This is a genomic window from Nonomuraea sp. NPDC049158 (genome assembly GCF_040648335.1).
Taxonomy (GTDB): Bacteria; Actinomycetota; Actinomycetes; order Streptosporangiales; family Streptosporangiaceae; genus Nonomuraea.
In genome coordinates this window covers 1-55,364 of the sequence record NZ_JBEZDM010000006.1, presented here as the reverse complement: position 1 = coordinate 55,364, position 55,364 = coordinate 1, and the positions used below count along the sequence as shown (strand labels likewise).

At 69.5% G+C, this 55,364-nt stretch carries 58 protein-coding genes and 2 pseudogenes (1 of these 60 running past the window's edge); 33 read left to right on the top strand and 27 right to left on the bottom strand.

What is annotated here, in order from left to right; genetic code table 11:
• Nucleotides 1-575 carry the 3' portion of a superoxide dismutase gene (locus tag AB0B61_RS15290; RefSeq protein WP_358431976.1) on the top strand. 28 nt of this gene lie to the left of the window's left edge, so 575 of the gene's 603 nt are visible here — the last part of the coding sequence; the start codon falls outside the window, past its left edge; the stop codon is at nt 573-575.
• Nucleotides 576-688: 113 nt separating this feature from the next.
• Nucleotides 689-1,198, top strand: coding sequence for a GNAT family N-acetyltransferase (locus AB0B61_RS15285; RefSeq protein WP_358431975.1), 510 nt, complete (start codon nt 689-691; stop codon nt 1,196-1,198).
• An 87-nt stretch (nt 1,199-1,285) separates the two neighbouring features.
• On the opposite strand, the gene AB0B61_RS15280 is transcribed toward AB0B61_RS15285, so the two are convergent.
• From AB0B61_RS15280 to AB0B61_RS15265, 4 genes and pseudogenes are all read right to left on the bottom strand, one after another.
• On the bottom strand, nt 1,286-1,648 hold the full coding sequence (locus AB0B61_RS15280; RefSeq protein WP_358431974.1) for a DUF3703 domain-containing protein: 363 nt from the start codon (nt 1,646-1,648) through the stop codon (nt 1,286-1,288).
• Nucleotides 1,645-2,466, bottom strand: coding sequence for a cation transporter (locus tag AB0B61_RS15275; RefSeq protein WP_358431973.1), 822 nt, complete (start codon nt 2,464-2,466; stop codon nt 1,645-1,647). The genes AB0B61_RS15280 and AB0B61_RS15275 overlap by 4 nt, the downstream gene beginning before the upstream one ends.
• 131 nt (nt 2,467-2,597) lie before the next feature.
• A pseudogene (locus AB0B61_RS15270) lies at nt 2,598-2,981 on the bottom strand (metalloregulator ArsR/SmtB family transcription factor); the annotation flags it as partial.
• A 123-nt stretch (nt 2,982-3,104) separates the two neighbouring features.
• A complete protein-coding gene (locus AB0B61_RS15265) occupies nt 3,105-4,487 on the bottom strand; it encodes an aminotransferase class V-fold PLP-dependent enzyme (protein WP_358431972.1) in 1,383 nt (460 codons plus the stop codon).
• A 217-nt stretch (nt 4,488-4,704) separates the two neighbouring features.
• Here AB0B61_RS15265 and AB0B61_RS15260 point away from each other — a divergent pair, with 217 nt between their 5' ends.
• From AB0B61_RS15260 to AB0B61_RS15250, 3 genes are all read left to right on the top strand, one after another.
• Nucleotides 4,705-5,124, top strand: a complete 420-nt coding sequence (locus AB0B61_RS15260) for a hypothetical protein (protein ID WP_358431971.1) — start codon at nt 4,705-4,707, stop codon at nt 5,122-5,124.
• Between the two features lie 97 nt (nt 5,125-5,221).
• Complete coding sequence (locus AB0B61_RS15255) at nt 5,222-6,313, top strand: PLP-dependent cysteine synthase family protein (RefSeq protein WP_358431970.1); 1,092 nt, start codon at nt 5,222-5,224, stop codon at nt 6,311-6,313.
• Nucleotides 6,310-7,554 carry an MFS transporter gene (locus tag AB0B61_RS15250; RefSeq protein ID WP_358431969.1) on the top strand — a complete coding sequence of 415 codons (1,245 nt, stop codon included), beginning with the start codon at nt 6,310-6,312 and terminating at the stop codon, nt 7,552-7,554. Before AB0B61_RS15255 ends, AB0B61_RS15250 begins: the two co-directional genes overlap by 4 nt.
• Nucleotides 7,555-7,611: 57 nt before the next feature.
• Here AB0B61_RS15250 and AB0B61_RS15245 read toward each other — a convergent pair whose 3' ends face one another.
• From AB0B61_RS15245 to AB0B61_RS15200, 10 genes are all read right to left on the bottom strand, one after another.
• Nucleotides 7,612-8,979, bottom strand: coding sequence for a High-affinity nickel-transporter (locus AB0B61_RS15245; RefSeq protein ID WP_358431968.1), 1,368 nt, complete (start codon nt 8,977-8,979; stop codon nt 7,612-7,614).
• Nucleotides 8,976-10,253, bottom strand: coding sequence for a hypothetical protein (locus tag AB0B61_RS15240; protein ID WP_358431967.1), 1,278 nt, complete (start codon nt 10,251-10,253; stop codon nt 8,976-8,978). Before AB0B61_RS15240 ends, AB0B61_RS15245 begins: the two co-directional genes overlap by 4 nt.
• A 32-nt stretch (nt 10,254-10,285) precedes the next feature.
• Nucleotides 10,286-11,671, bottom strand: coding sequence for a DUF4331 domain-containing protein (locus tag AB0B61_RS15235; protein ID WP_358431966.1), 1,386 nt, complete (start codon nt 11,669-11,671; stop codon nt 10,286-10,288).
• A gap of 85 nt (nt 11,672-11,756) precedes the next feature.
• Nucleotides 11,757-12,422: a hypothetical protein gene (locus AB0B61_RS15230; RefSeq protein ID WP_358431965.1), complete on the bottom strand. Its 666-nt coding sequence runs from the start codon at nt 12,420-12,422 to the stop codon at nt 11,757-11,759.
• Nucleotides 12,423-12,557: 135 nt separating this feature from the next.
• Nucleotides 12,558-13,517: a hypothetical protein gene (locus tag AB0B61_RS15225; protein ID WP_358431964.1), complete on the bottom strand. Its 960-nt coding sequence runs from the start codon at nt 13,515-13,517 to the stop codon at nt 12,558-12,560.
• An 81-nt stretch (nt 13,518-13,598) separates the two neighbouring features.
• A complete protein-coding gene (locus AB0B61_RS15220; RefSeq protein ID WP_358431963.1) occupies nt 13,599-14,567 on the bottom strand; it encodes a branched-chain amino acid ABC transporter permease in 969 nt (322 codons plus the stop codon).
• Nucleotides 14,564-15,424, bottom strand: coding sequence for a branched-chain amino acid ABC transporter permease (locus tag AB0B61_RS15215; RefSeq protein ID WP_357959742.1), 861 nt, complete (start codon nt 15,422-15,424; stop codon nt 14,564-14,566). The genes AB0B61_RS15220 and AB0B61_RS15215 overlap by 4 nt, the downstream gene beginning before the upstream one ends.
• A complete protein-coding gene (locus AB0B61_RS15210; RefSeq protein ID WP_358431962.1) occupies nt 15,421-16,080 on the bottom strand; it encodes an ABC transporter ATP-binding protein in 660 nt (219 codons plus the stop codon). Before AB0B61_RS15210 ends, AB0B61_RS15215 begins: the two co-directional genes overlap by 4 nt.
• Entirely contained in the window at nt 16,077-16,832 is a 756-nt protein-coding gene (locus AB0B61_RS15205; protein WP_358431961.1) for an ABC transporter ATP-binding protein, read from the bottom strand. The genes AB0B61_RS15210 and AB0B61_RS15205 overlap by 4 nt, the downstream gene beginning before the upstream one ends.
• A gap of 2 nt (nt 16,833-16,834) precedes the next feature.
• Nucleotides 16,835-18,025 carry an ABC transporter substrate-binding protein gene (locus AB0B61_RS15200; protein WP_358431960.1) on the bottom strand — a complete coding sequence of 397 codons (1,191 nt, stop codon included), beginning with the start codon at nt 18,023-18,025 and terminating at the stop codon, nt 16,835-16,837.
• Between the two features lie 168 nt (nt 18,026-18,193).
• Between AB0B61_RS15200 and AB0B61_RS15195 the strand changes: the two genes are divergently transcribed.
• Complete coding sequence (locus AB0B61_RS15195; protein WP_358431959.1) at nt 18,194-19,294, top strand: 5-methyltetrahydropteroyltriglutamate--homocysteine S-methyltransferase; 1,101 nt, start codon at nt 18,194-18,196, stop codon at nt 19,292-19,294.
• Nucleotides 19,295-19,321: 27 nt separating this feature from the next.
• Here the strand turns inward: AB0B61_RS15195 and AB0B61_RS15190 are convergent, their stop codons facing one another.
• The gene (locus tag AB0B61_RS15190) at nt 19,322-20,089 is read right to left on the bottom strand and encodes a class I SAM-dependent methyltransferase (protein ID WP_358431958.1); all 768 of its coding nucleotides are present in this window, start codon (nt 20,087-20,089) and stop codon (nt 19,322-19,324) included.
• A gap of 70 nt (nt 20,090-20,159) precedes the next feature.
• Here AB0B61_RS15190 and AB0B61_RS15185 point away from each other — a divergent pair, with 70 nt between their 5' ends.
• Nucleotides 20,160-20,729, top strand: coding sequence for a CGNR zinc finger domain-containing protein (locus AB0B61_RS15185; protein ID WP_358431957.1), 570 nt, complete (start codon nt 20,160-20,162; stop codon nt 20,727-20,729).
• A 55-nt stretch (nt 20,730-20,784) separates the two neighbouring features.
• Here AB0B61_RS15185 and AB0B61_RS15180 read toward each other — a convergent pair whose 3' ends face one another.
• Nucleotides 20,785-21,711 (bottom strand): D-2-hydroxyacid dehydrogenase family protein, encoded by a 927-nt coding sequence (locus AB0B61_RS15180; protein ID WP_358431956.1) that lies wholly within the window; start codon nt 21,709-21,711, stop codon nt 20,785-20,787.
• A gap of 160 nt (nt 21,712-21,871) precedes the next feature.
• On the opposite strand from AB0B61_RS15180, the gene AB0B61_RS15175 reads away from it, so the two are divergent.
• Nucleotides 21,872-22,405: a CHRD domain-containing protein gene (locus AB0B61_RS15175; protein ID WP_358431955.1), complete on the top strand. Its 534-nt coding sequence runs from the start codon at nt 21,872-21,874 to the stop codon at nt 22,403-22,405.
• A gap of 505 nt (nt 22,406-22,910) precedes the next feature.
• Here the strand turns inward: AB0B61_RS15175 and AB0B61_RS15170 are convergent.
• Together AB0B61_RS15170 and AB0B61_RS15165 are read right to left on the bottom strand one after the other, a co-directional pair.
• Nucleotides 22,911-23,045 (bottom strand): annotated as a pseudogene (locus AB0B61_RS15170) (ClpX C4-type zinc finger protein); the annotation flags it as partial.
• Nucleotides 23,046-23,062: 17 nt separating this feature from the next.
• On the bottom strand, nt 23,063-23,404 hold the full coding sequence (locus tag AB0B61_RS15165; RefSeq protein ID WP_358431954.1) for a hypothetical protein: 342 nt from the start codon (nt 23,402-23,404) through the stop codon (nt 23,063-23,065).
• Nucleotides 23,405-23,738: 334 nt separating this feature from the next.
• On the opposite strand from AB0B61_RS15165, the gene AB0B61_RS15160 reads away from it, so the two are divergent.
• The 11 genes from AB0B61_RS15160 (at nt 23,739) to AB0B61_RS15110 (ending at nt 33,242) form a co-directional block, all read left to right on the top strand.
• The gene (locus tag AB0B61_RS15160; protein WP_358431953.1) at nt 23,739-25,565 is read left to right on the top strand and encodes a glycosyltransferase family 2 protein; all 1,827 of its coding nucleotides are present in this window, start codon (nt 23,739-23,741) and stop codon (nt 25,563-25,565) included.
• Nucleotides 25,566-25,641: 76 nt separating this feature from the next.
• The gene (locus AB0B61_RS15155; protein WP_358431952.1) at nt 25,642-26,688 is read left to right on the top strand and encodes an energy-coupling factor ABC transporter permease; all 1,047 of its coding nucleotides are present in this window, start codon (nt 25,642-25,644) and stop codon (nt 26,686-26,688) included.
• Between the two features lie 30 nt (nt 26,689-26,718).
• Nucleotides 26,719-27,492 (top strand): cobalt ECF transporter T component CbiQ, encoded by a 774-nt coding sequence (gene cbiQ / locus AB0B61_RS15150; protein ID WP_358431951.1) that lies wholly within the window; start codon nt 26,719-26,721, stop codon nt 27,490-27,492.
• The gene (locus AB0B61_RS15145) at nt 27,489-28,250 is read left to right on the top strand and encodes an ABC transporter ATP-binding protein (protein WP_358431950.1); all 762 of its coding nucleotides are present in this window, start codon (nt 27,489-27,491) and stop codon (nt 28,248-28,250) included. The genes cbiQ and AB0B61_RS15145 overlap by 4 nt, the downstream gene beginning before the upstream one ends.
• Nucleotides 28,251-28,360: 110 nt before the next feature.
• Nucleotides 28,361-28,699, top strand: coding sequence for an STAS domain-containing protein (locus AB0B61_RS15140; protein WP_225294105.1), 339 nt, complete (start codon nt 28,361-28,363; stop codon nt 28,697-28,699).
• A 48-nt stretch (nt 28,700-28,747) separates the two neighbouring features.
• The gene (locus AB0B61_RS15135) at nt 28,748-29,521 is read left to right on the top strand and encodes an SDR family NAD(P)-dependent oxidoreductase (RefSeq protein ID WP_358431949.1); all 774 of its coding nucleotides are present in this window, start codon (nt 28,748-28,750) and stop codon (nt 29,519-29,521) included.
• A gap of 6 nt (nt 29,522-29,527) precedes the next feature.
• A complete protein-coding gene (locus tag AB0B61_RS15130) occupies nt 29,528-30,292 on the top strand; it encodes a crotonase/enoyl-CoA hydratase family protein (protein WP_358431948.1) in 765 nt (254 codons plus the stop codon).
• 102 nt (nt 30,293-30,394) lie between these two features.
• Nucleotides 30,395-31,009 (top strand): rhomboid family intramembrane serine protease, encoded by a 615-nt coding sequence (locus AB0B61_RS15125; protein ID WP_358431947.1) that lies wholly within the window; start codon nt 30,395-30,397, stop codon nt 31,007-31,009.
• A gap of 105 nt (nt 31,010-31,114) precedes the next feature.
• Entirely contained in the window at nt 31,115-31,648 is a 534-nt protein-coding gene (locus AB0B61_RS15120; protein ID WP_358431946.1) for an RNA polymerase sigma factor, read from the top strand.
• Nucleotides 31,645-32,577: a hypothetical protein gene (locus AB0B61_RS15115; protein WP_358431945.1), complete on the top strand. Its 933-nt coding sequence runs from the start codon at nt 31,645-31,647 to the stop codon at nt 32,575-32,577. The genes AB0B61_RS15120 and AB0B61_RS15115 overlap by 4 nt, the downstream gene beginning before the upstream one ends.
• A gap of 113 nt (nt 32,578-32,690) precedes the next feature.
• Nucleotides 32,691-33,242, top strand: coding sequence for an EF-hand domain-containing protein (locus AB0B61_RS15110; protein ID WP_358431944.1), 552 nt, complete (start codon nt 32,691-32,693; stop codon nt 33,240-33,242).
• A 125-nt stretch (nt 33,243-33,367) separates the two neighbouring features.
• Here the strand turns inward: AB0B61_RS15110 and AB0B61_RS15105 are convergent, their stop codons facing one another.
• Nucleotides 33,368-33,904 carry a TIGR00645 family protein gene (locus tag AB0B61_RS15105; protein WP_358431943.1) on the bottom strand — a complete coding sequence of 179 codons (537 nt, stop codon included), beginning with the start codon at nt 33,902-33,904 and terminating at the stop codon, nt 33,368-33,370.
• Nucleotides 33,905-34,037: 133 nt separating this feature from the next.
• Here AB0B61_RS15105 and AB0B61_RS15100 point away from each other — a divergent pair, with 133 nt between their 5' ends.
• Nucleotides 34,038-34,412: a BlaI/MecI/CopY family transcriptional regulator gene (locus AB0B61_RS15100; RefSeq protein ID WP_358431942.1), complete on the top strand. Its 375-nt coding sequence runs from the start codon at nt 34,038-34,040 to the stop codon at nt 34,410-34,412.
• A 30-nt stretch (nt 34,413-34,442) separates the two neighbouring features.
• On the opposite strand, the gene serC is transcribed toward AB0B61_RS15100, so the two are convergent.
• Complete coding sequence (gene serC / locus AB0B61_RS15095; protein ID WP_225294087.1) at nt 34,443-35,552, bottom strand: phosphoserine transaminase; 1,110 nt, start codon at nt 35,550-35,552, stop codon at nt 34,443-34,445.
• Between the two features lie 128 nt (nt 35,553-35,680).
• Between serC and AB0B61_RS15090 the strand changes: the two genes are divergently transcribed.
• On the top strand, nt 35,681-38,290 hold the full coding sequence (locus AB0B61_RS15090) for an ABC transporter substrate-binding protein (RefSeq protein WP_358431941.1): 2,610 nt from the start codon (nt 35,681-35,683) through the stop codon (nt 38,288-38,290).
• Between the two features lie 59 nt (nt 38,291-38,349).
• On the opposite strand, the gene AB0B61_RS15085 is transcribed toward AB0B61_RS15090, so the two are convergent.
• Nucleotides 38,350-39,456, bottom strand: coding sequence for a citrate synthase 2 (locus AB0B61_RS15085; RefSeq protein ID WP_214643257.1), 1,107 nt, complete (start codon nt 39,454-39,456; stop codon nt 38,350-38,352).
• A 176-nt stretch (nt 39,457-39,632) separates the two neighbouring features.
• On the opposite strand from AB0B61_RS15085, the gene pdxH reads away from it, so the two are divergent.
• From pdxH to AB0B61_RS15060, 5 genes are all read left to right on the top strand, one after another.
• Nucleotides 39,633-40,286, top strand: coding sequence for a pyridoxamine 5'-phosphate oxidase (gene pdxH, locus AB0B61_RS15080; protein WP_225294082.1), 654 nt, complete (start codon nt 39,633-39,635; stop codon nt 40,284-40,286).
• A gap of 10 nt (nt 40,287-40,296) precedes the next feature.
• Nucleotides 40,297-41,532, top strand: a complete 1,236-nt coding sequence (locus AB0B61_RS15075; protein ID WP_358431940.1) for an MFS transporter — start codon at nt 40,297-40,299, stop codon at nt 41,530-41,532.
• A 161-nt stretch (nt 41,533-41,693) separates the two neighbouring features.
• Nucleotides 41,694-42,398 (top strand): metal-dependent transcriptional regulator, encoded by a 705-nt coding sequence (locus tag AB0B61_RS15070; protein ID WP_358431939.1) that lies wholly within the window; start codon nt 41,694-41,696, stop codon nt 42,396-42,398.
• Nucleotides 42,399-42,521: 123 nt separating this feature from the next.
• A complete protein-coding gene (locus AB0B61_RS15065; protein WP_357959827.1) occupies nt 42,522-44,741 on the top strand; it encodes a SpoIIE family protein phosphatase in 2,220 nt (739 codons plus the stop codon).
• A 17-nt stretch (nt 44,742-44,758) separates the two neighbouring features.
• Nucleotides 44,759-45,535: an alpha/beta fold hydrolase gene (locus AB0B61_RS15060; RefSeq protein WP_358431938.1), complete on the top strand. Its 777-nt coding sequence runs from the start codon at nt 44,759-44,761 to the stop codon at nt 45,533-45,535.
• Here the strand turns inward: AB0B61_RS15060 and AB0B61_RS15055 are convergent.
• Entirely contained in the window at nt 45,532-45,900 is a 369-nt protein-coding gene (locus AB0B61_RS15055; RefSeq protein WP_358431937.1) for a MarR family transcriptional regulator, read from the bottom strand. The two genes, AB0B61_RS15060 and AB0B61_RS15055, sit on opposite strands and share 4 nt — an antisense overlap.
• A 20-nt stretch (nt 45,901-45,920) precedes the next feature.
• Here AB0B61_RS15055 and AB0B61_RS15050 point away from each other — a divergent pair, with 20 nt between their 5' ends.
• Entirely contained in the window at nt 45,921-46,349 is a 429-nt protein-coding gene (locus tag AB0B61_RS15050) for a MarR family transcriptional regulator (RefSeq protein WP_358431936.1), read from the top strand.
• Between the two features lie 21 nt (nt 46,350-46,370).
• On the opposite strand, the gene AB0B61_RS15045 is transcribed toward AB0B61_RS15050, so the two are convergent.
• From AB0B61_RS15045 to AB0B61_RS15030, 4 genes are all read right to left on the bottom strand, one after another.
• Entirely contained in the window at nt 46,371-46,532 is a 162-nt protein-coding gene (locus tag AB0B61_RS15045) for a hypothetical protein (protein ID WP_225294066.1), read from the bottom strand.
• Nucleotides 46,533-46,569: 37 nt separating this feature from the next.
• Nucleotides 46,570-46,692, bottom strand: a complete 123-nt coding sequence (locus AB0B61_RS15040) for a hypothetical protein (protein WP_358431935.1) — start codon at nt 46,690-46,692, stop codon at nt 46,570-46,572.
• A 67-nt stretch (nt 46,693-46,759) separates the two neighbouring features.
• Nucleotides 46,760-47,812, bottom strand: a complete 1,053-nt coding sequence (locus tag AB0B61_RS15035; RefSeq protein WP_358431934.1) for a HesA/MoeB/ThiF family protein — start codon at nt 47,810-47,812, stop codon at nt 46,760-46,762.
• Between the two features lie 11 nt (nt 47,813-47,823).
• The gene (locus AB0B61_RS15030) at nt 47,824-48,969 is read right to left on the bottom strand and encodes an acyl-CoA dehydrogenase family protein (RefSeq protein WP_358431933.1); all 1,146 of its coding nucleotides are present in this window, start codon (nt 48,967-48,969) and stop codon (nt 47,824-47,826) included.
• Nucleotides 48,970-49,193: 224 nt separating this feature from the next.
• Here AB0B61_RS15030 and AB0B61_RS15025 point away from each other — a divergent pair, with 224 nt between their 5' ends.
• On the top strand, nt 49,194-50,543 hold the full coding sequence (locus tag AB0B61_RS15025) for a hypothetical protein (RefSeq protein ID WP_358431932.1): 1,350 nt from the start codon (nt 49,194-49,196) through the stop codon (nt 50,541-50,543).
• Entirely contained in the window at nt 50,540-51,316 is a 777-nt protein-coding gene (locus AB0B61_RS15020) for a class F sortase (protein WP_358431931.1), read from the top strand. The genes AB0B61_RS15025 and AB0B61_RS15020 overlap by 4 nt, the downstream gene beginning before the upstream one ends.
• Before the next feature lie 281 nt (nt 51,317-51,597).
• Here AB0B61_RS15020 and AB0B61_RS15015 read toward each other — a convergent pair whose 3' ends face one another.
• Complete coding sequence (locus tag AB0B61_RS15015) at nt 51,598-51,984, bottom strand: hypothetical protein (RefSeq protein ID WP_358431930.1); 387 nt, start codon at nt 51,982-51,984, stop codon at nt 51,598-51,600.
• Here AB0B61_RS15015 and AB0B61_RS15010 point away from each other — a divergent pair.
• The 4 genes from AB0B61_RS15010 to AB0B61_RS14995 all read left to right on the top strand — a co-directional run bounded on the left by AB0B61_RS15010 (nt 51,983) and on the right by AB0B61_RS14995 (nt 55,250).
• The gene (locus tag AB0B61_RS15010) at nt 51,983-52,312 is read left to right on the top strand and encodes a hypothetical protein (RefSeq protein WP_358431929.1); all 330 of its coding nucleotides are present in this window, start codon (nt 51,983-51,985) and stop codon (nt 52,310-52,312) included. The two genes, AB0B61_RS15015 and AB0B61_RS15010, sit on opposite strands and share 2 nt — an antisense overlap.
• Nucleotides 52,313-52,317: 5 nt before the next feature.
• Complete coding sequence (locus AB0B61_RS15005; RefSeq protein ID WP_358431928.1) at nt 52,318-53,076, top strand: class F sortase; 759 nt, start codon at nt 52,318-52,320, stop codon at nt 53,074-53,076.
• A 24-nt stretch (nt 53,077-53,100) separates the two neighbouring features.
• Entirely contained in the window at nt 53,101-54,033 is a 933-nt protein-coding gene (locus AB0B61_RS15000; RefSeq protein WP_358431927.1) for a hypothetical protein, read from the top strand.
• A 71-nt stretch (nt 54,034-54,104) separates the two neighbouring features.
• Nucleotides 54,105-55,250 carry an acetyl-CoA C-acetyltransferase gene (locus AB0B61_RS14995; protein WP_358431926.1) on the top strand — a complete coding sequence of 382 codons (1,146 nt, stop codon included), beginning with the start codon at nt 54,105-54,107 and terminating at the stop codon, nt 55,248-55,250.
• Nucleotides 55,251-55,364 lie beyond the last annotated feature (114 nt).

The following is a 55,364-nucleotide window of genomic DNA, read 5'->3' as shown; positions in this document are numbered from 1 at the left end:
CCTACGACTACGCGGCGCTGGAGCCCGCGATCACCGGGGAGATCCTGGAGCTGCACCACGCCAAGCATCACGCCGCCTACGTCAAGGGCGCCAACGACACCCTGGAGAAGCTGGCCGAGGCCCGGGACAAGGGTGACTTCGGCGGGCTGGTCGGCTTGGAGAAGACCTTCGCCTTCAATCTGTCCGGCCACGTGCTGCACACGATCTTCTGGCAGAACCTGTCCCCGGACGGCGGCGACCGCCCCGACGGCGAGCTGGGCGCGGCCATCGACGAGCACTTCGGCTCCTTCGACGCCTTCGCCAAGCAGCTCACCACGGCCACCGCGAGCGTGCAGGGCTCGGGCTGGGGCGTGCTGGCCTGGGAGCCGCTGGGGCGTCGGCTGGTGGTCGAGCAGGTCTACGACCACCACGGTAACGTCGGCATGAACACCACCCCGTTGCTGGTCTTCGACGCCTGGGAGCACGCGTACTACCTGCAGTACCGCAACGTGCGCCCGGACTACGTCGAGAAGCTCTGGGACCTGATCAACTGGACCGACGTCATCGCCCGCTTCGAAGCGGTCCGCGGCGCCTGACCCATGACTGCGGCGCTCGCCCGCCAGCTTGGTCCAGCGAGTCGGGCGGGCGCCGCCTGCCATCGCAACGCTCCTGGGCGGTGACGCCAGGCCCAAAATGAAAGAATCACCTCATGGCAGAAGGTATCGCGACATTTCAGGCCACCACGGATGACGGAGACGTGGTGGGGGAGATCCACGCGGAGTCCTGGAAGGTGGCCTATGAAGGCTTCTTCGACCACGAGTACTTCACCGAAGCCGTACGGAGCCGGCGCGAGAAGTGGCACGCCACGCTCGCTGAAGAGTCAGGCACCATCCTGCTCGCCGCCCTGGCCGGACGGCCGCTGACCTTCTCCTACTTCGGTCCCTCGCCGACGCGGCCAGGAGATGCGGAGATCTTCGGCTTCTACAGCCACCCGGACGGCTGGGGCACCGGCAGCGCCGGCGCCCTGATCACTGCCTCGTTGACCAGGCTGCGCGAGGAGGGCTTCGGTGGGGTGCACCTGTGGACGCTGCGCGACACACCCCAGTCACGCCGCTTCTACGCCAAGAGCGGCTTCACCGAGTCGGGTGCGGTCCGCAAGCATGATTTCGGTGACGGCAATCCGATCGACCAGGTCGAGTACGAGCTGAGCTTCCGCTGATCCCGTAAGCGGTCCCCGAATGGCGGCTGCGGACGCTTGCCGGCGCCCTTGCGGGTCGCCAGGGGCCTGCAGCAGGGCGGCTCGGGGTCATCGCGCGTCGCCGGCGGTCTGGAGCAGGGCGGCCAGGTCGGCGGGTATGGGCATGGGCTGGGTCATGCCTACGGTGGCGCGGCCGGTGTTGCCCTCGGGATAGCGGCCCAGCGCGGAGCCGGGGGCGGCCACGATCATGCGGACCACCTGGCCGAGAGCTTCGCGTCGGTCGTGCTGGCGGATGGCGAGGGTGAACATGGCGAAGTGGTTGGCCGTGTGCGGCCAGGGCCAGGGCTGGGAGATGATGTGCGCCCGTTCCAGATGCCGCCAGCGGGCGCCCGGCTCGGTGGCGGTACGGGCGGCGCGCATCTCGGCGCGGTAGGCGGCCCGCACACGGGCGGGCATCGGGCGGCCGATCATCGGGGCTCCTCCTGGGTGGGTGTGCAGCAGCCATGGGCGCAGGCGTCGATTTCGGCGGCGTTGGTGGATGAGCTCATCGAGCCGGTGGGCGCGGAGCAACGGGCATCGTTGCGCGAAGCCTCGCGGCCTTCCACGGGCGCGGCGCGAGAGGTATCGCCGCGCCGAGCTTCGTGGCCTTCCACAGGTACGGCGCAGCAGGTGTCGCCGTGCCAAGCCTCGCGGCCTTCTTTGACTGCCACAGCGGCGATGACCAGGGCGGTGATCGGGTCGGCCCAGGACCAGCCGAACAGGCTGTTGAGCGCCAGCCCCACGAGCAGCGCGCCGGACAGGTAGGTGCACAGCAGGGTCTGCTTGGAGTCGGCCACCGCCGAGGTGGAGCCGAGCTCACGGCCGGCGCGGCGCTGTGCCGCCGACAGGAACGGCATGATCGCCAGACTGAGCGCGGCCAGGATCAGCCCGGGCGTGGAATGTTCGGCCTGTCCGGCGCCAAGCAGGGCGCGTACCGCATCGAAGGTGACATAGGCGGCCAGCGCGAAGAAGGAGATCGCGATGACGCGCAGCGCGGTCCGTTCCCGGCGCTCATGGTCGGTGGCGGAGAATTGCCAGGCCACCGCGGCGGCCGAGGCGACCTCGACCACGGAGTCGAGCCCGAAGCCGATCAGCGCGGCGGAGGAGGCGACGGCGCCGGCGGTAATGGCCACCGCGGCCTCGATCACGTTGTAGGTGATGGTCGCCGCGACCAGTAACCGGATCCGGCGCTGCAGCAAGGCGCGCCGCTCGGGAGCCGGCCGGAGGCCAGGCAGGTTCGCCGTGCTCACGACCTCGACGCCTCCCCGGTCACGGCCTGTCCGGCCACCGTCTCCCCAGCCACCGGTTCGGCGTCTCCGCCACAATCGCCGTCGGCGTCCCTGCCGCTACCCCTGCCCTCATCCCCGTCGGCGCGCTCGGCGCCGTAGACGGGGCATAGGGCGACCGCGTGGCCGGTGGCGGCCAGCAGTTGCTCGGCTGAGGCCAGCAGGTCCATCAGCTCCGGTCGGGTCAGGGAGTAGAACGACTGCCGGCCTTCGGTGCGGTAATCGACCAGCCCGCAGTCGCGCAGGCAGGCCAGGTGCTTGGACACAGTGGACTGGGCCAGCTCCAGTTGAGCGGTCAGGTCCACCACTCGCGCCTCGCCGCGGGCCAGGCGCTGCACGATGCGCAGCCGGGTCTCATCGGCCAGAGAATGGAACAGCGCCGCCGCAGGGGAGATGCCGGCGGCGATATCGGCACTCACACATCTGCCGCCATCGGGGCCAGCGCTCACGCATCTGTCATCATCGTTATTGATCGCCATATGGCGATGATAGCCCGATTTGGGGATGGATGGGTTTGCGGGTCCAGGACTGTGACGATCAGGGCCTGCATCGATCAGGGGCTTGCGTCGACCACGGCTTGCGTCGATTACGGCTTGCGTTGGTCACGCCTCTCTGCGGGCGATGTCGCGCAGTGCGGCCGCGAGCCGGTCCACATCGTCGGCGGAGGTGAACAGAGCTGGGGTGACGCGTACGGCGGCGCCGCCGGTCATCCCGGTGCGGGCGACGGTGAAGATCCGGTGCCGGGTCATGAGCTCGTCGGCGATGGCCAGGTTGTCGGCTTCAGAGGTACGGCGGCGCAGCCGGAAGGCGGTGATGGCGCCGTACATGTCGGGCTCGTCCGGAGTGAGGATCTGCACGGTGGTGAGGTCGCGCAGTTGATGGACCCAGCGATCGCGCAGGAACCGCAGCCGGGCCTGCTTGACCTCGGCGCCGAGAGTGTCGTGGAAGTCCAGGGCGGTGTCGGCGGTGAGGAAGGGGGCGACGTTCATGGTGCCGGAGTGCACGCGGGAGCGGATGTCGGTGGCCGGGTAGGTCTCATCGGCGTAGAGGGGGTCGATGTCGGCCAGGCGCTGGGCGCGGATGTAGAGGAATCCGGCCCCAAGCGGCACGTTCATCCACTTGTGCAGGGAGAAGGCGGCGAAGTCGGCGTCGAAGTCGGGCAGGGTGAAGTCGAGCTGCCCCCAGGAGTGGGCGGCGTCGACGATGACGTCCACGCCGTGCCGGCGGGCCATGGCGACGATCTGGCGTACCGGCGTGACCAGGCCGGTGCGGTTGTTCATGTGGCTGAGCAGCAGCAGTTTCGCCTTCGGGTGTTCATGCAGCGCGCGTTCGTAGACCTCAAGCACCGCCTCACGGGTAGGGGGCTCGGGGATGGCGATCCGCGTGAGGTGGACGCCGCGCCGGGCTTGGAGCCAGTTCATCGCGTACTGGGCGCTGTGGTAATCCAGGTCGGCGTACATGATGACGTCGCCCGGGCGCAGGCGGCGGTAGCCGGAGATCAGGCTCTGCAGCGCCTCGGTGCCGCCCCGGGTCAGTGCGATCTCGTTCCTGGTGACGCCGAGCAGAGTGGCGATGCGGTCGCGGATCTGGTCGGCTCGCGGCTTGTAGGCGGTACGCAGCAGGTGGGAGCTGCGCTCGTTGAGCTGGTCGAGGTTGCGATGGTACGCCAGCCGGACCGGGTCGGGCATGATGCCGTAGTAGCCGTTCTCCAGGTTGATGAAGTCGGCGCTCACCTGGAACTGGCGGGCGACGGCGGCCCAGAAGCGCTCGTCCTGGGCCAGTTGCTCAGGGGTCAGGCCGCCGCCGGGCACCGTCAGCGACTCGGTCAGGGTCGGACGAGTCACGGCCGGGTCCGAAGGCGGCACGGCCGGGGCTGGGGGCGGCACAGCTGGGGCGGGGCGGGCTGCGGGTGAGGCTGCGCGGGTCGCGGCACCGGCGGCCAGCGCGCCGAGCCCGGCGACGATCCGGCGTCGGGACAGGGTCATGAGGGACTCCACCTGATAACAGCGCGATTCACGCGGCGCACGAATGTCCACGGTAAATCGCGGTACGGAGAAATGGCCGTACGGTAGGACGCTCTTTCGCCCGTGTCGATGAGCGGGCCATCGACGCGCCCGTGAAACCGGATGACGGCACGAGCTTTACCGGAAGCATTGCTATCGCGGGGCGCGTCCGGCTGCCTTTCGGGCACTATCACCGGTGATGCTCGCGACACGAACGCTCCGTTCGCGCCGACCCGCCGCCCGCGGCGCCGGCCGGCTGCTGACGCATGCGATGTTCGCGATCGCCTTGGTCGTCAGTGTGGTGTTCGCCCATGGCGGCGCGTGCGCGGCCGTGGAGCTGTCGGAGCGGGTCGTCCACAGCGCTCAGCCGGCGGGCGGCGGGGTCTCTCCGGCCGCGCACGGCGTCCGCTGCCTGCATCGTGACCTGCCGGTGGGGCATGTGCACGGAACCGAGCAGGGCTGCTCGGCCACCAACCCCACCGGCGCGCCGCTCTTGCTGATCGGACCGGCGGTCGTGCTGCCCGGCCCGGCGCAACCGCGGATCGCCGTGGCCGCTTCGGCGCCGACCGGCATCGGCCGGGTGGCCAGCCCTGATCGGGAAAGCGTGATGCGCGTATAGGCCAGGACTGCGTCTGCTTTCGTCGTCCATTGCCCGCCCAAGTTCGCGGTCGTCTCGCCATGCCGTGAATTTCGCGTATTCTTCAGGGATTTCATCGATGTCATCACAAGCAATGTTCGCGCGCCCGCAAGAGGTTTCGCCGGCCGCCTATTCCACTCTGTCCCTCACGGTCGGCAATACGCCGCTGGCGTTCATTTCCGAGCCGTTCGTACCGGGGGGAGGGGGATTCTGGGCCAAGCTCGAAGGCTTCAACCCGGGCGGCATCAAGGACCGGCCCGCCCTGCACATGGTGCGCCAGGCCCGAGCCCGGGGAGAGCTCGCACCGGGCGCGACGATCATCGAATCGACCAGCGGCACCCTGGGGCTCGGCCTGGCTCTGGCCGGCATCGTGTTCGGCCACCCGGTCGTGCTGGTGGGCGACGTCGGCATGGAGCCGTTGATGTGCCGGCTGCTCACCTCCTACGGCGTCCGGCTGGAGATCGTCACCGAACCGCACCCGGTCGGCGGCTGGCAGCAGGCCCGCCGGGAGCGGGTACATCGCCTGCTCGCCGACCTTCCCGGCTCCTACTGTCCCGACCAGTACAACAACCCCGACAACGTCGACGCCTACGCCGGGCTCGCCCACGAACTGCTGGCCCAGCTGCCGAACATCGACGTGCTGGTGTGCTCGGTCGGCACCGGCGGGCACAGCGCGGGCATCTCCGAGGTGCTGCGCCGCCACTTCCCGCACCTGAGACTGATCGGCGTCGACACGGTCGGCTCCACCATCTTCGGCCAGCCCGCCCGGCCCCGGCTGATGCGCGGCCTGGGCTCCAGCATCCACCCGCGTAACGTCGCCTACGACGCCTTCAGCGAGGTGCACTGGGTCAGCGCCGCCGAAGCGGCCTGGGCGTGCCGCGCCCTGGCCGCCCGGCACTACATCTCGGGTGGCTGGAGCACCGGCGCGGTCACTCTGGTATCCCGCTGGCTGGCACGCACCACCCCCGGCCAGACCATCGTCGCGATCTTCCCCGACGGTCCGTGGCGATACTGGAACACCATCTTCGACGACGAGTACTGCCAGCGGCACGGCCTGCTCGACACGACCCCGGCGGAGGAACCGGACCTCCTGCCGGCGCCGAGCGAGCGGGAGGTGCACCGCTGGACCCGTTGCACCCACGTGATGGACCCGCTGGCAGGAACGCGATGAGCGGCACGCTGCGGCAGTTCCGATCCTTCGACCGGCCGATCCAGCTGCTGCAGATCAACCAGGCGGGCATCAACCTCGGCTTTTACATGCTCATGCCCTACCTCGCCCAGCACCTGTCGGCCGCCGCGGGACTGGCGGCCTGGACCATCGGGCTGGTCCTGGGCCTGCGGAACTTCAGCCAGCAGGGCATGTTCCTGATCGGCGGCACCCTGGCCGACCGGCTTGGCTACAAGCCGATGATCATGGCCGGGTGCGCGCTGCGTACGATCGGATTCGCCCTGTTCGGGCTGACCACCTCGCTGCCCTGGCTGCTCGCGGCAGCCGCCGTGACCGGGTTCGCCGGGGCGCTGTTCAACCCGGCGGCCCGCGCCTACCTGGCCGTCGAGGCCGGCGAGCGCAAGGTGGCGGCCTTCGCCGTGTTCAACGTGTTCTACCAGGCGGGCATCCTGCTCGGCCCACTGGCCGGCATCGCCCTGATGAGCGTCGGCTTCCCGGCCGTGTGCCTGTCCGCGGCGGCGATCTTCGCGGTGCTGACCGTTCTGCAGGGCGCGTGCCTTCCGGCCCGGCGCCCTCCGGCTGCCGAGCACCAGCCGGTGCTGCGTGAGTGGCGCGCGGCGTTCGGGAACCGGGCGTTCGTCTCCTTCGCCGCGGCGATGATCGCCTCGTACGCGCTGTCGTACCAGATGTACCTGGCCCTGCCGCTGCAGGTGCAGCGCTTCGGCGGCGGTCAGACAGGGGTGATGGCGCTGTACGCCCTGTCCGCGCTGCTCGGCATCGCCGGGCAGGTGCACCTGACCACCTGGTGTGCGGCGCGCTGGAGTCGCGGCCAGGCGATCAGCCGGGGCCTGGCGCTCATGGGCATCGCCTTCCTGCCGCAGGCCGTGGCGGCGCACCTGCCGCTGGCGCCGGTGTGGGCGATGCTGCCCGTGCTCGCCTGCACTCTTCTGCTCACCCTCGGTACGCTGATGGCCTTCCCATTCGAGATGGCCACCATCGCCGACATGGCGGGCGATAGGCTGATCGGCACCTATTACGGGATCTACAACCTGGCCTCGGGTGTGGGCATCCTGACCGGCAATTTGGTCGCCGGCGCCCTGCTCGACGCGGCTCGTACGACGCGGCTGGCCGCTCTGCCCTGGCTGCTGCTGGCCGTCGCCGGGCTCACTTCCGCGGCCGCCGTCAGACGGCTGGACCGGCGTGACCGGCTCACCCCCGTCGGCCGGATGGCCACCGCCACCTGACCAGGGGCGTCGTCTCAGAGGCCGGGTGGCCAGCGCCACCTGATCAGCGGCGCCGTCTCAGAGGAGGGAGGCCAGGGCGCGGGCGGTGATGCCGATGCCGACGAGCAGGACGAGTGCTGCGGTGATCGTCGCCGTGTACGGGCGTAGCCTGTTCAGCCGGTTCGTCAGGGTGAGGTTGGCCAGGCGGCGGACGGTGAGGGCCGCGGCGAGCAGGGTCAGGGCCATGCCCAGCCCGTAACAGACGACCGTGACGATCCCGAACACCGTGCGCCCGAGCGCCATCGCCCCCAGCAGCACCACCAGGGCCGACGGGCTCGGCACCAGCCCGCCCGCGACCCCCAGCCCGACCACGCCCCGCCCCGACGAAGCGAAATGCCCGTGCCCGTGCCCATGTCCCTGCGCAGGTCCGTGTCCGTGCGCGTGTCCGTCCGCGGCCCCGTGCTGGCTCGCGGGTCGTACGACGGCTGAGCGGAGCAAGGCGGTGCCGATCGCCGCGATGAGCAGCCCGCTGATCACCCCGAGCCAGCCCAGCACCGTCTCCCCGGCGATCGAGGCGGAGACCGACAGCAGCACGCCCAGCACGATCACCCCGGCCGTGTGCGTCAGCGTCACCGTCGCGGCCACGGCGAACGCGTCACGCGGGCCGCCGTCGCGCCCGGCCAGGTACGCGGCCATGACGGTTTTGCCGTGGCCGGGCAGCGCGGCATGGACGGCACCCAGGACCAGCGACACGAGCAGGGCCAGCAGCCCGAGCGGGACCGTCAGCCGGTCGGACCCGACCAGGCTGTTGAGGCGGTCGGCCAGCAGAGCGGTGTAGCGGGTGAGCACGTCCGCACCGGGAACGCGGGCCGGTGCGCCGAGGCCGCCACTGCCCGGCTCCACCGTGAAGCGGGCCTGGCGGACGTCGAGCGGGGAGCTGAGCAGGTCCGCCGGGTACGCGTGCAGCTCACCGGACACACTGCGAGTGGGCACGCTGGACGCGCTGAGCCGGACACCGGAGCCGGACGCCGTGATCTCCCGCCAGCCGACGGCCCCGCCACGGTATGGGTTGGCGAACGTCAGAGTGACCGGCCGCTCAACGCGTAGCGGGGCGGCCAGGCGGCAGGTGAGCCTGCTGGTGGGCAGCCCGGCGGCGCCGGGGCGGTAGGCGAAGGCCGCGCTGGTGACACGCCAGGCCAGCGGTTGTTCCCCGACCTGTCCGCGCACCGCGCCGGCCAGCTCCCCACAGGCGCGCGCCGCGTAGGCGTCGGGCGGCCCGGAGGCGCCCTGGCGCTGCTGCAGGGTGGGGATCTCGGCGCTGTCGATGATCGCCGTGTCCTCGATCCGGTCGAGGAACACGCTCAGGCCGTCGTAGTGGTTGACGCTCATATTCCCCAGCGGGTGCGCGCCCAGGATCACGGCGGCGGCGGCGAGCACACCGATCACGCCGCGCCCCCCAGTTCCGCGCGGGCCTTTGGCGGGCCGTCCGGCGAGAAGTACGGGTTGATGGACAGTGCCCTGGTCAGCTCGGCGTGAGCAGCAGAGGTCCGACCGAGGGCGCGGGAGATCTCTCCTCGGTGGTAGGCGAACAGCGCGTTACGCCCCCCGAGCCGGTCGGCGTAAGCCGCATACCGGGCGGCCTCGGTGTGGCGCCCGGCCTGGTGCAGGGCCCAGCCGAGTGCGTCGGCCACGTCCACGCTGCGCCGCCGCCCCCACTCAGCCCGCAGCTCCCGCACGGCGACGGCCGGTGAGCCGTGGTCCGCCTCGTACCGGCCGACGGCGAGGGAGTCCGATACGCCGTTCGCCGCCTGCAGCCTGACCTGCGCGCGAAACACCGCGTACAGCCGCCGAGCCCCATCCCGATCCCCGAGGTGCTGGAGCAGTTCGCCGTACTCCACGACGAAGGAGGGACTCCGCGTGACGGCGTCGGCGTAGTCGCGTCGCGCGTCGGCGAGGCGCCCCAGCGCGGCCTCGGCGCGGGCCTTGGCGGCGAGGGAGGGGGTGTGCGAGGGGTCGGCGGCCAACGCCTCGGTGTAGGCGGACAGGGCGGCGCGCGGGTCGCCATCGCTCCAGGCGAGCTCTCCGAGTTGCCACACGCAGAAGGCGTAGTCGGCGGGATCGGAGGCGATGTCGCGGGCCCGTTCCAGGGCCTCGCGCGCACGGGCGGTCTGTCCGCGCAGGTGGAACAGGTGCGCGGCGCGGGTGAAGGAGACCAGGTCCGGACGGCCGTCGAGCAGGTGGCGGAGCACTTGGTCGGCCTTGGCGTACTGGCCGAGCTCCACGTACGCGTCGGTGAGCACGGCGTACAGCGGCCATCGGTACGGCGCGGCACTGCGCGCCCGGGTGCCCCAGCGCAGCGCGAGAGCGAAGTCGTGGCGGGCGTTGGCCAGGGCGCCCATCCCGATCATGGCGTCGATGTGGGGCAGGGACCGCCGCAACGCCCCCTCCGCCTTGCCGTAGAAGGCGGGGTCGCCGGTGCGGCGGGCCTGCTCCAGGTACGCGCCGCCGAGGTCGGCCCAGGTCCGCGTGTCGCCGGGGTAGCGGCGCAGATGGTCCTGGGCCTGATCGATGAACGCGGCCGGTTCGTACGCCGTACGCCGCGGCGGGGTGGGCGGCGGTTCGTCCCGGCGGAGCCAGGCGCCGGGGGTGAACCAGGCCAGCAGGGCGCAGCCCAGGAGCACGCAGCCCAGCAGCGGGAGCGCTTTCCGTACGCGTCTCATCAGTCCTCGTTCGGTCAGGGCGATCTGCCGGTCTAGTGCACCGGCAGGGCGACGTACGGGAAGCTGCCGGTGATGGGTGCGGTGAGGTAGACCGGGTTGTTCTCGTCGATCAGACCGGGCGCGCCGGGTCCCGCCGGTTCGCCCAGGAGCATCCGGAGGTTGACGGTGACCACGTCGTCGGTCAGGCGGCGGCCGTTGGGATAGCCCTGCTTGTCGCCTTTGAGGTAGCCGTACTTGTGCGGTTTGGCAGTGACAGGAGTGCTCATGTTGAGCCGCAACTGCTCCGTGGACGTGAAGCCCGAAGCGTCCCGGTTGAGCAGTTGCGAGTTGAGGTCATCCTTCAGCGGGCCGCCCCGCTTGGTGGTCAGGCCGGTGAGGTAGATCTCCTCCAGGTCCGCGCGCGGCGGGGCCGGCGCCTTGACCCCGGCCTGCCGCTCGACGGTTCTGGCCTGCTCCGGGTCCCGGGTGGACTCGACGACCAGGCCGCTGCCGGCGTCGTCCTGCGGGCGCATGCCGTTGAAGCGGTCGCGCGAGGCGAACGGAATGAGCACCTCGTTGAAGTTGGGGTTGCCCAGCCGTGACACCTGCTTGTACTCGCCGTTCAGTGACTTGCGGGCGGCCGTGGTCCAGACGCCGACGACCGGGTTGGCCGTGGGGTCGCCGCCCAGGGCCAGCTCGGATTTGGGCACCTGGATGGCGAGCGAGTCGACGTTCATCGGCACGCCGGTGGCGATCGGCGGGAACGGTATGCCGAACCTGAGCAGGTTCACCGCCTTGTTGTCGCTGAAGAAGGGATCGGCGGCCTGCCCGGTGAAGACCTTCCCGCCGCCGGGCAGGTCGAGTACGGCCTTCTGGCGCAGTCCCTGGTAGCCGGGCGTGATCAGGATGCCCATGTCGGACGGGCCCACGTAGCCATCCCTGATCAGGGTCTGGTCGGGCCGGCCCGGCCGCAGCTTGGTCAGTGTGAAGCTCTGCTCCACCAGGGATTCGGGTCCGGCCGCCTGGTGTTCGCGCCGTAGCAACGAGGGCACCGGGAACCCCTTGTTGCGGAATGTCCAGCGGTAGGTGATGGCCGCCTTGCCGCTGCCGGTGTTGTCGATGTGCAGGTCGTATTGGACGTTGGTGTCGAACTGGTAGGGCTTGTAGGGGATCTGGAAGGGGATGTAGTTCGCGACGATGGTCACCGTGTCGGGCTTGTCCGGGCTGGTGAAGGCGTACAGGTCGCTGGCGTCTATGACCTTGTCCTTGAACGTCCCCGGGGCGTCCCAGTGGCTGGTCGCCGTGACGGCGTTCATCGCCGGGCCGAGCAGCACGGCGCCGGCCAGCACGGTGGTGGCCAGCACGGTGGTGGCCAGCACGGTGGTGGAGGCGGCGGCGGCCATGAGCCATGGCCGTCTGCCGATGAGGTTCAGCATCATGTCCCTCGCTTCGCGGATGGTCTCGTACGCGGTTCAGGGCGGTCCGCGGCGACGAAGCCGTCGCCGCGGGTGCCGGACGGTTACGTCACACGTACTGGACGACCGCGTCGAGGTTGGCGAGGTAGTCGCCCGCGTTCAGGGTGATGCCGGTGATGTCCTTGACCGTGCTGCTGAGGTACGCGCTGACGTAGAACGGCCAGTACCTCGGCCCGACGCCGCCCTCCAGCGGACGGGGCGTGGCCACGGTCGGCAGGAACTCGTGCAGCTTGTACGTCGCCACGAGCTGCTCGCCCTGCTCGACCCCGTCGATCGCCACCCCGGCGTGAGCACCGTCAGCGCGCAGGTGGATGTCGTGAATCGTCACCTTGTGGCCGCTCTCGACATCGTTGAGGGTGAAGCCGCCCGGGTAGTACACGCCGTTGCACGGGTCGATGTGGTCCTGCTGCCAGCCGATCGGCATGTAGACGCCCTTGTTGCGGGGCTTGGCCTCGATCGGGGCGACTCCTTCCACCTTGACGCCCCGGTCATCGAGCAGTTGGACGACCTTCGGCCCGAAATCGAAGTTGGCGTGCCCCTTCGGGCCGAAGTACGGCAGCTTGAAGCAGACTGCGCTGAGCTGGTCCACGGGCGGACCGCCGGGGACCGCGGGCCTCGGGGGGAAGGGATTGGCGGCCGCGGACAGGGCCGGTGCCGCCAGGAGGATCGCGGCGACGAGTGCGGCGGTTCGAGCGACGAGAGGGAGAGCGCGCATGCTGTGCACCTTTCATCGTGCGGAGGGTATCCGGCCTTTGACCAGGCCAGATTCACTCACAGTAATCGATCAACCACGCACGGTAAAGGGCCGGTAAAAGAATCTTTCCCTAGCGACATTTGCCGCCATATGCGCTCATGATCCGCTGACACTGAACGGCGCGAACCACTGACTGATCACCCGCACCTTTCCAGCCGAGGGAGGGATGACGGCGACATAAATGGCCCCGCTCTTCATGGTGAGCTTGGATTTGTAGAACGCGCCGCGACTCAGCGCCTTCCACCCGGGCTGCGACAGCCCCAATTCCGCGGCGCCGGGCCGGGCGGTGAAAGTGTCCTGCTCGCGCATGCCGTACCAGACCACGGCACCGCCGGCCGACGTCTTGAGGGCGAAGATCTCCGGTGCGAGCTGCGGCTGGTATTTCAAATTCCACTGGCCCTGCGCCTTTTGCCGGTCGCTCCGCAGGCCGGCCACGAGCTTGGTGGTGTAGTCGCCGGCCGCGAACAGCTGTTTGGCGTCCGCGTCCGCGCCGAGTGTGCTCATCAGGCGCGCGTGCGTCGTGGCCGCCTGCCGGGGTGAGACGGCGAGGCCGCCGCGCTCGTCCACGTTCAGCGCGGTGGCGTAGCCGTTGCCGTCCTTGGCGATGGCGGGTGGCTGCGCCGCGGAGGCGGAGACCACGCGCCACCCGTCGGTGGTCTGCTGGAAGATGAGTTGCGTCCAGTTCGACCCGGTTTTGTACTCGGCCAGGAACCAGTCGCCGCTCGCCGGGATCGCGAACCGGGACTTGTCGACTCCGGCGCGGCCTTTCCGGCGCTCGCCGAGCAGCGCGTCCATCCGGGCGTCGGCGGTGGTCAGCTGCAGCGAGAGCCCGGCTTCCGCGGCCTCCCAGCCCTTGCCTTTCGAACTCGCCTGCTTGGCCAGGCGTTCGTACCGGTCGAGAATGCTCTTGGCCTCGGAAGGGGAGACCGATGCGCCGGCCGGCAGCGGATTCGCGGTCGCGCCGCCCGCGAACGCCGGCGCTGCCGGTTCACCGCCGCCATTGCACGCGGCGACACCGGAAAGCGCGAGGACAATGACTGAATGGCGGATCCTCATGGCAAGTCTCCGGAAAGTCGATTGCCACGAAGTACGCAGTGACCCCCGATCCAGGTTCACCGCTATTCCCAATCGGCAGGTTCACCGGGAATTGCCGCGCGGATTCGACGAAGTGCGCCGGGTGAACGTGGGCAACAGCCCCCGGGGCAGGAAAAGGACGACGAGGATGAGGACGAGCGCGTAGACCGCGTACGACAGCACACTCGGCGCGTACGTCGGCATCCCCGGCAGGTTCGCGACCCTGTCCAGCCCCTGCACGAGCAGCGTGATCGCGGTGGCCCCGACCACGGCTCCCCAGACCGTGCCCAGGCCGCCGACGACGGCCATGACGATGTACTGGATCGAGATGAGCACCGGGAACGACCCCGGCGCGACGTACCCGGTGTAGAAGCAGTAGATGCCGCCCGCCAGACCGGCGAAGGCGGCCGACAGCGCGAACACGACGAGCTTGTAGCGGCCGACCGGGATCCCGGCGGAGGCGGCGGCGGTCTCGCTGGTGGCCAGGGCGCGCAGTGCCCGGCCGGGCCGGGAGGCGATCACGTTGTGCGTCACGAGCATCACCAGGGCCAGGCCCGCCCACGTCAGGTAGGCGTACGCGGACGCGCTCTCCGCCTCGACCGAGCCGATGCCGAACCGGGGGATGGCCTGCAGCCCGATGTCGCCCCCGGTGAAGTCCAGCTGCCCGGCCAGGGAGAGCAGGATCAGCTGCATGGCCAGCGTGGCGAAGGCCAGGTGGTGGCCGCGCAGCCGCAACAGCGGCGTACCGATCACGAGGGCGAACGCCGCCGCCGCGACGGGCGCGGCGATCAGCCCGGCCAGGGGAGGGACGCCGCTCAGCGCGAGCAGGGCGGCGGTGTAGGCGCCGATGGCGTAGAAGGCGCCCTGACCCAGGGAGACCTGCCCGGCGTACCCCATCAGCAGCGAGACCCCGACCGTGACCATGGCCGCCAGGCCGAGCAGGATGTACACGGCCAGCGAGCTGTCGTCCAGCACGGCGGGCAGGACGAGCGTGACGGCGGCGATCAGCAGCCCGGCGGCCGCCCGCTTCACACTGTCTCCTGGTGAATCGTCGATCGGCGGCTCGCCTGTACGACCATGACGACGAGCATGAGACCCAGGGCGACCTCCAGCTGGTGAGACCCGTAGCCGTACCCCGCCGCCATCGTCTCGGCGACGCCGAGCAGCAGCGCGCCGCCGAGCGCGACGCCGGGACGGGTGAGCGCGCCGAACACGGCGGCGGCGAAGCCGTTGACGATGAGCGTGACGTCGGTGTCGAACGAGATGGGCCGCAGCGGCGTGACCAGCACTCCGGCGATGCCGCCGAGCAGCCCGCCCAGGGCGAAGGCCAGCAGGCCCATCAGCCGGGTGTCGATGCCGATGACGCGGGCGGCGAACGGGTTGGAGGCGCACGCGGTCAGCGCCTTGCCCAGGTAGGTACGGCCGAAGAACAGGACGAGCAGGACGAACGTCGCCGCGGTGACGGCGATGACGAGCAGGTGCTGGGTCTGGACGTGGGCCCCGGCGATGGTCACCGAGCCGGCCAGGCCGGGGGCCGAGCGCGGCTGGTCACCCCACAGGACGATCTCGACGGCGTACGCGAGGACGCCCACGCCGAGCGTGACGATGAGCGACGACAGCGGGGTGGTGTCCCGCTTGCCGGTGGCGGCCAGGCCGGTCAGCAGGCCCGCCAGCGCGGCGACCAGGACGGCGGCGACCTCGCTGACCCCGTGGGGAACCCCGAGCCCCAGCAGCGAGGAGGTGCAGAGTCCGGCGACGACGGCGAAGGTGCCCTGGGCGAAGTTGACCACCCCGGTGACCCGGTAGATGGTGACCAGCCCGCTGGCGATGAGCGCGATCGCGCATCCGACGGCCAGGCCGTTGAGCAGGTAGCCGATGAACGCGCTCATGTGATCGCCCCGCCCAGGTACGCGCCGGCCACGCGCGGGTCGTCGGCCAGCTCGGCGCACTCGCCCTCGGCCACCACGCGCGCGGATTCCAAGACGTAGGCCCGCTGGCACAGCTCGAAGGCCAGCCGCGCGTTCTGCTCGATGAGCAGCACCGTCAGGCTATGCGTACGGTTGAGCTCGACCAGGTGTTCCGCCAGCTTGGCGGTGAGCAGGGGAGCGAGCCCCAGCGACAGCTCGTCGACCACGAGCACGTCGGGCCGCGCCATCAGCGCCTGGCCGAAGGCCACCATCTGCTGTTCGCCGCCCGACAGCACGCCCGCTCGCCTGCCGGACAGTTCGGCCAGCTGGGGTATCAGCTGGTAGACGAACGAGGGGTCGCGCTGCCGGGAGCGCCAGCCGCCGAGGGCGAGATTGTCGGCGACCGACAAATCCGGAAACACCTGGCGGCCCTCGGGGATGAGCGCCAGCCTGCCATCGATGCGCACGGTCCCGGAGGCCGGAGTGAGCAGGCCCGCCAGGGTGTTGGCCAGCGTCGACTTGCCCGCGCCGTTCGGGCCGAGCAGCGCGACCATCTCGCCGCGCCGTACCGAGAGCGTGACGTGATCGAGCGCGGTGGCCGCGCCGTACGAGACGACCAGGTCGCGGACGTCGATCATGAAGCCTGTCCGAGATAGGCGGCGAGGACGAGCGGGTCCGCGCGCACCTCGGCGGGCGACCCGTCCGCGATGACCCGCCCGAGGTCGAGGACCACGACGCGGTCGGCGAGCCGGGTCACGAAGGCGACGTCGTGCTCGATGAGCAGGATGGTCAGCCCGCTCGCGCGCAGCTCCTCGACCAGGGCGGCGAGCCGTTCGCGCTCGCCGCCGCGCAGCCCGGACGCGGGCTCGTCGAGCAGCAGCAGCCGGGGCCGCGCGCACAGGGCGCGGGCCAGCTGCAGCGCGCGCTGCTGGCCGATCGGGAGCTGGTCGGCGGGCCGGTCCGCCCATTCGGCCAGCCCCACCCGGTCGAGGGCGAGGTCAGCCTCGCGGGCGATCTCCCGCTCGTCGGCGCGATGCCGCGGCAGCCGCAGCGCCGCAGAGACGAACCCGGCCCGGGTACGGCTGTGCGTCCCGACCATGACGTTCTCCCTGACCGTCATGCCGCGGAACACCCGGGCGCCCTGGAAGACGATGGACATGCCGAGCCGGGCCCGGCTGTGGGGTGCCAGCCGCTCGACCCGGCGCCCGAGAAAGGCGATCTCGCCGCGGTCGGCGAGCAGGTGGCCGGTGATGAGGTTGAACAGCGTGGACTTGCCCGCGCCGTTGGGCCCGATGATCCCGCACACCTCGCCGTCCGCGACGCTCAGCGTGACGTCGTCGACGGCGTAGACGCCTCCGAAGGAGCGCGCTATCCCGGTGACCGCCAGCACCGCTACTCCGCGGCCACGGTCTTGGCGAGCTGCGCCTTGGCCCAGGGAGTGGTGATGAACTGGCCGTTCTTCACGGTGTTGACCGAGATGTACTCGGGGGAGAGCCCGGAATGGTCGGTGGGGGAGTAACGGAAGCGGCCGTTCGGGGTGATCAGGTCCATGCTCTCCAGCGCCTGCTGGATCTTGGCCTTGTCGGTGCCGCCCGCCTTCTTGATCGCCTCGAACAGCAGCAGGCTGGCGCTGTAACCGTCCTGCGCGAACTGCGGCGGCGGATAGCCGTACTTCTGCTGGTACGGCTTGGCCATCTGCTCGATGACCTGCTTCTGCTTGCCGTCGGGTAACTGCTCGCCCACCACGCCGATGGCGCTCTGCACGGTCATCCCCTCGGCCGCCGCGCCCATCGGCTCCAGCCAGAGCTTGCTGGCCTGGGAGGCGGTCAGGAACAGCGGCACCTTCAGGCCCGCGGCGGCGTACTGCTTGGCGGCGGTGACGCCGGGCGCGCCGGAGCCCCAGAAGACCAGCGCCTCGGCGGCGGAGCCGCGTACATGGGTGAAGAGCGGGCTGAAGTCGGAGGTCGTGGTCTCGTACGGCTCGTCCACGGCGATCTTGACGCCGTACTTCGGGGCGAGCGCGACCATGGCCTTGTGCCCGGACACCGAGTAGGCGCTCTTGGAGTCGTAGGCGACCGCGACCGTCTTGAGGCCGGTGGCCTGGAGGTACTGCAGGTAGCGCTCGGCGTACATGCTGGACAGCGCGGGGGTGACGAAGACGTAGGACTTGATCGGCTCGACCTGCTCCTGGGCGGGCGCCAGCGACAGGTAGGGCATCTTGTCGCGCTGCGCCAGAGGCTCGATCGCCAGCGCCGAGTTGGAGAAGACCGGGCCGATCAGCGCGTCGATCTCGCCCTTGATCTGGTTGTAGGCCACGATGCCCTGGTCCGGCGCGGTCTTGTCGTCGCGGGCGACGAGCTCCACCTTGCGGCCCAGCAGGCCACCGCCGTTGTTGATCTGCTCGACGGCGAGCTCGACGGCCTTCTTGTCCTCGCTGCCGAGCGGGGTGTAGTTGCCGGTCAGCGAGACGATGAGGCCCACTTTGATCGGGCCTTGAGTACCGGAGCCGCCACCGCCACCGCCGCTGCCGCACGCGGCCGTGGCGAGAACGAGACAGGCCAGGGACGGGAGAAACCTGTGCATCAGGACCTCCAGGACCGCGAATGTGGCCCTGAATGTAGGCAGGCCCTTTACGGCTGTCAATAGAGTGCCCAACATTGTGATCAGGAGGACGTTGGGCAGAATAGTGACAGCCGTTGCACAGTGGCCTAACTTTGGGCGTACTACGTACGCCTAGAGAAGGTGATCCACATGCGCACCTCACCCCCTTTCCGCGCAGATCACGTCGGCAGTCTGCTCCGGCCACCCGCCCTGCTCAGCGCCCGTGAGAGTCTCACCGGCGAGGCGCTGCGCGAGGTGGAGGACGAGGCGATCCGTGAGGTCGTGCGCAGGCAGGAGGAGCTGGGCCTGCGGGCGGCGACCGACGGGGAGTTCCGCCGGGCCTCCTGGCACATGGACTTCATCTACCAGCTCGGCGGCATCGGCCAGGCCACCGGCGAGCACATCACGGTCCGCTTCCACAACGAGCAGGGCGACCTCGAGTACACCCCCGCCGCGATGCGGGTGCACGACAAGATCCGGCTGACCGAGCCGATCTTCGCCGACCACTTCACGTTCCTGCGCGACACCGTGACCACGGCGGTGCCCAAGCTGACCATCCCCTCGCCCAGCATGGTCCACTACCGGGGCGGTCCCGCCTCCATCGACCCGGACGTCTATCCCGACGTCGAGGAGTTCTGGAGCGACCTCAGCGCCGCCTACGCCGAGCAGGTGCGCAAGATCGGCGAGCTGGGCTGCACCTACCTGCAGTTCGACGACACCAGCCTGGCCTACCTCAACGACCCGGCGCAGCGGGCCGAGCTCGCCGAACGCGGCGACGACGCCGAGCACATGCACCTGCGCTACATCAAGCAGATCAACGTCGCGCTCGCGGCCAAGCCCGAGGGCATGGCGATCACCACGCACATGTGCCGGGGCAACTTCCGCTCCTCCTGGGCGGCCTCCGGGGCCTACGACTTCGTGGCCGAGGCGCTGTTCGGCGAGCTGGCGGTGGACGGGTTCTTCCTGGAGTTCGACGACGAGCGCTCGGGCGGCTTCGAACCCCTGCGCTACGTACCGCCGGGCAAGATGGTGGTGCTCGGCCTGGTCACCACCAAGCGCGGCGAGCTGGAGTCCAAGGACGCGCTCAAGCGGCGCATCGACGAGGCCGCCAAGTTCATCGACCTGGACCAGCTCTGCCTGTCCCCGCAGTGCGGCTTCTCCTCCACCGTCGAGGGCAACGTGCTCGACGCCGACCAGCAGTTCGCCAAGTTGGCCCTGATCGCCGAGACCGCGCGGGAGGTATGGGGCTAGGAGACCCCCGTCAGGCGCGGACGGCTGTCAGGCGCGGACGGCGCAGAGGAGGCGGTTGTTGCCGCGTTGCCAGAGCGTGCCGACCTCGGCGAAGCCCGCCTCCCGCAGGGCCTCGACGTGCTGGGACAGCAGGCCGGACTCGGTGCCGCTGTGGTTCGCGCCCGCGGTGGTGCGAGCGGTACGGGCGTCGTTGAGCTCGGCGAAGGCGGGCTCGGCGGCGATCGAGTCCCACCACTGCCGCCAGTCCTCGGGCCGGCCGTCGGCGAACACCCGGTCGGTGTGGCGGTCGTGCACGGCGCGTTCGAGCCGGGCGATGGCCGGCGTGGCGTCGTCGTCGGAGTCGAAGTGGTCGCCGTTGAGGAGCAGCCCGCCCGGCCGCAGCACGGAGACCAGATCGGCGTACAACTTCCGGAGCTCAGGCACGGCGAGCCAGTGCAGCGCGGTGGTGCTCACCGCGACGTCGGCCGGGCGGTCCAGGGACAGCGCGTCTGTCCAGCCAGGTGTACGCAGGTCGAGGTCGACGAAGCCAAGGCGCGGGTACGCGGCCCGGCCGAGGCCGAGCAGCAGCGGGTCGGCGTCGACCGGGATCACCGTGGCCTTGGGCAGCCGCTCCAGGAGGCGGGCGGACAGCGAGCCCGGCCCGCAGCCCAGGTCGATGACCAGCGGGTCAGGGCGGCCCAGCGCCTCGACGGCGTCGATCAACGCGGTGAAGCGCTCCTCGCGGTCGGGCAGGTAGCCCTCCTGCTGCCGGTCCCAGCGCGCGATCCAGTCGAGTGCGATCTCGTGAGTGAGCACGTCGTCTCCTTGTGACCCTCGTTTAAGCTTTAGACAGTCACAAGCTAAAGCATTGGATGTAACTGGTCAAGTGGATTTCAACAGTCACACGGACGCGGTCGTCCGAGTCGCCGTGGCGGTGGTCAATGTGCTGACCCCTGGTGAGAGCCGGGGGCGGCCCTGGCCGGCGCCGGACGATCTCGGGGCCGCCGCCACGGACGTGCTCCGTACCGTCTACTCCACGCATCCCGAGGTCACCGAGGAGGAGGGCGGCGCGTACGCCGAGATCGCGGCGCGCCTGCGCGTGGTCTTCGAGGCCGTCGCGGCGGACGACATCGACACGGCGGCGACGCAGGTCAACAGCCTGCTGGAGGAGTCGCACGCCCGGCCGACGCTCCAACGGCACGACGGCGAGCCGTGGCATCTCCACTTCCACGGGACGGGCGGCACCCTGGCCGGTGACTGGGCGGCGAGTTGCGCCACCGGGCTCGCGATCGTGCTCGGCGGCGAGTTCTTCGACCGGCTCGGCGTGTGCACGGCGCCGCACTGCGACCGGGTCTACGTGGACGTGTCGCGCAACGGCACGCGCCGCTTCTGCTCGACCGCCTGCCAGAACCGGGTCAAGACCGCGGCCTTCCGGGCACGGGGAAAGGCCACGTGAGCAGCTGGACCGCGTTTATGTGAGCAGCCGGATCGGAGTGCCCCGAGGACCGGGGTTACGTCAGTAGCCGGACCGGAGCGCCCGCCAGGAATGCCTCGATGTCGGCCACGGCCTCCTGGAAGTACGTGCGGTAGTTGCCCTGGGTGACATAGCCGAGGTGCGGCGTGGCCAGGACGTTCGGCAGCGTGCGCAGCGGGTGGTCGGCCGGAAGCGGTTCCTCGTCGAAGACGTCCAGCCCGGCGCCGGCGATGCGGCCCTCCGTCAGCGCCTCGATCAGGGCGGCCTGGTCCACGATGGCCGCCCGCGAGGTGTTGACGAGGTACGCCGTGCGACGCATCAGCGCCAGCTCCGGAACGCCGATCAGCCCGCGGGTCCGGTCGCCGAGGACGAGGTGGATCGACACGATGTCCGACTCGGCCAGGAGCGCCTCCTTCGTGGCCGCGTACCGTACGCCCAGCTCGGCCGCCCGGTCGGCGGTGAGGTTGCGGCTCCAGGCGACCACGTCCATGCCGAAGGCGCGGCCGATGGCGGCCATCTGGGAGCCGATCTTGCCGAGGCCGAGCAGGCCGAGGGTGCTGCCGCGCAGGTCCAGGCCGATCGTGTGCTGCCAGGGGCCGCCCGCCCGCAGCGCGGTGGCCTCGGGGATCAGGTGGCGGGCCAGGCCCAGGATGAGGGCCCAGGTGAGCTCGGTGGGCGGCGCCGAGCTGCCGGCGGTGCCGCAGACCGTGACGCCGTGGGCGCGGGCGGCGTCGAGGTCGATGGAGGCGTTGCGCATGCCGGTCGTGATGAGCAGGCGCAGGTTCGGCAGCCGGGCGAAGAGCTCGGCGGGGAACGGCGTGCGCTCCCGCATGATCACCAGGATCTCGTGGTCGTGGACGGCCCGCACCAGGTCGTCCTGCGTGGCGAAGTGCTCGCGAAAGCTCGTCGCCCGTACCGGGGACCAGTCGGCGAGGCCGAGTGCGATATCCTGATAGTCATCCAATACGGCACAGCGCAGCATAAATGCGGATATTACCGGCGCTGTCTCCGGCAGGCACAGGTGCTTACCGTCAAGCCGCTTCACCCATACTTCGCGGCCTCGAAATATCGCCACGCAAGAGCGGCAGAGTGTCCTGAAGTGTGATGGGAGAGGACCACATCCCATGAGCAGACCCTTGGCAGTCGCCACCCTCACCACGGCAGCCCTCATCACCGGCCTCGCAGCCCTCCCGGGTCCCGCCGGCGCGAGCCAGGGCGCCACCGCGAGCCCCGCCGGCGCCGCCGACCGCGGGCAACGCGTCGTCATGACCGGCCGGCAGGAGGTGCCGGGTCCAGGTGATCCGGACGGGCATGGCGCCTTCACCTACCAGGTGAAGGGCGAGACGCTCTGCTACACCATCGCCGCCGACCGCATCCTGCCCGCCACGGCCGCCCACATCCACAAGGGCAAGAGGGGCGCGGCAGGCCCGATCACCGTCACCCTGAAGGCCCCGACCAAGGGCCCCGCGAGAGGCTGCATCAAGGCGGCCAAGGGCCAGAGCGGCTCGAACGCCGCGCTCGTCCTGACCCAGAACGAGCTGCACGGCATCGTCAAGTCGCCGGATCGGTACTACGTCAACGTGCACAACGCGAAATATCCCGACGGCGCCATCCGTGGCCAGCTCCCCGGCGGGGGCGGCGGTTCCGCGACTCGCTGAAGCCGGTTCCCGGTGGGGTGGGGACCTGCTGAGGCCCGCTCCCCGGATCAGATCGAGCGGGTCGATGAGATACTGACCCCTGCTCCAGCTCCCCGGTGCGATCGGGGAGCTGGAGCCCGTTCATCGGGTGGACAGGCTTTCAGCCTCCTCATGCAACGCCGCGATGAGGATCAGCTCCAGGTGGAGCTCGGCCAGATCGGGCGCCGCGAGGCCATCGAGGACTTGCATGGTGGGCCTCCCTGGCATCAAGGACGCCCCACAAGTCACAGGGGTTTACCGATCATTCCCTGAACCGTTCCCAGGCGGACTGCCGCGTCATGCCGAGCGAGGCGCCGATGCGCTCCCAGCTGACGTTCCTGGTGCGGAGGTGTCGTACCCACTCGTGCAGATTGTCGTCGACCTGGACCTGCACGGCGACGATCTTGTGGAGATGATCGAGGATCTGGTCCTCGCTCATGGTCTCCCACATGGGCAGGCGGGGCTCGGGGGAGGAGTCGAGCCCCACTTCCTTGAGGATGTCGGCGCACAGACCCACACATTCGTTGCAGATGTGTACACCGGGTCCGGCGATGAGCTTGGCCACGTCAGCGCTGCTCTTGTGACAGAACGAGCAGCGCAGGTTGTCCATCCAGTCAGGCATGGCCTGACAGTAACGCGTCAGGTAACGCCTGACAAGCCCGCGAGCGCCTGCATGATCTCCTGCCGCTCCTCGTTGATCCGGCGGCAGATCGTCACGTACGCGTTCAGCACCTTGCAGTACGCCTGTCGCGCCTCGTCGAGCTGGGCGCCGCGGATGACGATCCGCTCATGGTCGCCCTGTGCCTCGGCCTCGGCGAGCAGCGCTCGCGCCTCGTCCACGATCTCTTCCGCCCGGATCCGCGTGCGGCGGAGCAGAGCGGAGCATTCATGCAGCTCTCCCAGTCGCGCTGAGGAGACGATGAACTCCGCATCGTGTACGGCCGAGCCGGTCGCCCTGGGCCCGCGAAGATCGGATCCCACTCTCGCCACCTCCCCGGTCAAGGTTGCCTCACTGTAGACGCGCCATCCCGTCCCGTGGATCACCTGTCGGCGCGTGGGGGTACGGCATCCTCCCCCAGGGGGAGGTTCTCTCCTCCCGGGTGGGAAAACAGCTTCCCTGAACCCCGTTCGGTCCTGTCGGATTGTGCTGATTGGCGGTTTCACCTGCGCTTATGCGATGAGTGCCGCGAATCTTCTGTCTGGGGAAAAGGTGTGGAGGAAGAGGCGAGATCGGCCACGCGACGCCCGGTCGTCATCACATACTGAAACGACGTGACTGCGGTATGTGACGGCGGCTGAGGGGCGCGTTGTGGCTATGGCGACATCGAACGGCGACGAGGACGCGGTGGACGTCAGCGTCATCATCCCGGCCCACAACTGCCGTGAATACCTGGACCGGTGCCTCACCGCCGCGCTGGTTCAGCGGATCAGGAAAGAGATCATCGTCGTCGACGACGGATCGACCGACGGCAGCGACGAACTGCTCGACCTCTACGCCACCTACCACAAGGGCAACGTCAAGGTCGTCAGCATCGCCGCCTCGGGCGGCGCCGGACGGCCGCGCAACATCGGCATCGAGCACGCCACCGGCCGCTATGTCTTCTTCTGCGACGCCGACGACTACCTGGGCCCCGAGGCGCTCGAACGCATGGTCGCCATGGCCGACCGCAACGGCTCCGACATCGTGCTGGGCAAGGTCGTCGGGCACGGCAGGCGCGCTCCGATGTCGATGTTCCACCGCGGCGCCGAGCGGGCCGACCTCGGTGACAGCACCGTCTACAACAGCCTGAGCTGCTTCAAGCTGTTCCGCAGGGAGATGCTGGTCAGTCACGGCATCAAGTTCGGCGAGGGCATGCTGGTCGGTGAGGACATCCACTTCACCGTGCACGCCTACTGCCACGCCAAGGTGATCTCCGTGGTGGCCGACTACGACTGCTACCACCTGGTCGCCAGGGCCGACGGCAGCAGCATCATGCAGCAGCCGGGCAGCCGGGACCCCCGCGGCTGGCTCGGCATGATCCGCGGGCCGATCCAGCTCATGACCGAGCACGTCCCGCCCGGGCCGCTGCGCGACCACCTGCTCCGCCGGCACTTCAGGCTCGACGTCTTCGAGCAGCTCGGCGTGCCGTTCCTGAAGTCGGACGAGGTGCAGCGCAAGGAGATCGCGCAGGAGGTGGCCGCCCTCTGCGACCGATGGCTGACGCCCGGCGTCTACGCCCGGCTCAGCCGGACCGACCAGCAGCGGATCGCCGCGCTCGGCGACATCCACCGCCTGGTGCGGCTGGCCCAGATCGAGGGTGCCGCCGTGAACCGCCGGCTGACCGGCCTGCGCTGGGAGGCGAACCGGCTGGTCGTGACCGGGGTGGCAGGGCTCGACGGCATGCCGGAGCACGACGGGGTCGCGCTCGTGCTGCGCGCCCGCAACGTGCGCGGGCAGGAGCTGATCGTGCCCGCCGAGCGCGAGGGCGCCGCGTTCGTCGCCAGCGTCGATGTGGCCGCGCTCGACTCCGGCATCTGGGACCTGCGGGTGGCCGTCGAGATGGAGGGCGTGGTCCGATACGGCCGGCTCGGCGCCGACCGCGACGGCTGCGTCACCCGGCCGGCGCCCCGGCTCATCGGCGCCGTGGTGGCGCTGCCGTACTTCACCAAGGACAACGGCAACCTCAGCATCGACGTCGGCGGGCACCTGATGACGGTGCCGGGCCGGGCCAGGATCCACCGGACGCGCTGGACGCTCGGGCGGCGGCTGCTCATTGACGGCGAGGTCACGGTCGTGGGCGTGATCCCGGCGGCATCGGCGATCACCCGGCTGGTCTGGCGCGAGCGGCGTACGGGCAACGAGCGGGCCGAGCGGGTGGTCGCGCTGCCGGGCGGCGGGTTCGCGGCCCGGCCCGCGATGGGCAAGTTCGCGCCGGGCATCTGGGACGCCTATCTGGAGGTCGAGCTGGGTGGGCCGCCCGCGAGGTTCCGGATCGAGACCGACGCCCAGACCGTCGCCGCGCCGCGCCGGCTGTGGGGCAGGTTGCGCGGTGGTGCCATGCTGCGCAGCGTGCGCCCGTACGCGACGTCGGGCAAGGGGCGGCTGAGCACGGTGGTGCTCAAGATGACCACCCGTACGGCCTTCCGCAGAATTCTCCGCTAATTGCCATCTATGTGCAGGTGCAAGACGATGTCCTAAAGTAGGCATGTTGCGACACCGCTTGACGAAGGGCTTTGCCGTGCACGTACCCGATGGCTTCTTCGACGCGGCCGTATCCGTGTCCGCCGGAGCGGTCGCCGCCGCCGGGCTGGCGGTCTGTCTGCGCGGCGCGCGCCGCGAGCTCGACGACCGGACCGCGCCGATGGCCGGGCTGGTGGCCGCGTTCATCTTCGCCGTCCAGATGCTCAACTTCCCCGTCGCCGCGGGCACCAGCGGGCATCTGCTCGGCGGGGCGCTGGCCGCGATCCTCGTCGGGCCCTATACGGGCGTGCTCTGTATGGCCGTGGTGCTGCTGGTGCAGTGCGTGTTCTTCGCCGACGGCGGCCTCACGGCGCTGGGGATCAACATCACCATCATGGGCATCGTCACCGTGCTGGTCGGCTGGGGCGTCTTCCGGCTGGTCGCGCGGCTCGCCAAGGGCAAGGGCGGGGTGACGGTGGCCGCCTTCCTCGCCGCGCTGGTCTCCGTGCCGTCGGCGGCTCTGGTGTTCTCGGCGCTGTTCTGGGTCGGTGGCACCGCGCCGATCGAGGTCTCCGCGGTGGCCGCCGCGATGGGCGGGGTGCACGTGCTGATCGGCATCGGCGAAGGCGTGATCACGGCCCTGACCGTCGGCGCGGTGCTGGCCGTCCGGCCGGACCTCGTGTACGGCGCACGCGGGCTGACCACGCCCCTCGTGCTGAGGGGCGCTGAGGAGGCGACGGCCGGGGCGACTGTGGGGGCGACCGCGGGGACGACGGTCACGGTGGGTGCTGATGAGGAGCCGGTGGCCACCCGCAGCCCGTTGCGGGCATTCCTGCTCGGTGGCCTCGGCCTGACGCTGGTGCTGGCCGGGATCGTGTCCTTCTTCGCCTCCGCCAATCCCGACGGTCTGGAGGCGGTCGCCGAGAACCATGGATTCCTCGACCAGGCCACCCACCACGTGTTCGGCTCGTGGGCGCTGGCCGACTACGGTGATGTGGGCGGCATCCCGGTGGGTGTCGCCGGGATCATCGGGGTCGGGCTCGTGCTGCTCATCGCCGGGGGCGTCGCCTATGCCGCCCGTGGCCGCGAGAAGGCCCGGGTCTGAGGCTAGTGAACGAGAGACGGTGAGTGTCGGGTGGGCGCGGGGCACCATCATCAGCTCTACCTGGCAGGGGACTCGGTCGTGCACCGGCTCCCGCCGCAGTGCAAGCTGCTGGCCGTCGCCGCCTTCGCGATCGTGGTGGTGGCGACGCCGAGGGAGCGGTTCTGGGCCTTCGGGCTCTACGCGGTCCTGCTCGCGGGCGTCGCGCTGGCCGCCAGGGTGCCGCTGACGTACGTGCTGCGGCGGATGGTGGTCGAGCTGCCCTTCGTGCTGTTCGCCTTCCTCATCCCGGTGATCGGGCTGGGGGAGCGGACGAGCGTGCTGGGCGTCTCGCTGAGCGTGGCCGGGCTCTGGGCCGGGTGGAACATCCTGGCCAAGGCGACGCTGGGAGTGGTCGCCTCGATCCTGCTGGCGGCCACCACCGAGCCGCGGGTCATCCTCATCGGCGCCCAGCGGCTCCGGCTGCCCAGCCTGCTGGTGCAGATCGCCATGTTCATGCTCCGCTACATGGACGTGATCATGGATGAGATGCGGCGGATGCGGGTCGCGCGGGAGTCTCGTGGGTTCGAAGCACGAAATTTCCGGCACATCCCGGTGATCGCGCGGTCGGCGGGCGCCCTGTTCATCCGCTCGTACGAACGGGGTGAGCGGGTGCACCTCGCGATGCTCAGCCGCGGCTATTCCGGGCGGATGCCGATGATGGACGAAATTTCGGGATCTGTTGGGCAATGGGCCACGGCCCTCGCGCTGCCAGGCATGGCTCTGGCCGTACTAGGACTGTCAGCCGTACAAGGACTGTCACTGTGAACTCTCCGGCCGTCAACTCCCTCGAAGTGAACCGGCTCGCCTACGCCTACCCCGACGGGACGCAGGCCCTGTTCGGCGTGGACTTCACGATCCGGCGCGGCGAGCGCGTCGCGCTGCTCGGCCCCAACGGCGCCGGCAAGACCACCCTCGTCATGCACCTGAACGGCATCCTCACGGCCGGGCACGGCTCGGTGAGCGTGGCCGGCACGCCGGTGCGCAAGGACACGCTCAAGGAGATCAGGCAGCGCGTCGGCCTGGTCTTCCAGGACCCGGACGACCAGCTCTTCATGCCCACGGTCAGGGACGACGTGGCCTTCGGCCCGGCCAACTCGGGCGTGTCGGGCGCGGAGCTGGAGCGCGCGGTCAAGGGCGCGCTGGAGCGGGTCGGCATGCTGGAGGTCATCGACCGGCCGCCGCACCACCTGTCGTTCGGCCAGCGCCGGCGGGTGGCGGTGGCGACCGTGCTGGCGATGGAGCCGGAGATCCTGGTGCTCGACGAGCCGTCGTCCAACCTCGACCCGGCCGCCCGCAGGGAACTGGCCGAGGTCCTGCGCTCGCTCGACGTGACCGTGCTCATGGTCACCCACGACCTGCCGTATGCGCTGGAGCTGTGTGAACGCTCGCTGATCCTCTCCGACGGCGTGATCGTCGCGGACGGGCCCACCCGCGAGCTGCTCGCCGACGCCGAACTGCTCGCTCGCCACCGCCTGGAGCTCCCGTACGGCTTCGCCATCCCCGCGCCGGCGGAGCATGGCTGATCCAGGAAGGTCATTTTCCTGTTTCGAGCCTCACATACGGATGATCCGAGTTTGTGCATGCCCGGTACCCGGGGATGTCGAAGTACAGTGGCTCATCGAGGAGGGGCCAAATGAAGCTGCGGCTTGCGCGACATGCCCTTGGCGATGCCGTGGTGGTGGCCGTTGAGGGTGAGCTGGACCTGTTCACGGCGCCGTTCCTCCGCGACGAGGTGCGCGACGCCATCAAACAGGATGGCGCCTGGCTGGTGCTCGACCTCCAGCAGTTGTCGTTCATGGACTCCAGCGGGCTGTCGGTGCTCATCGAGGCATGGCGGCTGGCCACGGGAGAGGGCGGCGGCGTGTCGCTGGCCGGGCCGCAGGCACCGGTGGCCCGTATCCTGCGTACGACCGGGCTTGACCGGCGGATCAAGGTATATTCCGATGTCGACACGGCCGTAGGTGAGATTTAACCCACACCGAGTAGAACTACATTCGGTTGGCGGGTTAAGGTCCGGCTTATGGACGTGAACGGATCTGCAGCAATCATCTCCGGCGGGGCCAGCGGCCTCGGCGAGGCGACGGCCCGCGAACTCGCGGCCCACGGCGCCACGGTGGTCATCGCCGACCTCAACGAGGAACGCGGCAAGAGCGTCGCCGACGAGCTCGGTGGGGTCTTCGCCCGGACCGACGTGGCGGACGACGAGCAGGTACAAGCGGCGGTCGACGCGGCCGTCGCCACCGGCAAGCCGCTGCGCGTCGTGGTGAACAGCGCGGGAATCGGCTGGGCCGAGCGCACCGTCAACCGTGACGGCGCCCCGCACAACCTCGCCTCCTACCGCAAGGTCATCGAGGTCAACCTGATCGGCACGTTCAACCTCATGCGCATCGGCGCGGCGGCCATCGCCAAGACCGAGCCGGTGGACGCCGACGGGCAGCGGGGCGTGGTCATCAACACCGCCTCCGTCGCGGCGCTGGAGGGTCAGACCGGGCAGCTGGCCTACTCGGCCTCCAAGGGCGGCATCGTGGGCATGACCGTGCCCGCCGCGCGTGACCTGGCGGCCATCGGCGTACGGGTGAACACCATCTGCCCGGGGATCATCGACACCCCGATCTACGGCTTCTCGCCCAACTCCGAGGAGTTCAAGGCCAAGCTGGTGGCGCCGGTGGTGTTCCCGAAGCGCATGGGGCGGGCCGACGAGTTCGCGCACCTGATCAGGTCCCTGATCGAGAACGACTACATGAACGCCGAGGTCGTCCGCTTCGACGGCGGCATCCGCTTCCAGCCCAAGTGAGGTCACGTGTCTGACGAAGTGCTCGTCGAAGAGTCCGACGGCGTCGCCGTGATCACGATCAACCGGCCCGCCGCGCGCAACGCCATCAACGGCGCGGTGGCCCGCGGCATCGCGGCAGCCGTCGACGCGCTGGAGGCTCGCCCCGACATCTCCGCCTACGTCCTGACCGGGGCGGGTGGCTACTTCTCGGCGGGCATGGACCTCAAGGGCTTCCTGTCCGGTGACTTTCCCGTGGTCGAGGGCCGCGGCTTCGGCGGCCTGACCGAGTCGCCGCCCAAGAAGCCGATCGTGGCGGCGGTCGAGGGCTACGCGCTCGCGGGCGGCTTCGAGCTCGCGCTGTCGTGCGACGTGATCGTGGCGTCGTCGGAGTCCACCTTCGGCCTGCCGGAGCCCAGGCGGGGCCTTGTGGCGGGCGCGGGCGGCATCATGCGGCTGCCGCGCCGGATCCCGTACCACGTCGCCATGGAGATCGCCCTGACCGGCGCTCACTACCCGGCCTCGCGCCTGTACGAGCTGGGGCTGGTCAACCGGATCACCCCGGCGGGCGAGGCGCTGGACGGGGCGCTGGAGCTGGCCCGCAAGATCGCCGCCAACGCCCCGCTGGCCCTCGCGGCGACCAAGCAAGTGATCATCGAGTCGCAGGACTGGTCGCTGGAGGAGATGTTCGCCAAGCAGGGCGGCATCATCAGCCCGGTGTTCAGCTCGAAGGACGCGATGGAGGGCGCGGCGGCCTTCGCCGAGAAGCGCGCCCCCCAGTGGAAGGGCGAGTAGTCCTTTTCCCGACCCCCTCCCCTTTTTGGGAGGGGGTTTCTTAGCGCGCGCATAACTTCTTCTGCGTACGGTAAAGAAGGAAAGGTCTAGCGGGAGGGGCTCATGAGCGACTATTCGAGGTCCGCGTACGAGTCGGCCAAGCGCGGCGCGGGCACCCTCCTCGCCGGCGCCCTGAGCGCGACCTTCGTCATGGTCGTGATGCTGGCCGTGATGTGGGCCGTCGAGGTCGTCGACTACACGACGAACGGCAGCCTGGATCGCGAGTTCGGCATCGTCGGCTGGGACCCCTCGGGACTCGTGGGCATCTTCTTCGCCCCGTTCCTGCATGTGGGCTTCGGGCACCTGATGGCCAACTCGCTGCCGCTGCTGATCCTGGGCTTCCTGGCGGCGTTGCGCGGGCTCGGCCGATTCTTCGCGGCGAGCCTGCTGATCATCGTGATCGGCGGTATCGGCACCTGGTTCACCAGCCCCGACACGATCACGGTGGGCGCGAGCGGCCTGGTGTTCGGATATTTCGGGTACGTCCTGGCGCGCGGGATATTCGACCGGCGCGTCTTCGACATCGTCATCGGGATCGGCGTGGGGATCGCCTACTACTCGATCCTGTGGGGCCTGCTGCCCAACCAGCAGGGCATCTCCTGGCAGGGCCACCTGTTCGGCCTGGTGGGCGGCGTCGTCGCCGCCTGGCTGCTGCGCCGTAAGCGCGAAGTGGCGTAGGACGGCACTCACCCCTCGCAAAATCGGGGTGAAATGCCGATACGGCCTCAGACATGTAAGGGGTGTCCATAACCCCGCATGAGGAGGCCACCATGGGAACCGCCGGTGGATGACGACCGAAGACGCCGGTTCGAGGCCGTGTATGCCCAGACATACGAGCCGATTCTCGGATACGCCCTGCGCCGCTGTGACTCTCCCGAGGACGCGGCGGACGCGGTCGCCGAGACGTTCGCCATCGCCTGGCGCCGCGTCGACGCCCTGCCGCCCCACGCGGAGGCCAGGCTCTGGCTGTACGGCATCGCCAGGAACGTCCTGGCCAACCAGCGGCGCGGCCAGGCCAGGCGGTGGTCCAGGAGCGTGGAGCTCGACGCCGACATCGCCGACCTCTACGCCCACTCGCCCGAGGGCAGCGTCGAGCTGGGCGCGATCGCGCAGGCGTTCAAGGAGCTGCACGACGACGATCGCGAGCTGCTGTCGCTGGTCGCCTGGGAAGGGCTGGACCACGCCCAGCTCGCCAAGGTCCTCGACTGCTCGCGCAACGCCGTACGCATCCGGCTCCATCGCGCGCGCAAGCGCTTCTCCAAGGCGCTGGCCGGCGCGGGCATCTCCGTCAACCGTCTCCCCGTGGAGTCCAGATGAACGAGTTGAGCGAACCGGCCAGGGCCAGTGAACTCGCCAGGGTCGGCGAACTCGCCAGGGTCAAGGACGAGCAGTTGGCCGGGCAGGCGTCCGGTGCGGGGGCCCGGGCGCTGCTGGCGACCATCGTCGAGGAGAAGCCAGGCCTGGCAATCGCAACCGTAACCGCAGCCGCTGGGCGCCGGGCGCCGAGATCGCGCCGAGCCCGCCGCCTGTTCGCGGGGCTGGTCACCACCGCCGCACTCGCCACCGCCGCCGTCATGGGGCCTGTCCTGCTGGAGCGGGGCGCGGGCACCGCCACCTCGTACGCGAACGCGGCCATCGACATCGAGCTGCGGGGCGACGAGTACATCGCCAGGATCAAGGACCCGTTCGCCGACCACTCCCTGTACGCCAAGGCGTTCCAGGCGATGGGGCTCGACATCGGCATGGAGCTGATCCCCGCCTCGCCCACCCGGGTGGGCGACGTGGTGCGCTACGGATTCGCCGGCACCACCGAGGCCGACAAGCTCAGCGGCGGCCTGGAACCGGACGGATGCGCGCTGGGCCACGAAGGCTGCTTCCTCGCCGTCACGGTGAGCAAGGGCTTCAAGGGCCGAGGCACTTTCTACCTGGGCCGACCGGCCAAGCCCGGGGAGAAGTACCAGGCCCAGGCGAAGGCCGGCAAGAAGGGCGAGATGCTCGAAGGCTACGACGCCGACGGGCGGACCGTGGGCAAGGTCGCGGCCGAGGCGCGCCGACGGGGGCTGCGGGTGGTCTTTCGGATCATCGAGCCGAACCCGGACGGCAACGGCTTCGGCACGATCCGGGATCAGTCGGCCAAGGTCGGCGAGCGCTGGTACGTCTGGGCCGCCGAGCCCGTGCAGGTCGGCACGGTGAGGCTGTTGGTCACGGAGAAACACCTCCCGAAGAACCCGGTAACCGGCGAGTAGACCGCCTGCTACTCGATCCTGTGGGGCACTCTGATCGGCGGTCGGCCACATCTCGACACTAGACCCTCCGTAGTGGAATGATTACGTAAAGTTTCCACGAAGGGAGTCTCCCCTTGTCGAATCCTCTGGCCGAAGCCAACCTCAGGGCCATGTTCGCCGTCATCGACGCCAACGGCAGCGGATACATCGAGGCCGCCGACTTCGAGCACTTCGCCGATCAGGTGTGCGCCACGCTCGCGCTCGACCCGGACACGCCCGCGCACGCGAAGCTGCGGGCGGCCTACCGGGCATGGTGGGAGCAGATCCGCCGCGCCGACACCGACGAGGACGGCAGGGTGAGCTGCGAGGAGTACGTCGCCCTCGTCCAGACGGGCGTGGCGGAGGATCCCCACTACTACGACAACGGTCTGAGGCCCGTCATCGACGCGGTGTTCGACGCCGCCGACGCCGACGGGAGCGGCGCGATCTCGCGGCCGGAGTTCGCCCGCCTTTACGAGGCGGTCGGCGAGTCCGCCGAGACGGCCAACGGCTTCTTCGACCGCATCGACACCGACAGCGACGGGAGCATCTCCCGCGAGGAGTACGCGGCTGCCTTGCAGGGCATCTACGCGCCCGGATCAGCCGATGACGCGAGCGCGTGGGTGCTGGGCGGCCACAACCGGTGACCCCGGCCAGACCCTGACCCTCATGATGGCCAGCACCGTCGTGGCAACGGGCATCCGCTCCCCCGAAGGGGTACCCCTCCCGAGGAACCCTGCCACGACGGACCGTCACAGGGGCCGAGGCGGCACTAGGAGCTGTGCACCCGCTCCGCCGGGGAGGAGGACAGCAGGCGATCTATCAGCGCCAGCCCGATGGCCGACAGGACGAAGGCCAGGTGGATGATCGTCTGCCACATCATCTTGCTGTCCGGGATCACCTGGGCCTTGATGAACGTCTGCAGCAGGTGCACCGACGAGATGCCCACGATGGCCGTGGCCAGCTTGACCTTGAGGACGTTCGCGTTGACGTGGGACAGCCACTCCGGCTCGTCGGGGTGCTCGTTGAGGTTGATGCGTGAGACGAACGTCTCATAACCCCCGACGATGACCATGATGAGCAGGTTGGAGATCATCACCACGTCGATGAGGCCCAGCACGGACAGCATGACCGTGACTTCCATGTCGGTGTCACCACCGTGGAGGACGCCTTCGATCAGGTGCCAGAGCTCGACCATGAACTGCCAGACGTACACCCCCTGGGCCACGATGAGGCCCAGGTAGAGGGGGACCTGCAGCCAGCGGCTGGCGAACATCAGGTAGCCCAGGCCTTTGGGCCGCCTGCTCATACTCATCCGGTATAACCCCTGTCACATGAGGATATGTCGGCACGCCTGGGCGGAAAGGAAGATCAACCCTGGTCGCGCGCGGGCTTTTTAGGGAAGAATGTTTCCTAACTCACCGAGCCGGAGGGTTGGTCAGTTGGCGAACCTGGGATCCCTGGAGCGCGCGATCATGGACGTGCTGTGGGACGCCGGTAAGCCGATGCGGGTGCGCGAGCTGCTCGCCACGCTCAACGAGGTGCGCGAGCTCGCCTACACCACGGTGCAGACCGTCGCCGAACGGCTGGTGAAGAAGGGGCTGCTCGTCCGCACGCCGTACCGAAACGCCTTCAAGTACGCGGCCGCCTACTCCAGGGACGAGCACGTCACGCGGCTCATGCTGGAGGCGCTGGCGGCCAGCACCGACCGGCTGCCGGTGCTGGCGAGGTTCGCGCAGAGCGTCGAGGAGGAGGACGCCCTGGCCCTGCTGGACGAGCTGTCGCGCCGTACGGGTCGAAGACGCTCGACCACGTGACGGGTCAAAGACGCTCGACCACGTGATGGATTAGAGACGCTCGACCACGTAGTCGATGCAGACCGTCAGCGCCTCGACGTCGGCCGGGTCGATGGCCGGGAACATCGCGACGCGCAGCTGGTTGCGGCCGAGCTTGCGGTAGGGCTCGGTGTCGACGATGCCGTTGGCGCGCAGCGCCTTGGCCACGGCCGCCGCGTCCACGTCGTCGGAGAAGTCGATCGTGCCGACCACCTGCGAGCGGAACTCGGGAGCCGCGAACGGCGTGGTGTAAGAGGTCTTGTCGGCCCAGGTGTAGAGGCGCTGGGCGGAGTCGGCGGTGCGGGCGGTGGTCCAGGCCAGGCCGCCGTTGCCGTTCATCCAGTCGAGCTGGTCGGCCAGCAGGAACAGCGTCGCCACCGACGGGGTGTTGTAGGTCTGGTCCTTGCCGGAGTTGTCGATCGCGACCGGCAGGCTGAAGAACTCGGGCACGTAGCGGTCGGTGGCCGCGATCTCCTCGACCCTGGCCAGGGCGCGCGGCGACATGAGCGCGATCCACAGGCCGCCGTCGGAGGCGAAGCTCTTCTGCGGGGCGAAGTAGTAGACGTCGGTCTCCTCGATGGACACGGGCAGGCCGCCCGCGCCGGAGGTGGCGTCCACGAGCACCAGGGAGTCGTCGGAGCCGACTCGCTTGATCGGCATGGCGACGCCGGTCGAGGTCTCGTTGTGGGTGAGCGCGTAGACGTCGACGCCGTCCTCGGCCGCGGCAGCCGGGTAGGTGCCCACCTCGGACTTGATCACCGTCGGCTCGCCCAGCCAGGGCGCCTTCTTGGCGACGGTGGCGAACTTCGAGGAGAACTCGCCGAACGACAGGTGCTGGGACCGCTCCCGGATGAGCCCGAAGGAGGCGATGTCCCAGAACGCGGTGGTGCCGCCGTTGCCCAGCACGACCTGATAGCCCTCGGGGAGCGAGAACAGGTCGGCGAGGCCGGCGCGTACGCGGCCGACCAGGTTCTTGACCGGCTTCTGGCGGTGCGAGGTGCCCATGACGCTCGCGCCCGAGGCGGCGAGCGCGGCCAGTTGCTCGGTGCGAACCTTCGAGGGCCCGCAGCCGAAGCGGCCGTCGACGGGCTTGATGTCAGCGGGAATCACGATGTCAGCCACCTGACCAAGGGTACTTACCCGCCGAGGTTGCCTGGACCCGGGTCCGGATCCTGAGAAAGGATGAACCATTTCCCTCGATCATTCGTTGGACCGGCAACACGGGGTGAGGTCCGGCTGGAGGAGTCCGGGTGGCCGATCTGCGGAGTGTCGTCGAAGCGTTGATTCGCCGGCCGGCGTTCTGGCGGGCCGACCCGCCGCTGCCCACGGTGCTCGTGACGGGCCCTGAGGCGCTCGCCGCGGTCGAGGTGCTCGCCGAGCCGTTCCAGGACTCCGTGCCCTGCGCCCACGTCAAGGAGGGCGAGTACGGGACGGTCCAGGAGCTGGTGAAGGCTCTGGCGGGGGAGCACGGCCAGCTGGGCAAGCCGGTGGGCGGGTCGCTGTTGCCGCCGCCGCGCTTCCCGCTCGCGCAGTTCGTGCTGTGGGCCAGGGAGCAGCGGGACCTGCCGCCGCCGGACGCCGCCGGAAGCTGGCCGCCGGATCCGCACTCCCACACGGGCTACCGGGCGTTCAAGGAACGGCTCAAGGAGTGGCAGCGGAGCAGCCGCGACAGCGACCGGGGTCGCAGGACCTCGGCCGACTTCCTGGCGCGCGCCGCGACGACCTGGGTGCCGGTCGGCACGCTGGCCGTCTGGTGGTTCAACGGCCCCGCCGACCTCGTCGGCCTCGCCCCGTGGGTGCTCGGCCTGCTGGTGGCCGCGCTCGGCACCACCGGCCAGGCCTTCTTCTCGATCAGGGGGACGCTGTTCACCGGCTGGCTGCGCAAGCAGCCGTACGTACGGCGCAAGCGGTTCGAACGGCCCACCCCGTACGCGCTGCGCCTGGCCAACGCCGACGACGAGGCCATCGAGCGGTTATTGGTGCACGCGCTGATGCGGGATCTGCGCGAGGCGTACAAGAAGTGGATCATCCCGTGGCCGAGCTGGGGCAGAGGTCTGTACGCCCTGCTGCTGATCCAGGTCGTCGATCCCGACGGGGTCAACGCCCGGTTCCTGCGACTCGTGGAGGAGACCACCAAGAAGACCGGGTTGCTGCCGCCGATGGTCGTGCTGGCGGCTGTGTCCTCCGTCCCGCCCGGACCGCCGATCGGGACCGCGGAGCTGGACGAGCTGCCCGAGGTCGTCGGGCGGTGGCGGGCCGCGGCCCGGCTCCGCGTCCCCGACCTGCGGATCGGCATCGAGGCCGCGGAGGTGCCCGCCCTGGGGGCGTATCCGCCGGTGCTGCCGCGCAGGAAGCGGGCCCTGGCCTACTGGACGGCCATCGGGCTGCTGCTGGTCCTGCCGTTCGCCCTGGTCGTCTGGATGCAGCGGGACAGGGTCGCGCACTGCGGCGGTCTGCAGTGGGCGGAGCGGATCGGCGCCGAGTGCGTCGGCATCGTGAACGCCACCGGCGCCACGCCGGACGACCTCTTCGACGGCGCCGTGAAGGAGCTGGTCAAGAAGATCGACGCGAACAACGGCTACGCCCTCGGCTCGGGACGGTACGTCAGCGTGGTCCTGTTCGGCGAGTTCTCGATCACGAAGACCGAGGCGAACGACACCCGGCTGTCGGCCGCCGTGTCCGAGCTGGAAGCGGTGGAGGAGCAGCAGCGGACCGCCAGCACCACGCCCCGGCTGCGGGTGCTGCTCGCCAACGCCGGCGACAACTTCGGCCACGGCCGCCGGACGGCGCAGCTCATCACCGAACTGGCCGCGCAGGATCCGCACGTGATGGGCGTGATCGGCCTGCCGCGCAGCGTGGAGGGCGTCAGCCAGGCGATCGAGGAGTTGCACCTGGCGAAGATCCCGATGGTGGCGACCACGGCGACGGCGGACCGGATCGGCTACGTCGGCGACTCCGCCGACGGCAAGCAGCCCGGCCAGCCGTCCCCCTACTACTTCCAGATGGGGCCGACCAACTTCCGTGAGGCGACGCTGGGCGCGCGGTTCGCCCGGCACATGCTGCTCGCAGACGTGGACAAGCCGGTCGCGGTCATCGTCCAGGACGAGTCGATCACCGACCAGTACACGAAGAACCTGGCCGACGACTTCGAGACCGCGCTGAAGGCGCAGGGCATCACCGTCAAGGAGCCGAAGGACTACAACGTCGAGTCGGGCGGCATCCAGGAGGCCGCTGTGGCGGCCTGTGGCCTCAAGCCGGACGTCTTCCTCTATGCCGGGCGGGCTTCGGAGTTCCTCGGCTTCCTGACCTCGGTGGAGGGCAGCGGCTGCAAGGACGCGAAGGTGCTCGCGGGCGACGACGTCGTCAGGGCGATGGCCGGCCACGCCGGTGAGATAGCCCACATGAAGCAGATGGAGGTCTACTACGTCGCGCTGGCGCACCGGGCGGTGTGGAACCAGAGCGCCACCAAGCAGACCGCCTTCATCAGCGGCCTGCTCGCGGGCGCGCACGCGAAGTCCTCCGACGACAACCTCATCCTGACCTTCGACGCGGCCAACGTGCTCTACCAGGCGGCCAGTACCGCCTACCGGGCCGGCGCGCAGGAGGGCGGCGGCCTGCCCAGCCGGGGCGACATCCTGTACCGGCTGACCAGGAGGGTCTGGAACGGCTCCAGCGGGAAGATCGACTTCGGCTCCGCCGATCTGCACGCTCCGGCCGGCAAGGCCATCGCGATCATGAAGGTGGACGTGGCGCGGGCGGGTAACCCGAAGCCGGTGGTCCGCTGTGGCTCACTGGATGTCAGCGAGCCGCCGCCGAAGGACGCCGTGTGCGCCGGCCTGCCCGACACCGCGCCTCAATGAAATGAAGTACGGCTGCCGCGTCAGAACGCGGCAGCCGTACGAACAGCGGGATCGAGACGTCAGATGGTGCCGACGACCTCGGAGGCGCCGGGGACGTCGCTGAGCGGACGCGACGCCGGGCCGATGTACTTGGCGCTCGGGCGGACCAGACGGCCCGTGAGCTTCTGCTCCAGGATGTGCGCGGCCCAGCCGGCCGTGCGGGCGCAGGTGAACATCGAGGTGAACATGTGCGAGGGCACCTCGGCGAAGTCCAGCACCACGGCCGCCCAGTACTCGACGTTCGTGGCGAGCACCCGGTCGGGCTTGCGCGCGTGCAGCTCTTCCAGCGCGGCCTGCTCCAGAGCGGCGGCGACCTCGTAACGAGGCGCGTTGAGCTCCTTGGCGGTACGGCGCAGCACCCGCGCGCGCGGGTCCTCGGCACGGTAGACGCGATGGCCGAAGCCCATCAGCCGGCTGCCCTTGTCGAGCTCGCTCTGCACGTACTTCTTGGCGTCGCCCAGGTGCTCGACGCCTTCGATCATGTGCAGCACCCGGGCCGGAGCACCGCCGTGCAGCGGGCCGGACATGGCGCCGACGGCACCGGAGAGCGCGGCCGCCACGTCGGCGCCGGTGGAGGCGATGACCCTGGCGGTGAACGTGGAGGCGTTCATGCCGTGCTCGGCGGCCGAGGTCCAGTAGGCGTCGATGGCCTTGACGTGGTTGGGGTCGGGCTCGCCACGCCAGCGGACCATGAACCGTTCGACGATGGTCTTGGCCTCGTCGACGCGGCTCTGCGGCACCATCGGCAGGCCGAGGCCGCGCGCCGACTGCGCCACGAAGGACAGCGCCATCACGGAGGCGCGCGCGAGCTGGTCGCGGGCCTCCTCGTCACTGATGTCGAGGAGCGCCTTGAAGCCGTAGGCCGGGGCCAGCATGGCCAGCGCGCTCTGTACGTCTACGCGGATGTCACCTGAGTGGACAGGAATGGGGTACGGCTCCGCCGGGGGCAGGCCCGGCTGGAACTTGTTGTCGACCAGCAGGCCCCAGACGTGCCCGAAGGGGACACGGCCGACCAACTCCTCGATGTCGACACCCCGGTAGCGAAGGGCGCCCCCTTCTTTGTCCGGTTCCGCGATCTCGGTCTCGAAAGCTACAACGCCCTCGAGGCCGGGTTTGAAGTCGGACATTCTCGGCCGCCTCCCTTTCTTGCCATGTTGCGGCAATGCCTTGATGTCGAGATACCGGCGGGTCAATTTAACCCCCTACCCGCCCGTGGTCGGTCTCCGGACCCGCCGGAACGCGAAAGCCGCTGGTAGGGAGTGTTGTGTGGGATCTGCCACCAAGCGCGCAAGAATACCGTCTCGTGGATGCCACCTCGCGCCCGCCCGCGCTGGCGGGGCTTCGCCGTACGTATGAGGGCGAGCCGCTGCTCGAAGCCGATCTCTCCGCCGATCCGATCACCCAATTCGCCACCTGGTTCCAGGAGGCGCTCACGGCCGGCCTGCCGGAACCGAACGCCATGGTGCTGGCCACGGCCTCGGCCGGTGGCCGGCCGAGCGCCAGGACCGTCCTGCTGAAGGGCTATGACGAGCAGGGGTTCGTCTTCTACACCAACTACGAGTCGCGCAAGGGCCGCGACCTGGCCGAGAACGCCCGCGCGTCGCTGCTGTTCCCCTGGCACCCGATCCGCCGCCAGGTGCGGATCGAGGGCACGGTGGTGCGGCTCTCGCACGAGGAGTCGGCCGACTACTTCAACTCCAGGCCGTACGGCTCGCGGATCGGGGCCTGGGCCTCGCGCCAGTCCGCGGTCGTGCGGTCCAGGGAGGAGCTGGACGCCCGCTACGACGAGCTCGCCGCCCGGTGGCCGGAGCATCCGCCCGTGCCCGACTTCTGGGGCGGGTTCCGGGTCAGCCCGCTGGAGGTGGAGTTCTGGCAGGGGCAGCTTGACAGGATGCATGACAGGCTGCGATACCGGCGAACGCGCCCCGGATGGGTTCTGGAGAGACTCGCCCCTTAATGTGCCTTAAGTGGCAATCGGCGAGCTGGTCAAGCGTCATCTCATAGACATACGGCCGCTGGCCGTTCCCACCTATCGACGCCTCTGGTCCGGTCAGGCCATCGCCAACATCGGCATCGGCGTGACCGTCGTCGCGGTCAGCAAGCAGGTTTGGGACCTCACTCAGTCCTCGTTCTGGGTCGGCCTGCTGGGGCTGGCCAACCTGCTCCCGCTCCTGGTGTTCGGGCTGTGGGGCGGGGCGTTCGCCGACGCGGTCGACCGGCGCCGGCTGCTGATCACCAGCTCGCTCATCTCCTGGGGCGCGACGCTCTTCATCCTGGCCCAGGCCCTCCTCGGCCTGGGCAACGTCTACCTGCTGCTGCTCGCCTCGGCCGTGAGCGCGACGGGGTTCGCGATGACCTCGCCCGCCCGCGGCGCGATCATCCCGAGGATCCTGCCCGCCGAGCTGGTGCCCGCCGCCAACGCGCTCAACTCGCTGGTCTTCGGGTTCGGCGCGATCGTCGGGCCGATGATCGCGGGCGTGCTGCTGGCCTGGCAGGGCTACGCGCTGGCGTACGGGATCGACGCGGTGCTCTTCACGGCCAGCCTGTACGCCTCGATCCGGCTGCCCCAGCTGCTCCCCATGGGCGAGATCCAGCGGCCCGGCTGGCGCTCGGTGATCGACGGGCTGCGCTACATCGCGACCGGGCCGGTCCTGCTGATGTCGTTCGTCGTGGACATCATCGCGATGGTGTTCGCGCTGCCCAGGGCGCTGATCCCGCAGGCCGTGTCCGAGCGCTTCGACGGCTCGCCGATCGCGCTCGGCTGGCTGTCGGCCGGCATGGCCATCGGCGCGGTGCTCGGCGCGCTCGGCTCCGGCTGGCTGGGCCGCGTACGCCGCCAGGGGGTGGCGCTGACGGTCACGATCGCGCTCTGGGGGCTCAGCGTGGCCGCGGCCGGGTTAGCCCAGCAGCTCTGGCTCATGGTCGTGCTGATGGCCGTCGGCGGCGTGGCCGACATGGTCTCGTCGGTCTGGCGGCAGTCCATCCTGCAGTTGCACGCTCCCGACGAGATGCGCGGGCGGATGCAGGGGGCGTTCATGGTGGTCGTGGCGGGCGGGCCGCGCCTGGGCGACCTGCGGGCCGGGTTGACCGCCGTGTGGTTCGGGATGACGTGGGCGTGGGTGGGCGGCGGGCTGGCGTGCGCCGTCGCGGTCCTGATCGTCGGACTGTCGGTGCCGAGCTTCCGGAACTACCGGGCTGGTTAGCCGGTTTCCTCACGATCGGGAAGTAATCAGCGTGCTCGGTTGTTGGGAGCGTCACCCTCGCCGGTCGTTCTCCCCATAGGGTGCCGAGTGACTTCTGTGGCCCCGTCGCCGACGGGTCCAGACCCTGCCCTGACCGGCGTAGCATTCAGATGGGAGGAGCCTTGACCGCACACGGCCTGATCGACACCACGGAGATGTACCTCCGCACGATCTTCGAGCTCGAGGAGGAGGGCATCGTCCCGTTGCGCGCGCGCATCGCGGAGCGGCTCCAGCAGAGCGGTCCCACCGTGAGCCAGACCGTGGCCCGGATGGAGCGCGACGGCCTGGTCCGCGTCGAAGGTGACCGCCACCTGTCGATGACCGACCTCGGGCGCACCCTGGCCACGCGCGTGATGCGCAAGCACCGGCTCGCGGAGTGCCTGCTGACCCAGGTGATCGGCCTGCCCTGGGAGGACGTGCACATCGAGGCGTGCCGCTGGGAGCACGTGATGTCCGAGTCCGTGGAGACCCGGCTGGTGACGCTGCTCGACAACCCGACGGTCTGCCCGCACGGCAACCCGATCCCCGGATTGGGCGAGCTGGGCGCCAGAGAGCCCGTAGAGGGTGGCCCCAGCCTCTTGACATCCATGTCCGACCTCGCCGGACCCAGGGATATACCCGTAGTCGTGCGGCGAATTAGCGAACAAGTGCAAAGCGATCCTGCTGTGATGCTTAAACTCAAGCAAGTTGGGATACAACCCGGACGCGAGGTGACGCTCGCGGCGAGCGACGACGGTGTGCGGGTGACAGGTGACGGTGACGCGAACGACACTCTCGCGGAGCTTCCGCGTGACGTTGCCGCGCATGTTTTCGTCTCCAGGCGCTGACTCGCCCGCTACTCCTTGGTTGAATCCCTATTGGGAGGCCCTCCACTCCCGGCCGGTCGACGCTGTTGCAGGAGTGCCCGTGGTTCGCATTGCGCACATGCCCTCCCTAGGAGTGGTCTCCGGATGAAGCGTTGGGGGGATGTGTCCCAGGAAGAGGCTGATCATCTGGCGGCTGAATCCGTGCTTGATCATGCCGAGATGGCGGTCGTCGTGACCGACCGTTTCAGCAATCTCCTGTATTGGAACCCCTTCGCCGAGAAGCTCTTCGGCCGCCCGTCGAAGTCGTCACGTGACACCTCGATGCTGTCGCTGGGCATCATGGAGAAGGACCACCCGCTCGCCATCGAGCTCACCAAGCATGTGCTCAAGGGCGGCGTGTGGGAGGGCACCTTCGACGTGCGGCGGGGTGACGGCACGATCGTCTACGTCCGCGCCCAGGCCGTGCCGCTGCGCCACCCCTCGGGGTCGGTGACCGGCATCGTCGTCACCGCCCGCGAGGCGCTGCGCAGCAACGAGCGGGAGAAGGACCGCTTCGGCCTGCTGGAGCGCATCGGCGAGCGGCTGGCCGGCTCTCTTTACGTCGAGGAGACGCTCAAGCGGGTGGCCGAGATGCTCGTCCCGCAGTTCGCCGACCACTGCTTCATCGAGCTGATGGAGGGCGACCGGCTGGTCCGGCGGGTCTCGCAGCACGTTCAGGGCTGGAGCCCACCGGCCGGCACCTGGAAGCCCGTGGGCGCGGAGATCCGCTACCCCGCCTCCCACTACGCCGACACCGCGCTGCGCCGCCAGGAGACCATCCTGGTCGAGGACTTCGCCGTCAGCAGCTTTCCGTCGCCGAGCGAGGGCAGCGCCAAGCTGTGCGGCGAGGTCGGCATGACCTCCGCCATCGTGGCCCCCCTGTGCGTACGCGGCGAGACGCTCGGCCTGATGTACCTCGGGCTGTCCAACCTGACCGACCGCCGCAGCCCCCACTACGACGCCTTCGACCGCGACTTCGTCGGCGCCATCGCCACCCGGGTCGCGCTCGCGATCGACAACGCGCTGCTGTTCGAGGAGGAGCGGCACACCGCCGAGTCCTTCCAGAAGCACCTGCTGCCGCGCGCGCTGCCCCAGCTCGACGGCCTGCAGATCGCGGTGCGCTACTACCCGGCGGCGCCGCTCGCCTCCCACGGCCAGGGCATCCAGACCCAGGTCGGCGGCGACTGGTACGACGTGATCCCGCTGTCGGCCGGTCGCGTCGGCATCGTCATCGGCGACGTGGAGGGCCGGGGCGCCAAGGCCGCGGCCATCATGGGCCAGCTCAGGGCGGCGCTGCGGGCCTTCGCGCAGGACGACAAGTCGCCGGCCGACATCCTGGCCAGGCTCGACGAGTGGACCCGCATCATCGCCACTCCCGAGAAGGACGACAGCGGCGCCGACATCAGCGTCCCGCCGATCGTGACCTGCCAATACCTGGTCTATGACGCCTGGTCGCGGCAGCTGTCGTTCGCCAACGCCGGGCACGCGCCGCCGCTGCTGCTCGTCGACGGCCAGTGCGTCGAGCTCGACATCGAGGAGGTCGGCCAGCCGTTGGGCGTACGCGCCAAGGGCCTGCACGCCGACCTCGTCTACAAGGAGGAGACCCGCACGCTGCCGCCCGGCGCGGCGCTGCTCCTCTACACCGACGGCCTGGTCGACCGCCGCCCCGGCCGCGACGGCCGGATGCCGAGCGACGAGGAGACGCTGGGCGTCCTCTGCGAGAAGCTGGCGAAGATGGCCGACGCCGAGGTGGAGCGGGTGGCCGACGCGGCGACCGTCGCGGTGCCCGGCGAGATCGACGACGACATGGCGATCCTGGTGGTCCGGTCGAGCGAGTCGGACCTCGACGTCGAGGAGCGCACGTTCCCGGCCCAGCCGATCATGGTCGGCGAGGCGCGCCGGATGGCCTCCGAGGCGTTCGGCGGCTGGAACGTCCCCGAGGAGCGCGCCGAGCTGGCCTGCCTGCTGGTCTCCGAGGTCGTCACCAACGTGGTGCTCCACGCGGCTCACGGGAGCGTGCCCCGCAGGGAGCTGGTCGTCGAGGGGCCGCCGCTGCCGTTCGAGGAGTCGTGGGACGTGCCCGGCTTCGAGGACGAAGTGGTGAGCGACAAGGAGTTCACGCTGCGGCTGCGCAGGGGCGAGGAGTCGGTCTGGGTCGAGGTGTTCGACCAGGACCTGCGCCTGCCCCGGATCCGCAGCGCGGGGGAGAACGACGAGGGCGGACGGGGCCTTTACCTGGTGGACCAGCTCGCCAGGCGCTGGGGGTCGAGACCCACCAGGGAAGGCAAAGCCGTCTGGTTCGAGATTCCCACCCGTAGCCGCTGAGTGGTTAGCTCGAGCCCATGGACCTGGCCTTCGAGCGTCGCGGCACCGGCGCGCCGCTGATCCTCCTGCATGGCATCGGGCACCACTGGCAGGCATGGCTGCCGGTCATGGACCGCCTCGCCGCCTCCCGCACCGTCATCGCCATCGACCTGCCCGGCTTCGGGGTCTCGCCCGGCCTGCCCGAGGGCACGCCGTACACCGCGGAGTCGCTCGCCGACGCGGTCGAGTCGTTCTGCGCGCTGCTCGGCGTGCGCGAGCCGCACGTCGCGGGCAACTCGCTCGGCGGCTACATCGCGCTGGAGCTGGCCTCGCGCGGCGTGGTCCGTACCGCCACCGCGCTGTCGCCAGCGGGTTTCTGGTCGCGCTCGGAGCTGCTGTACTGCCGGTCGGTGCTGCGCGCGCTGCGGGCCACGGCCAGGGCGCTGCCGCCGGAGCAGGCCATCGGGCTCGCCGAGAACCCCCTCGGCCGGGCCCTGTCGGCCGGGCTCCTGGTGGCCCATCCGTCCCGGATGTCGCCGACGGCGCTGATCGCCGCCACCCAGGCGTTGGGCGGTGCGCCCGGCTTCGACGAGACGCTGGAGGCGTTCGCCGGAGTGATGCCGCCCGCGCCGCCCAAGTCGCCCATCACGATCGCCTGGGGCGAGCACGACCGGCTGCTGCCGCGCCGTCAGGCCGTACGCGCCGCCAGGTGGTCGGGGCAGCGGGTCAAGCTGCTCAAGGGCTGCGGTCACGTGCCGATGAGCGACGATCCGGGGCTGGTGGCCCGGGTGCTGCTGGACGGCAGCGCCGGTTAGGCGGCTTCCAGGTTGGCGGCCATCTGGTTCAGCACCGCGAGGGTGGTCTGGAAGTCCTGCGTGCTCACGCCCTGGATGGCGAGCTGCCTGAACTCGCCCACACGATCGAGGACCGCCGTGTGGGCCGTCTTGCCCTCCTCGGTGAGAGTGGCGCCGGTGATCCATCCTCTGGCGGTCAGCTCGCGCACCGCGTCGCCGACGCCGTCGAACGCCTTCAGCGCCTCGTACGGGTCGTCGCCCTCGGCCACGGCGTTGAGTGCCTGCCATTGGCGGCGCGAGAGCTCATGGTCGTGGAGCGCGCGCTCCATCGTGTCCTCAAGGAGGGCGTGGACATGCTTCAGGAGGAAGCCAATTCTTCGGTTCATGGATGTATAATAGCAACTATATGTACTCTGACAATGAAATTGCGGCGATCGAGCGCGCGATGGTCGCCATCCGGCGCAGGCAGAGCAGGCGCGCGCTGGCGCGGCTGCAGGGCGCCCCGGGCCCAGAGTTCGAGGTGCTCGACGTGATCGAGTCCGCGAGCGCGCCCGCCACCGTCTCCACGGTGGCCGAGGCGCTCTCGGTCGACCAGCCGAGGGCGAGCAGGCTGGTGGCGGCGGCCGTCGCGGCCGGCCTGGTCGAGCGGCGGGCGGACCAGGCCGACGGGCGCCGGGCGCTGCTCGTGCTGACCGGGGCCGGCCGGACGGCGCTGGAGCAGGCGCATCGCGGCAGGCAGGCGGCGTTCGCCGAGGCGATGACGGGATGGTCGGACGCGGAGCGCGCGGAGTTCGCGCGGCTCCTCACCCGCTTCGTCGAGGGGCTCCCCGGTTAGCTACCCCGGCCGGCTTCTCGGTCAGCGGAACGTCTGGCCATAGATGAGCAGCATGACGATGATGAAGACGATCATCACCCCGGCGTAGCCGACCGGCCCCAGGCGCAACACGCGGCGCACGCGGTTGAGCCCCCAGGCGAACAGCAACGCCAGGAAAACCAGCAGGATCAGGCCGCCGTACATGCTGACCAGTATGCGGTGTCGGGGCGCTCCCCGCGCGTCAGTTGGAGTTGCCGTGACTGGCGGGCCAGCCCTTGGTCTCCATCTTCGCCAGCCGGCGAACCTTGATCTTCTTCGGCTGGGTCTTCCGGCTGTCCTCCGGCGCGATCTCTTCGGGACGCACTGAGCAGCCTCCTAGGTCGGTTTCGTTTGGGGCGACGGACGCGATTCTGAACGATCAACGACCGCTGTCAAGCGCCACACACATCACACTCGTCACGGGCGGGGTAACGGACGAAGATCTGATCGTCGGGCGCCACCAGGTTGAGGCCGTACGCGTAGCCGGGCGCCACGTCGGGGATGCCGGTGAGCAGTGAGATCACCGCATGGGCGGTGAGCAGGCCCGACAGGCCGCCCGAGGTCGAGAGGACGCCGGGCCAGCCGGAGTCGGTCATCCTCCCATGACGCTCGCCTTCGGCCCGCAGGCACTCGTAACACGGGAAACCCGGCGCGAAGACGCCCACCGAGAGCTGCGGTCCCTCGTAGCCGCCGCCCACCCAGGGGATGCCCGCGGCGGCGCAGGCCCGGTTCGCCCAGCGGCGGATGCCGCCGGGCTCGCGGGGCTCGTCCGCGCAGAGCGCGAGCACGTCGAAGCCGGTGATCAGCCGGGCCAGCTCCTCCAGGCTGCCGATCCGCCGGTTCTCGCCGGTCACCTCGACGTGGGAGTTGACCGCGCGCAGCCGTTCGGTGGCGACCTCCACTTTGGGCAGGCCCACGTCCGCTTCGCCGTACAGGGTCTGGCGGTTGAGGTTCGACAGTTCGACGCGGTCGCCGTCCACGCAGTGGATCGCGCCGACGCCGGCCGCCGTGAGTGCCCACGCGGTGTGCGAGCCGGTGCCGCCCAGGCCGAGCACGACCACCCTGGCCTGCTTGAGCGAGAGCTGGGGTGCCCAGCTCGGCTCGCGCGGGCGCAGGCTCGCCCAGCGGAAGTAGGCGGCGTTCCTGGCGTACCGGTCCAGCTCGGCGGGGGCCAGCTCCGGCGGCGGCGCGGCGGACGCGTCCTCGACGTGGCCGGAGTCCAGCAGCGTCGCGACCAGCTCGGCGGCGTTCGGGCAGCCCTCCGCGAGCGTGGTGACGATCTCTCCTCGGGTACGGGTGCCGTCCATGAGCTGCAGGGCGCGCCAGGCGTGGCCGTGCGGGTCCTCGATCTCACTGGCGAGTCCGTAGATTTCCCCGCCTATCCGGATCGTGCCGTTGTCGAGTCGATACGGCTGATGCTCCGGTTTTACCCGAGGACGCGTCATGCGTCCGGATTCTAGAACCCGAAGGACCTTCCGATGATCTCCTTCATGATCTCGGTGGTGCCGCCGTAGATGGTCTGGACGCGGCTGTCGATCCACGCCTTGGCGACCGGGTACTCCATCATGTAGCCGTAGCCGCCGTGCAACTGGAGGCAGCGGTCGATGACCTTGTTCTGGAGCTCGGTGGTCCACCACTTGGCCTTGGCGGCGTCGACCACGGTCAGCTCCTTGGCGTTGAGCGCCCGGATGCACTTGTCCACGTAGTGACGGGCGATCTCCGTCTCGGTGGCCAGCTCCGCCAGGACGAACCGGGTGTTCTGGAAGGACCCGATATTCCGCCCGAAAGCCTGGCGGGACTTGCAGTACTCGATGGTCTGCTCCAGCACCGTCTCCGCCGCCGCGACCGCCGCCACCGCGATGGACAGCCGCTCCTGCGGCAGGTTGTTCATGAGCTGGAAGAAACCCTGGCCCTCTTCGGCGCCGAGCCGGTTGGCCACGGGGACACGGACGTTCTCGAAGAACAGCTCGGCCGTGTCCTGTGCCTTCATCCCGATCTTGTCGAGGTTGCGACCCCGCCCGAACCCCTCCATGCCCCGCTCGACGACCAGCAGCGTGGTGCCACGCGCCCCGCCCGCGGGATCGGTCTTGGCGACCACCACGACGAGGTCGGCGTTGATCCCGTTCGTGATGAACGTCTTCTGCCCGTTGACCAGGTAATGATCGCCTTCGCGGACCGCGGTCGTCCTGACCCCCTGAAGGTCGCTCCCGGCGCCCGGCTCGGTCATCCCGATCGCCGTGATGAGCTCGCCGCTGACGAACCCGGGCAGCCAGCGCCGCTTCTGCTCCTCATCGGTCAGGTCGACGAGGTACGGCGCCATGATGTCGTTGTGCAGCCCGAACCCGAGCCCTGACGCGCCGTGCCGGATGATCTCCTCGACGATGACCGCGTTGAACCGGAAGTCGGTGACACCGGCTCCGCCGTGCTCCTCGGGGACGGAGAACCCGAACAGGCCGATCTCCCCGGCCTTCTTCCACACATCACGCGGGACGATGCCGTCCTTCTCCCACTGGCCGTGGTGTGGCACGACTTCACGGGCCATGAACTCGCGCACGGTCTCCTGGAAGAGCAGGTGCTCCTCGTCGAAGAGGTCTCGCCGCATCAGTCGCCTCCAAGCGGGGGGTGGTCGTGCTGGACAGAATACGATTCTGTTGCTTGTTCGCGGGGGCGGACACGGGTTCATCACAAGTGCCGTTAGTTGCGGTGTTCGGCGGACATCGACCCTAAGATCGACCTTCGGCTTACTGTTGATCGGAGTGTGCCGTGAGTCGGTGGCGTAGGGCGTTGATCGCCGCATCGGTCGGATTACCCGCAGCCGTAGGGCTGATGGCGCTGCACGTTCCCTCGGCGTCCGCTGCTCCGGCCGATCTCCAGGTCGACTATCGGTGTACGGCCAACACGCCCACCTCCATCGTCCGGCACGATCCCGTACGGCTGACCACCCGGCTCAACTTCGCCACGGACCTCGTCGTCGGTGATCCGCTCAACTTCATCTGGAAGCTTGACTACGCCGACGACACCCGGCTCCAGTCGCCCGGCTACTTCCCCGCCGGCGCCCTGCTGCACGCGGTCGGCAACGTCGAGCTCGACAGCAGCTGGCAGGGCATTCTCAAGCCGAAGGGCTCCGCCGACCAGACGGCGGAGCTGCGGCCCGACGACGAACTGGCGCTCCCCGAGACGCTGACCGACCCTGGGCTCATCAACAAGGCGGGCACGATCAAGGTGTCGCCGAAGGACATCGTCGTCGACTTCACGCCGCCGGACGGCAGCGTCGTCGTCAACGACGGCAATGAGGCCGACAATCCGAGCGACCTGGAGATCGTCTACAACGGGACATGGACCCCGCGCGACGACCTCCCCGGCTCCGAGCATCACGAGCACAACGACCTGCACGAGACCACCACGCCGGGCGACTCGGCCGAGTTGACGTTCATCGGCACCCAGGTGGAGTACATCGGCCCGTGGGACAAGACCGCGGGCCCGGTCGACGTCTACCTCGACGGCACCAAGCGGGCCACGGTGAACCCGTCGCGAGACGGCAACGACAAGCCGCGCAACTCCAACATGGACGGTGGCCACACTCTGTGGAAGTCGCCGACCCTGGCGTACGGCAGCCATGTTGTCAAGATCGTGAGCGCGTCCGCGAGTCCGGTCTGGCTCGACGCCTTCAAGGTCTCGACCACGGCGAAGACGCCGACCGGTTTCCACCGCGCGACCTGCCATCTGATCGGCGGGCCGGTCTCGGTGATCGTCACGGTCCGGGAGCCCACGAAGCCCACCGAGACGGTCTCCCCGACGATCTCTCCGACGGTCAATCCCTCTGAGACGCCGACCAAGCCCACGCCGACCGGCTCGGTCAGCTCGTCGAGCAGCCCGACGGCCACGATCCCGCACGTGGACCCGGGCGTGGACCGCAATCTCGTCAGCGTGGTGCCGGGAACCTTGAACACCGGCACGCCGACCCCCAAACCCACCACGACCAAGACCAAGTACGTCAAGGCGCAGGTCGCCAAGACGCCCAAGGGCGGGGTCGACTCCGGTGAGGCGCCTGAGCCGCCGGGCGGCGGGTCGTACGGGCTGATCGCGGGCGGTTCGATGCTGCTCATGGGCAGCGCCACAGGAGGGCTGCTGCTACGGCGGCGCAAGGCCGAGCACGCCGGAGGAGTTGAGTCATGACCGAGCAGAAGCCGCTGCTGAACAGGGCACTTCCCGGGCTGTTGATCGCTGGGTCGCTGGCCGGGGTGGGCGCCGTCATGGTCGGCCTGCTGTCGCTGGCGCCGACCGTGGACGACGGCTCGGGTCCCGGGCCGCAGGCGCAGCCAGGGGACACGGTTCAGATCCAGAACGCGGCGGGCGCCTTCATCCTGCCTCCGACCGTGGGCCCCGGCGGCAAGAACGTGCCGCTCACCCCCGCCCGCCTCGACGCGCCGCCGCCGCTGGCCGCCGCCCCGGTCGTCGCGGCCATCCCGCCGGCCAAGACCAAGGCCACGAAGGCGAAGCCGTACCGGATCAAGATCCCCAAGATCAAGGTCAACGCCACCATCGGTTCGGTCACCGTCGACCTCAAGGGCAACCTCATGACCCCGCCGCTGACGAAGCCCAGCCTGACGGGCTGGTACAAGTTCTCGCCGGTCCCGGGCGAGATCGGGCCCGCGGTGATCAACGGCCACGTGAGCACCAAGAAGGGCGCGGCGGTGTTCTACCGGCTCTCCGAGGTGGCCAAGGGTGACCAGATCTACGTGTACCGGTCGGACAAAAAGGTGACGCGGTTCACGGTGAGTGGGGTCGAGCAGGTCAGCAAGTCCTCGTTCCCGACGGCTCGGGTGTACGGGAACACGAAGAACGCGCAGCTCAGGCTGATCACTTGCGGGGGCGTCTTCAACAAGACGGCCCACAGTTACACGGACAACATCATCGTGTACGCCACCCTGTCCAAGAAGAAGGGGTGAACGGCGGGCAAGTGCTTGCTTGTAGGGTTTACGCGAACTTCACAGGGACAGTTCGTATCATCGCTACCTAACCGTGACCAACGGCTGGGATTCTGATACGCCTGTTGATACTGCGCGCTGAAACGGAGAAGGACAGTGCTGACCTCCAAGGCGAGGCACCGCCTCGCCCTCAAGGCATCTGGCCTGGCCTTAGCGGGTGCGGGTATCTTCTGGGTCGTTCCGGCGATGGCCGCGATGGCCACACCGGTTGACGTGACCTATACCTGCAGCAACGGGTCCAGCTATCCGTTCCAGATGGAGCTGAAGACTCCGGGTGTGTCGGTCACTCCCAGCTCTACCGTGACCGTCACATGGGATATCCGCCAGCCAACGGCAAGCCCGAGCCTGCTGGCGACCGCGCAGATCACCCCCAGCAGCACGATCGTCGCCGAAGCCGTCGTCAGCCCCAGCGGGACTCCGATGCCGTCGACGCCGGTGACTGTCGGAGTGACGTCCACCCCATTGGCGACCGTGTCCGCGAACTCGCCCTTGCCCTTGCCGACGTTCGGCATCGTCGTGAAGCCGACCGCCACTGGGACGGTCGCGATCAAGGGCGGCAGCTTCTCCATCAAGGTCAACAGCACCCAGTCGTACAGCTGCAGCCCTGGCCCGTCCGGCGGACCGTCCATGCACCTCGTCGTCGCGACCGGAACCACCCCCACGGGCACCCCGTCCGGCAGCAACACCCCGAGCACCACCCCCACCCCCACTCCCACGCCGACACCCACTCCCACCCCCAAGCCCACCAAGACGACCACCGTCATGGTCACCAAGACGCCCCACGCGACGAAGACCACCACCAAGAGCTCCAAGACGCCCAAGGCCGGAGCCGACACAGGTGGTGGCGGTGACATGGGTCCCGACGGCAGGATGGTCGTGCTGACCGGATCCGCACTGATACTCGCCGCCGGCGTTGGAGGACTCGTGATGCGTCGCCGTTCCGCCACCAGAGGCTGATCGAGGTGGCCGGACAGTACCCCTACGGGGGCGAGCCGCCGCAGGACAGGGGCAGCACCGTACTCAGGTCGGTGCTGATCCTCGCCGCCGTGGCCGGGGTGGTGACCGTGGTGGCCGGGCTGCTGATCGTGCTCCGTTCGCCCGAGGAGTACGGCCTGGCCAGCCAGCGGGACACGCTGCCCGTCACCGTGCAGCCCGACGGCAAGACGACGGGACAGCCGGCGCAGGCCCTGTTCAAGGCGGCCCCCACCGTGCCGCCGCCGCTGCCGCTGCCGGACCCGGCGCCAGCGATGCTGCCGTCCACGCCGCAGCGGATCGTGATCAAGAGACTGGGGATCAACGCGCCGGTCGAGTCCCTCGGGCTCGCCAAGGACGGGACGATCCAGGTGCCGGCGGCCAACAATCCCAATCTGGTCGGCTGGTACCGCAACATGTCCACCCCCGGCGAAGCCGGTCCGGCCGTGATGCTCGGGCACAAGGACACCCGGACGCGCAGTGCCGTCTTCAGCCGCCTGTACGAGATCCGTAACGGCGATACCATCGAGGTCAAGCGGCAGGACCGTACGACCGCGGTGTTCACCGTCGGCGGCGTCGAGCAGGCGAGCAAGAAGACGTTCCCCACCCAGCGCGTCTACGGCAACCAGCCCAACGCCAACGCCCAGCTCCACCTCATCACCTGCGGCGGCACGTACAACCGCAGCATCGGTCACTACACCGACAACATCATCGTCTATGCGACGATGACAAGCTCCTATCGAGGCTGAACGCGGAGGCGCGTCATGGGCTGGATGGCTAAGCGGAGACTGCGTACTGGCCCGACGGCGGCGTTGCCCGCCAAACCGAGCCAGGCAGATCTCCTGCGACTGGTACGGCTGGCAGACCCGGAGGCCCGCGAGGACGGCGCCGACATCGTGGCGGTGGACGTCCGGATGCACGCCCCGGTCGAGGCCGAGCCCGAGTTGGTGGGCGGCGAGCTGGAACAGGTGTGGGCCTGCCGGGTGGTGGCGGAGGGTCCGCTGCCGTTCGACTACTTCGACCGCTACCTGGCCGAGGGGATCGCCTTCCGCCTCGGCGGTCTGGCCGTGTGCAGAGGCGAGGTGACCGACCCCGCCGACAGTGATCGTGGCGGTCCAGCGGTGATCCTTCCGGAACGGCCGACGCCGGATGAGCTGCGGGCGGTGCTGAGCGGGCTCGACGACAGCCCGAAGGCTGACGTGGGTGACGAGAGCGACAGCGACGACAGCGCTACGGACGACACCGCACCCGAGGACGCCACCACTGCGGACGCGACGCCCCCAGAGGCCGGTACGGGTGCGACCGTCGACACGGAAACCGACGCGAAAGCCGAAACCGACGCCAAAACTGAAGCTGAAGCGAGCGTCGACGCCGAGACTGAAGCAGCCGCCGAAGCCACCGAAGTCGCCGAAGTCGCTGAAGCCGCCAAGGTTGCCGCTGCTCCTGGCGACGACATCAACCCGGACGATTTCCTCTACACGGTCGGCGACATACGGGTCCTCGTGGTCCCGGAAAAGGGCCGTCCGCCCGCCGTACAGGAGCTCCTGCCCTTCGCCACCGAGCTGACCGCGATCGAGTTGCGCGGCGACGACCCCGAGAAGGTCGGCGCGCTCGCGCTGCGTCTGGCCGACGCGCTGAACGGGCTGATCGTGGACCGGTGGCGGTTCCGGATCGACGCGGTGGAGGACCTTCTGCCCCCAGGGTGACGGGGCGTAGAGCATCGTTCTGTTGTAGTCTCTCCCTAATAACCGAACAATGCTCGGTTTCAGGAGGCACTGTGGCAGAGGCGTACATCGTCGGGGCGGTCCGCACCCCGGTCGGCAAGAAGAAGGGCGGCCTTTCCACCGTCCACCCCACTGACCTGGCCGCTCACACGCTGAAGGCGCTGATCGACCGCACCGGCGTCGACCCCACCGCGGTGGAGGACGTCATCATGGGGTGCGTCATGCAGTTCGGCCCCCAGAGCATGGACATCGCGCGAAATGCCTGGCTCTCGGCGGGACTGCCGGAGACCACGGCCGGTGTCACCATTGACCGGCAGTGCGGCTCCTCGCAGCAGTCGATCCACTTCGCCGCGCAGGGTGTCATGTCCGGCACCCAGGACCTGGTCGTGGCGGCCGGCGTCGAGTCGATGAGCATTGTCCCCATGGGCTCGTCGATCACGGCCGCGCTGGAGAAGGGCATGCCGTTTCCGTTCGGCGACATGTGGGTCGAACGGTACGGAAAGCAGGAGATCTCGCAGTTCCGCGGCGCGGAGCTGATGTGTGAGAAGTGGGGCCTCAAGCGCGAGGAGCTGGAGCGGTACGCCTTCGAATCCCACCAGCGGGCCGCCAAGGCCATCGCGAACGGCTACTTCAAGGACCAGATCGCGCCCATCAACGACGTCTCCGACGACGAGGGACCACGGGCGGACACGACGCTGGAGAAGATGGCCGGGCTGAAGACGCTCAAGGAGGACGGCCAGATCACCGCCGCCACCGCGTCGCAGATCTCCGACGGCTCGGGCGCGGTGCTGATCGCCTCGGCGCAGGCCGTGAAGGACCATGGGCTGACCCCGCGCGCCCGCATCCACCAGCTCGCGCTCATGGGCGACGACCCGGTGTACATGCTGACGGCGCCGATCCCGGCGACGCGGCGGGCGCTGGACAAGGCCGGCATGTCGATCGACGACATCGCCGTCACCGAGATCAACGAGGCCTTCGCGCCGGTGCCGCTGGCCTGGATGAAGGAGCTCGGCGCCGACCCGGCCACCGTCAACCCCAACGGCGGCGCCATCGCCCTGGGCCACCCGCTGGGCGGCACGGGCGCGATCCTGATGACCAAACTGCTGCACGAGCTGGAGCGTACGGGCGGCAGGTACGGCCTCCAGACGATGTGCGAGGGCGGCGGCCAGGCCAACGTCACCATCATCGAACGCCTCTAACCTGCCCGGTAGCGCTGAAACGACGGTGCCCCGGCCCCTCGAACGAGGGACCGGGGCACCGCGGGTTGTGTGCGGCGCGCCCATGGCGTTGGGTCGCGCGCCGCACTTACTACC

Excerpts from the sequence above, each read along its gene's own strand:
- AB0B61_RS15280 (WP_358431974.1), bottom strand. The coding sequence starts at position 1,648 with ATGATCGGCCGCCCGATGCCCGCCCGTGTGCGGGCCGCCTACCGCGCC.
- AB0B61_RS15215 (WP_357959742.1), bottom strand. The coding sequence starts at position 15,424 with ATGAGCGCGTTCATCGGCTACCTGCTCAACGGCCTGGCCGTCGGATGC.
- AB0B61_RS15235 (WP_358431966.1), bottom strand. The coding sequence starts at position 11,671 with ATGATGCTGAACCTCATCGGCAGACGGCCATGGCTCATGGCCGCCGCC.
- AB0B61_RS15230 (WP_358431965.1), bottom strand. The coding sequence starts at position 12,422 with ATGCGCGCTCTCCCTCTCGTCGCTCGAACCGCCGCACTCGTCGCCGCG.
- AB0B61_RS15060 (WP_358431938.1), top strand. The coding sequence starts at position 44,759 with ATGGACCTGGCCTTCGAGCGTCGCGGCACCGGCGCGCCGCTGATCCTC.
- AB0B61_RS15105 (WP_358431943.1), bottom strand. The coding sequence starts at position 33,904 with ATGAGCAGGCGGCCCAAAGGCCTGGGCTACCTGATGTTCGCCAGCCGC.
- AB0B61_RS15125 (WP_358431947.1), top strand. The coding sequence starts at position 30,395 with ATGAGCGACTATTCGAGGTCCGCGTACGAGTCGGCCAAGCGCGGCGCG.
- AB0B61_RS15285 (WP_358431975.1), top strand. The coding sequence starts at position 689 with ATGGCAGAAGGTATCGCGACATTTCAGGCCACCACGGATGACGGAGAC.
- AB0B61_RS15115 (WP_358431945.1), top strand. The coding sequence starts at position 31,645 with ATGAACGAGTTGAGCGAACCGGCCAGGGCCAGTGAACTCGCCAGGGTC.
- AB0B61_RS15255 (WP_358431970.1), top strand. The coding sequence starts at position 5,222 with ATGTCATCACAAGCAATGTTCGCGCGCCCGCAAGAGGTTTCGCCGGCC.
- AB0B61_RS15035 (WP_358431934.1), bottom strand. The coding sequence starts at position 47,812 with ATGACGCGTCCTCGGGTAAAACCGGAGCATCAGCCGTATCGACTCGAC.
- AB0B61_RS15000 (WP_358431927.1), top strand. The coding sequence starts at position 53,101 with ATGGCTAAGCGGAGACTGCGTACTGGCCCGACGGCGGCGTTGCCCGCC.
- AB0B61_RS15045 (WP_225294066.1), bottom strand. The coding sequence starts at position 46,532 with ATGTACGGCGGCCTGATCCTGCTGGTTTTCCTGGCGTTGCTGTTCGCC.
- AB0B61_RS15030 (WP_358431933.1), bottom strand. The coding sequence starts at position 48,969 with ATGCGGCGAGACCTCTTCGACGAGGAGCACCTGCTCTTCCAGGAGACC.
- AB0B61_RS15160 (WP_358431953.1), top strand. The coding sequence starts at position 23,739 with ATGGCGACATCGAACGGCGACGAGGACGCGGTGGACGTCAGCGTCATC.
- AB0B61_RS15200 (WP_358431960.1), bottom strand. The coding sequence starts at position 18,025 with ATGCACAGGTTTCTCCCGTCCCTGGCCTGTCTCGTTCTCGCCACGGCC.
- AB0B61_RS15055 (WP_358431937.1), bottom strand. The coding sequence starts at position 45,900 with ATGAACCGAAGAATTGGCTTCCTCCTGAAGCATGTCCACGCCCTCCTT.
- AB0B61_RS15210 (WP_358431962.1), bottom strand. The coding sequence starts at position 16,080 with ATGATCGACGTCCGCGACCTGGTCGTCTCGTACGGCGCGGCCACCGCG.
- AB0B61_RS15225 (WP_358431964.1), bottom strand. The coding sequence starts at position 13,517 with ATGAGGATCCGCCATTCAGTCATTGTCCTCGCGCTTTCCGGTGTCGCC.
- AB0B61_RS15020 (WP_358431931.1), top strand. The coding sequence starts at position 50,540 with ATGACCGAGCAGAAGCCGCTGCTGAACAGGGCACTTCCCGGGCTGTTG.
- AB0B61_RS15240 (WP_358431967.1), bottom strand. The coding sequence starts at position 10,253 with ATGAGACGCGTACGGAAAGCGCTCCCGCTGCTGGGCTGCGTGCTCCTG.
- AB0B61_RS15140 (WP_225294105.1), top strand. The coding sequence starts at position 28,361 with ATGAAGCTGCGGCTTGCGCGACATGCCCTTGGCGATGCCGTGGTGGTG.
- AB0B61_RS15135 (WP_358431949.1), top strand. The coding sequence starts at position 28,748 with ATGGACGTGAACGGATCTGCAGCAATCATCTCCGGCGGGGCCAGCGGC.
- AB0B61_RS15025 (WP_358431932.1), top strand. The coding sequence starts at position 49,194 with ATGGCGCTGCACGTTCCCTCGGCGTCCGCTGCTCCGGCCGATCTCCAG.
- AB0B61_RS15175 (WP_358431955.1), top strand. The coding sequence starts at position 21,872 with ATGAGCAGACCCTTGGCAGTCGCCACCCTCACCACGGCAGCCCTCATC.
- AB0B61_RS15250 (WP_358431969.1), top strand. The coding sequence starts at position 6,310 with ATGAGCGGCACGCTGCGGCAGTTCCGATCCTTCGACCGGCCGATCCAG.
- AB0B61_RS15085 (WP_214643257.1), bottom strand. The coding sequence starts at position 39,456 with ATGTCCGACTTCAAACCCGGCCTCGAGGGCGTTGTAGCTTTCGAGACC.
- AB0B61_RS15065 (WP_357959827.1), top strand. The coding sequence starts at position 42,522 with ATGAAGCGTTGGGGGGATGTGTCCCAGGAAGAGGCTGATCATCTGGCG.
- AB0B61_RS15265 (WP_358431972.1), bottom strand. The coding sequence starts at position 4,487 with ATGACCCTGTCCCGACGCCGGATCGTCGCCGGGCTCGGCGCGCTGGCC.
- AB0B61_RS15195 (WP_358431959.1), top strand. The coding sequence starts at position 18,194 with ATGCGCACCTCACCCCCTTTCCGCGCAGATCACGTCGGCAGTCTGCTC.
- AB0B61_RS15050 (WP_358431936.1), top strand. The coding sequence starts at position 45,921 with ATGTACTCTGACAATGAAATTGCGGCGATCGAGCGCGCGATGGTCGCC.
- AB0B61_RS15260 (WP_358431971.1), top strand. The coding sequence starts at position 4,705 with ATGCTCGCGACACGAACGCTCCGTTCGCGCCGACCCGCCGCCCGCGGC.
- AB0B61_RS15015 (WP_358431930.1), bottom strand. The coding sequence starts at position 51,984 with ATGGACGGTCCGCCGGACGGGCCAGGGCTGCAGCTGTACGACTGGGTG.
- AB0B61_RS15010 (WP_358431929.1), top strand. The coding sequence starts at position 51,983 with ATGCACCTCGTCGTCGCGACCGGAACCACCCCCACGGGCACCCCGTCC.